This window comes from Paraliobacillus quinghaiensis (assembly GCF_003426025.1).
Lineage (GTDB): Bacteria > Bacillota > Bacilli > Bacillales > Amphibacillaceae > Paraliobacillus_A > Paraliobacillus_A quinghaiensis.
This window is the reverse complement of record NZ_QJSH01000019.1, coordinates 1-52,982: the sequence shown is the minus strand read 5'-3', so window position 1 is coordinate 52,982 and position 52,982 is coordinate 1. Positions and strand designations below refer to the sequence as shown.

The 52,982-nt window shown below is 32.3% G+C and carries 45 protein-coding genes, 2 tRNA genes, 2 rRNA genes and 1 pseudogene; 7 read left to right on the top strand and 43 right to left on the bottom strand.

What is annotated here, in order from left to right:
* Positions 1–20: 20 nt before the first annotated feature.
* The 20 genes from D2K40_RS12280 to D2K40_RS12185 form a co-directional block, all read right to left on the bottom strand.
* Positions 21–545 (bottom strand): 5' nucleotidase, NT5C type, encoded by a 525-nt coding sequence (locus tag D2K40_RS12280; RefSeq protein WP_117156385.1) that lies wholly within the window; start codon positions 543–545, stop codon positions 21–23.
* 115 nt (positions 546–660) lie between these two features.
* Entirely contained in the window at positions 661–1,350 is a 690-nt protein-coding gene (locus D2K40_RS12275; RefSeq protein ID WP_117156383.1) for a hypothetical protein, read from the bottom strand.
* Positions 1,351–1,453: 103 nt separating this feature from the next.
* Positions 1,454–1,819: a hypothetical protein gene (locus D2K40_RS12270; protein WP_117156381.1), complete on the bottom strand. Its 366-nt coding sequence runs from the start codon at positions 1,817–1,819 to the stop codon at positions 1,454–1,456.
* Between the two features lie 228 nt (positions 1,820–2,047).
* Positions 2,048–3,250 (bottom strand): IS110 family RNA-guided transposase, encoded by a 1,203-nt coding sequence (locus tag D2K40_RS12265; protein WP_117156379.1) that lies wholly within the window; start codon positions 3,248–3,250, stop codon positions 2,048–2,050.
* 314 nt (positions 3,251–3,564) lie between these two features.
* Positions 3,565–3,795, bottom strand: a complete 231-nt coding sequence (locus D2K40_RS12260; protein WP_117156377.1) for a hypothetical protein — start codon at positions 3,793–3,795, stop codon at positions 3,565–3,567.
* Positions 3,796–3,908: 113 nt separating this feature from the next.
* The gene (locus D2K40_RS12255) at positions 3,909–4,274 is read right to left on the bottom strand and encodes a hypothetical protein (protein ID WP_117156375.1); all 366 of its coding nucleotides are present in this window, start codon (positions 4,272–4,274) and stop codon (positions 3,909–3,911) included.
* Positions 4,275–4,433: 159 nt separating this feature from the next.
* Positions 4,434–5,120: a hypothetical protein gene (locus D2K40_RS12250; RefSeq protein WP_117156373.1), complete on the bottom strand. Its 687-nt coding sequence runs from the start codon at positions 5,118–5,120 to the stop codon at positions 4,434–4,436.
* A gap of 884 nt (positions 5,121–6,004) precedes the next feature.
* Entirely contained in the window at positions 6,005–7,144 is a 1,140-nt protein-coding gene (locus tag D2K40_RS12245; RefSeq protein ID WP_117156371.1) for a hypothetical protein, read from the bottom strand.
* Between the two features lie 220 nt (positions 7,145–7,364).
* A complete protein-coding gene (locus D2K40_RS12240) occupies positions 7,365–7,817 on the bottom strand; it encodes a hypothetical protein (protein WP_117156369.1) in 453 nt (150 codons plus the stop codon).
* A 37-nt stretch (positions 7,818–7,854) separates the two neighbouring features.
* Entirely contained in the window at positions 7,855–8,685 is an 831-nt protein-coding gene (locus tag D2K40_RS12235; RefSeq protein ID WP_117156367.1) for a tyrosine-type recombinase/integrase, read from the bottom strand.
* A 535-nt stretch (positions 8,686–9,220) separates the two neighbouring features.
* Positions 9,221–11,344 (bottom strand): zinc-ribbon domain-containing protein, encoded by a 2,124-nt coding sequence (locus tag D2K40_RS12230; RefSeq protein ID WP_117156365.1) that lies wholly within the window; start codon positions 11,342–11,344, stop codon positions 9,221–9,223.
* Between the two features lie 469 nt (positions 11,345–11,813).
* Positions 11,814–12,821 (bottom strand): DNA/RNA non-specific endonuclease, encoded by a 1,008-nt coding sequence (locus D2K40_RS12225; RefSeq protein WP_117156363.1) that lies wholly within the window; start codon positions 12,819–12,821, stop codon positions 11,814–11,816.
* A gap of 208 nt (positions 12,822–13,029) precedes the next feature.
* Positions 13,030–13,728, bottom strand: coding sequence for a hypothetical protein (locus tag D2K40_RS12220; protein ID WP_117156361.1), 699 nt, complete (start codon positions 13,726–13,728; stop codon positions 13,030–13,032).
* Between the two features lie 632 nt (positions 13,729–14,360).
* Entirely contained in the window at positions 14,361–15,653 is a 1,293-nt protein-coding gene (locus D2K40_RS12215) for a replication-relaxation family protein (RefSeq protein WP_117156359.1), read from the bottom strand.
* Between the two features lie 605 nt (positions 15,654–16,258).
* A complete protein-coding gene (locus D2K40_RS12210) occupies positions 16,259–19,891 on the bottom strand; it encodes a YobI family P-loop NTPase (protein ID WP_117156357.1) in 3,633 nt (1,210 codons plus the stop codon).
* Between the two features lie 850 nt (positions 19,892–20,741).
* Positions 20,742–21,005, bottom strand: a complete 264-nt coding sequence (locus D2K40_RS12205; RefSeq protein WP_117156355.1) for a hypothetical protein — start codon at positions 21,003–21,005, stop codon at positions 20,742–20,744.
* A 263-nt stretch (positions 21,006–21,268) separates the two neighbouring features.
* The gene (locus D2K40_RS12200) at positions 21,269–21,835 is read right to left on the bottom strand and encodes a recombinase family protein (protein ID WP_117156354.1); all 567 of its coding nucleotides are present in this window, start codon (positions 21,833–21,835) and stop codon (positions 21,269–21,271) included.
* Between the two features lie 509 nt (positions 21,836–22,344).
* Positions 22,345–23,127 carry a hypothetical protein gene (locus D2K40_RS12195; RefSeq protein WP_117156352.1) on the bottom strand — a complete coding sequence of 261 codons (783 nt, stop codon included), beginning with the start codon at positions 23,125–23,127 and terminating at the stop codon, positions 22,345–22,347.
* Positions 23,120–25,462 carry a hypothetical protein gene (locus tag D2K40_RS12190; RefSeq protein ID WP_117156350.1) on the bottom strand — a complete coding sequence of 781 codons (2,343 nt, stop codon included), beginning with the start codon at positions 25,460–25,462 and terminating at the stop codon, positions 23,120–23,122. The genes D2K40_RS12195 and D2K40_RS12190 overlap by 8 nt, the downstream gene beginning before the upstream one ends.
* Before the next feature lie 26 nt (positions 25,463–25,488).
* Positions 25,489–25,716 (bottom strand): hypothetical protein, encoded by a 228-nt coding sequence (locus D2K40_RS12185; protein WP_117156348.1) that lies wholly within the window; start codon positions 25,714–25,716, stop codon positions 25,489–25,491.
* A gap of 292 nt (positions 25,717–26,008) precedes the next feature.
* On the opposite strand from D2K40_RS12185, the gene D2K40_RS12180 reads away from it, so the two are divergent.
* Positions 26,009–26,407: a hypothetical protein gene (locus D2K40_RS12180; protein ID WP_117156346.1), complete on the top strand. Its 399-nt coding sequence runs from the start codon at positions 26,009–26,011 to the stop codon at positions 26,405–26,407.
* A 456-nt stretch (positions 26,408–26,863) separates the two neighbouring features.
* Here D2K40_RS12180 and D2K40_RS12175 read toward each other — a convergent pair whose 3' ends face one another.
* From D2K40_RS12175 to D2K40_RS12165, 3 genes are all read right to left on the bottom strand, one after another.
* Positions 26,864–28,015 (bottom strand): DNA cytosine methyltransferase, encoded by a 1,152-nt coding sequence (locus D2K40_RS12175; RefSeq protein WP_117156344.1) that lies wholly within the window; start codon positions 28,013–28,015, stop codon positions 26,864–26,866.
* Positions 28,016–28,193: 178 nt separating this feature from the next.
* A complete protein-coding gene (locus D2K40_RS12170) occupies positions 28,194–29,789 on the bottom strand; it encodes an AlwI family type II restriction endonuclease (RefSeq protein WP_117156342.1) in 1,596 nt (531 codons plus the stop codon).
* 13 nt (positions 29,790–29,802) lie between these two features.
* Positions 29,803–30,237 (bottom strand): hypothetical protein, encoded by a 435-nt coding sequence (locus D2K40_RS12165; protein WP_117156340.1) that lies wholly within the window; start codon positions 30,235–30,237, stop codon positions 29,803–29,805.
* Between the two features lie 539 nt (positions 30,238–30,776).
* Here D2K40_RS12165 and D2K40_RS12160 point away from each other — a divergent pair.
* Positions 30,777–31,604 (top strand): GIY-YIG nuclease family protein, encoded by an 828-nt coding sequence (locus D2K40_RS12160; protein ID WP_117156338.1) that lies wholly within the window; start codon positions 30,777–30,779, stop codon positions 31,602–31,604.
* 239 nt (positions 31,605–31,843) lie between these two features.
* On the opposite strand, the gene D2K40_RS12155 is transcribed toward D2K40_RS12160, so the two are convergent.
* From D2K40_RS12155 to D2K40_RS12135, 5 genes are all read right to left on the bottom strand, one after another.
* Positions 31,844–33,829, bottom strand: coding sequence for an FRG domain-containing protein (locus D2K40_RS12155; RefSeq protein WP_117156336.1), 1,986 nt, complete (start codon positions 33,827–33,829; stop codon positions 31,844–31,846).
* A 902-nt stretch (positions 33,830–34,731) separates the two neighbouring features.
* On the bottom strand, positions 34,732–36,213 hold the full coding sequence (locus D2K40_RS12150; RefSeq protein WP_117156334.1) for a YfjI family protein: 1,482 nt from the start codon (positions 36,211–36,213) through the stop codon (positions 34,732–34,734).
* The gene (locus D2K40_RS12145) at positions 36,206–37,087 is read right to left on the bottom strand and encodes a bifunctional DNA primase/polymerase (protein WP_117156332.1); all 882 of its coding nucleotides are present in this window, start codon (positions 37,085–37,087) and stop codon (positions 36,206–36,208) included. The genes D2K40_RS12150 and D2K40_RS12145 overlap by 8 nt, the downstream gene beginning before the upstream one ends.
* A gap of 50 nt (positions 37,088–37,137) precedes the next feature.
* On the bottom strand, positions 37,138–37,455 hold the full coding sequence (locus D2K40_RS12140) for an excisionase family DNA-binding protein (RefSeq protein WP_373285583.1): 318 nt from the start codon (positions 37,453–37,455) through the stop codon (positions 37,138–37,140).
* A gap of 33 nt (positions 37,456–37,488) precedes the next feature.
* Positions 37,489–37,674, bottom strand: coding sequence for a helix-turn-helix domain-containing protein (locus D2K40_RS12135; RefSeq protein WP_117156330.1), 186 nt, complete (start codon positions 37,672–37,674; stop codon positions 37,489–37,491).
* A 196-nt stretch (positions 37,675–37,870) separates the two neighbouring features.
* Between D2K40_RS12135 and D2K40_RS12130 the strand changes: the two genes are divergently transcribed.
* Together D2K40_RS12130 and D2K40_RS12125 are read left to right on the top strand one after the other, a co-directional pair.
* On the top strand, positions 37,871–38,890 hold the full coding sequence (locus D2K40_RS12130) for a hypothetical protein (RefSeq protein ID WP_117156328.1): 1,020 nt from the start codon (positions 37,871–37,873) through the stop codon (positions 38,888–38,890).
* Positions 38,891–38,924: 34 nt separating this feature from the next.
* Complete coding sequence (locus tag D2K40_RS12125) at positions 38,925–40,127, top strand: site-specific integrase (protein WP_117156326.1); 1,203 nt, start codon at positions 38,925–38,927, stop codon at positions 40,125–40,127.
* Positions 40,128–40,177: 50 nt separating this feature from the next.
* Here D2K40_RS12125 and groL read toward each other — a convergent pair whose 3' ends face one another.
* Complete coding sequence (gene groL / locus D2K40_RS12120) at positions 40,178–41,812, bottom strand: chaperonin GroEL (protein WP_117156324.1); 1,635 nt, start codon at positions 41,810–41,812, stop codon at positions 40,178–40,180.
* 51 nt (positions 41,813–41,863) lie between these two features.
* Positions 41,864–42,148 carry a co-chaperone GroES gene (groES, locus tag D2K40_RS12115; protein ID WP_117156322.1) on the bottom strand — a complete coding sequence of 95 codons (285 nt, stop codon included), beginning with the start codon at positions 42,146–42,148 and terminating at the stop codon, positions 41,864–41,866.
* A gap of 242 nt (positions 42,149–42,390) precedes the next feature.
* On the opposite strand from groES, the gene D2K40_RS12110 reads away from it, so the two are divergent.
* Both D2K40_RS12110 and D2K40_RS12105 read left to right on the top strand, forming a co-directional pair.
* A complete protein-coding gene (locus D2K40_RS12110; protein ID WP_117156320.1) occupies positions 42,391–43,110 on the top strand; it encodes a CPBP family intramembrane glutamic endopeptidase in 720 nt (239 codons plus the stop codon).
* A 7-nt stretch (positions 43,111–43,117) separates the two neighbouring features.
* The gene (locus tag D2K40_RS12105) at positions 43,118–43,324 is read left to right on the top strand and encodes a YdiK family protein (protein WP_117156318.1); all 207 of its coding nucleotides are present in this window, start codon (positions 43,118–43,120) and stop codon (positions 43,322–43,324) included.
* Between the two features lie 38 nt (positions 43,325–43,362).
* On the opposite strand, the gene D2K40_RS12100 is transcribed toward D2K40_RS12105, so the two are convergent.
* Positions 43,363–44,004: a redox-sensing transcriptional repressor Rex gene (locus tag D2K40_RS12100; RefSeq protein ID WP_188618834.1), complete on the bottom strand. Its 642-nt coding sequence runs from the start codon at positions 44,002–44,004 to the stop codon at positions 43,363–43,365.
* 232 nt (positions 44,005–44,236) lie between these two features.
* On the opposite strand from D2K40_RS12100, the gene D2K40_RS12095 reads away from it, so the two are divergent.
* The gene (locus tag D2K40_RS12095) at positions 44,237–46,159 is read left to right on the top strand and encodes an ABC-F family ATP-binding cassette domain-containing protein (RefSeq protein WP_117156314.1); all 1,923 of its coding nucleotides are present in this window, start codon (positions 44,237–44,239) and stop codon (positions 46,157–46,159) included.
* A gap of 217 nt (positions 46,160–46,376) precedes the next feature.
* Here D2K40_RS12095 and D2K40_RS12090 read toward each other — a convergent pair whose 3' ends face one another.
* The 12 genes and pseudogenes from D2K40_RS12090 to D2K40_RS12035 all read right to left on the bottom strand — a co-directional run.
* The gene (locus tag D2K40_RS12090; RefSeq protein ID WP_162879208.1) at positions 46,377–46,943 is read right to left on the bottom strand and encodes a CBO0543 family protein; all 567 of its coding nucleotides are present in this window, start codon (positions 46,941–46,943) and stop codon (positions 46,377–46,379) included.
* Positions 46,943–47,428 carry a glycine zipper family protein gene (locus D2K40_RS12085; RefSeq protein WP_117156310.1) on the bottom strand — a complete coding sequence of 162 codons (486 nt, stop codon included), beginning with the start codon at positions 47,426–47,428 and terminating at the stop codon, positions 46,943–46,945. The genes D2K40_RS12090 and D2K40_RS12085 overlap by 1 nt, the downstream gene beginning before the upstream one ends.
* The gene (locus tag D2K40_RS12080) at positions 47,429–48,220 is read right to left on the bottom strand and encodes a hypothetical protein (RefSeq protein WP_117156308.1); all 792 of its coding nucleotides are present in this window, start codon (positions 48,218–48,220) and stop codon (positions 47,429–47,431) included.
* 164 nt (positions 48,221–48,384) lie between these two features.
* On the bottom strand, positions 48,385–49,425 hold the full coding sequence (gene tsaD / locus D2K40_RS12075; protein WP_229666771.1) for a tRNA (adenosine(37)-N6)-threonylcarbamoyltransferase complex transferase subunit TsaD: 1,041 nt from the start codon (positions 49,423–49,425) through the stop codon (positions 48,385–48,387).
* Complete coding sequence (rimI, locus tag D2K40_RS12070; RefSeq protein WP_117156303.1) at positions 49,425–49,871, bottom strand: ribosomal protein S18-alanine N-acetyltransferase; 447 nt, start codon at positions 49,869–49,871, stop codon at positions 49,425–49,427. The genes tsaD and rimI overlap by 1 nt, the downstream gene beginning before the upstream one ends.
* Positions 49,864–50,574 (bottom strand): tRNA (adenosine(37)-N6)-threonylcarbamoyltransferase complex dimerization subunit type 1 TsaB, encoded by a 711-nt coding sequence (gene tsaB, locus D2K40_RS12065; protein WP_117156301.1) that lies wholly within the window; start codon positions 50,572–50,574, stop codon positions 49,864–49,866. The genes rimI and tsaB overlap by 8 nt, the downstream gene beginning before the upstream one ends.
* Positions 50,555–51,026: pseudogene (tsaE, locus tag D2K40_RS12060) on the bottom strand (tRNA (adenosine(37)-N6)-threonylcarbamoyltransferase complex ATPase subunit type 1 TsaE). The gene tsaB and the pseudogene tsaE overlap by 20 nt, the downstream one beginning before the upstream one ends.
* A gap of 8 nt (positions 51,027–51,034) precedes the next feature.
* Positions 51,035–52,009: a thiamine-phosphate kinase gene (thiL, locus tag D2K40_RS12055; RefSeq protein ID WP_117156297.1), complete on the bottom strand. Its 975-nt coding sequence runs from the start codon at positions 52,007–52,009 to the stop codon at positions 51,035–51,037.
* A gap of 351 nt (positions 52,010–52,360) precedes the next feature.
* Positions 52,361–52,437, bottom strand: a tRNA-Asp gene (locus tag D2K40_RS12050).
* Positions 52,438–52,441: 4 nt separating this feature from the next.
* A tRNA-Met gene (locus D2K40_RS12045) sits at positions 52,442–52,518 on the bottom strand.
* 41 nt (positions 52,519–52,559) lie between these two features.
* A 5S ribosomal RNA gene (gene rrf / locus D2K40_RS12040) occupies positions 52,560–52,675 on the bottom strand.
* A gap of 180 nt (positions 52,676–52,855) precedes the next feature.
* Positions 52,856–52,982: ribosomal RNA gene (locus tag D2K40_RS12035) — 23S ribosomal RNA — on the bottom strand; the annotation flags it as partial.

The window sequence follows — 52,982 nt, the reverse complement described above, 5'->3', positions numbered from 1 at the left end:
GTTTGTTGAATAAGCTTTTATTATTTTAGAAAAAATTCCCTAACCTCTTGCCAGTTATTCACCCTAACATAATCAGTTACATGAAGGTTATATGGATTTGTAAACAAAATACCTTGACCTTCAAATCCCATAAAGTTTCTAGGGCTATCATCAATTAAATAATCCGCTTTAATGATACTTTTATCTCCACAAAAAATAAAATTCCTCTCATTTAAGAAACTAAAATGTTCTTTTAACCATTCATACTTGGATGTAAATGATGACGGCAGTTCCATTGCAGCTGTTGCAATAAATACTTCATAATGCTGACTTAACTCTTTAATAACTTCCTGACTGTCTGTAATGATGTCTAAATCCCGAAAGAATGTAGGCTCAGCCAGTATATCTAAAATCTCTTGATGTAATTCTGGTCTCACTTCTGTTAAGTATTTTCCTTCTAGGTCTTTAATTGAAATGTTCTCATTATATCTTTTATTAAAAAGTGCTAGATGTTTTGATAAAGGGTCTGCTATAACGTCGTCCATATCAATTGCAATTCTTTCCAATGAAATTTCCTCCAATAATACCTTTTTAAACTCTGCTCGTTAATGATAAAGCATGCCTGCCTTATTACAGAAACGCTCTCCGATAGTTGAAGACAATAAGCGTATCTTGTCTTATTTATTCATATGAAAACCAAATAAAGATTTCAGAAACACGGTCATCAATAATTCTAAATGACATACCAGTCTTACCACCTATGGAAATAACATTATCGTATTCATCGTGGGAATACTCCTCATTGATATACTCTCCATATATACTTCTTACTTTTTCTTGTGTCGAACCAATTGTAATTCCCTCTGATGTCGTAAGAAAAGGTTCTTTTATAACTAAAGCCCTTATATCTGCTTTTTCATTTTCTCCCCGAAAATGGAAAGTAGCTTCATCATAAGTCAATGTTATATCTTTTCCAGAACCATGTGCTGCTGGATCTTCCCCGTACTCATTTGGCTCCCCTAATAATTCCTTGACCCTAGCTATTGTTATGTTCTCATGGGATAGTACGTCTGAAGCAACAAATAACTTTTCGTTAAAAACATCAAATATTGGTATGTTCTCTTGTTGGTTATTCACCTCTACAAGTTCCTGTTCGAGTTGTCGATTTATTTCTGCATAGTCATCAAGGTTACTAGACATTTTTTCTAGTTCACCTTTCTTATTTTGTAATTCAGTCTCAAGTTCCGTTAAATCTGTTTTTAACTTTTGATTTTCTTCTAGTAACATTCCATCTTCTTGGCATCCTACAAGAATTAAACTAACTGTTATTATTGGTACCAGCACTCTTAAAGAAACCATATAATTTCCCACATCACCTTTCCCCTTATTTATTCAACATTCCTGTCAGGTAGCGATATAACAGAAGGTACGGTTTCTTCCACTAAAGCTTCCGTTAAGACAATAAAGATGTTTCTTATTTAAAGATAGATTTTAGTTCATTAGGTACAATTACAACATCTTGTATTTCATACTTTGTATCTGGTGTTAAGTTAAGTAATACCATTTCACCGTTATCAAATTCTAATAATTGATAAGTTTTAAAACTTGTACCACTGCTCATAATTTCATTTACTTTATTTAATGTTTCCTCACTTATATGTTCTTGTCTGCCTTCAGCTATTAGTGTTTTAGCGAGTTCATAATTTTCAACTCGGACTGCTTCTTTAAACGATAGTCCTACATCAACTGGTCCTTCTTTTGTGGTTTCATTATAAAATAGAAAGCCTAAAACAATATTCAATAAAATAGATACAGCGATGATGATATTTTTAATTTTCATACTGATTTCCCCTTTTTTCAATATCTCTTATTCAACTCTTCTGCTTTAGTTCAATAAGTAATAGGTGCTGCGATATTAACAGCCCCTTGTTCCACTAAACCAGCTAATAGAAGTCAATATTTTTCAGTGAAATTCTTTTAAATAAAATGATATACTAAAAATGTTCACGCCAAATAACCTTCCCATATACCATTGGAATGTTTTGGGTTAGTTTCTTTATTATAACTCTTAAGCTAAATCTAGGAAAGTCTCTTTACGTTTCAAAAGTATAAAAATCCAATGAATAAGCTTATTAGTACACGCAATTATAGCTACTTTAAATGGCTTCCCTTCTTCTCGTTTGCGATCATAAAACTCTCTAAGCCTTTTATTACGAGAACTACGAATGCCACAGAGTGCTGCCATATACAAGGCATGACGCAATCGACTTGAACCTCTCTTGCTTATCCGATTAATCGTTGCTGTGAACTTACCAGATGAATGAACACTCGGATCAATACCAGAGAAGGCAACTAGTTTTTTAGGGTGATTAAACCGTTCGATCTCACCGATTTCGGAAATTATCGTTGCCGCGATTTTTCCACCAACGCCAGGGATCGATTGGATAATCTTATATTCTTCTATTTCTTCTGCCAGGGCATCTATCTGGTCATCTAGCTTTGAAAGATGCTCTTGGTACTGAAGAAGCATTTGAATATACATTTGAAGGCTAATTAAATGGCTCTGGTATAATGTGTTCTTAAATGGGTTACGATGAGCTGCTTCGACTAACTTTTTAGCTCTATCCTTTGCCCAACGCTCCGACCTGCTTACACATTCACTTGCAATTTTATCAGTAAGTCGATTTTCCCCAGCCTTCATAACAGCTTCCGATGTATTAAATTCTAATAACGTGTTTAGTGAAACCTTTGAATATAAATCTCCAAAAACCCCTCTATACTCAGGAAATACCTGATCTAAAATCGCATGGAATTGTAGTTTTGTTTGTACATAAATACCAGTCACTGTTTCGTGCTGTCTTGATAGATTCCGTAGATTTAGAAGTTGTATACCCCTTTGCTTATATGGCTCTAACTCTTCTTTATAGTAAAGCTCACATAAGTTATAAGCATCTATTGCATCAGTCTTCACCTTACGTAAACTTGATTTTTTTGCTTGATAAGAAAGTAACGGATTTACCATAATGTATAGGTAACCATTCTCCTCTAAAAACTGAATAATTGGTGTGTGATAGTGTCCCGTAGATTCAAATATTACTGTTGGTTTAATCCCACTTTTATCCTCCACTTCTATCAAAAAACCAAGCAAACTCTCTAAACCCTCATTATTGTGAATTACACTGAAGCTTTTTTTATAAGGTTTTCTCTTATCTAAAAAGGCTTGAACTTCACTTTCCCCTTTTGAAACATCCAGACCAATTACTGGATTCATTCTATCTCTTCCTCTCCTGTTTACTTACCAGTGCCCCTATATCCATCTCCTAGTATCATAGCTTCGCTTGTTATTCGAGATCATTGTCTCAACCAGCCTCAAACATGTTTCTATGAGTAGGGGGTGGACAGTTTAGTTGACGGGATCAATAGTCCCACGCACCCGTTCGTCCTACCCTGGCTACTGATATAATAGGTCCTATATAAAAAAGGTCAACCAGTAAATTCTGGTTAACCTTATAATACGAAAGCCCCCGTTAGCACAATAGGAGATGTTAAACTCTTGCACTCCTTTTATTGAAAAAAAACATACTTTTAGTTAGCAGATTTTTTGTAATTATTTAGATTTAATATAAATAAAGTTATATTTGTAAACAAGATTGTAATATTGCTCCAAAGTATTACTAAGGCATTAGATGTCTCCTCGCCATTAGTATTTAATAACCTAAGATTAAGTACAGCAAAAGTAATACCAACTAATGCAATGATAATTCCAATTACAGAAATAATTAGTTTTGCTTTGGTATATTTAGGATTATTATTCATTTTTATCCTCCTCTTTTCAAATGAGTTATCGTTGTTCAGTATTACTGCCATTTAGTGAAAAAGCGACTGTTCTTATTAAACAATCGCACCCATTAACACAGTAAAGATAGTTCTTAATTAAAGATAGATTTTAGTTCATCAGGAACCATTACTACATCTTGTATTTCATATTTTTTATCTGGTGTTAATTTAAGTAATACCATTTCTCCATTATCAAACTCTAATAATTCATAGGTATTATAACTGGTACCAGCACTCATAACTTCATTTACTTTATTTAATGTTTCATCACTTATATGTTCTTGTCTGTCTTCAGCTATTAGTCTTTTAGCGACTTCATAATTTTCAACTCGTACTGCTTCTTTAAACGATAGTCCGACATCAACTGGACCTTCTTTTGTTGCCTCATTATAAAATAGAAAGCCCAATACAACATTTAGTAAAACAGATACAGCGATGATGATATTTTTAATTTTCATATTTTTCTCCCCTTTTTTCAATATTTCTTATTGAATTATTCTGCTTCGTTAATACAATAATTTCTATAAAAGCAGCGATAATCCTTCTTGGACTATCGCCACCCGTTAACTTAATAAGTGAAAAGACTAAATCTCTGTTCCTAATAAATCTTTATAATGCTAGTTTAAATGTAAATAATTTTTATCTAAGTATTCTTTTGTTTTTTTATCCATCTCTACCGCAACGTTTACCCAATAATCAGAAGTGATTCCTTTGTCCACATACTTATCAAAAAATATATCAGAAATTATATACCCCTGGCCTGAAACACCCTTAACATTATTGACAATCGTTTGAAGCCATATGTCATTCATCCCTTTAATTATCTGTATTTTTTCCAACTCTTTATCTTTAATAGGATAGGATTCTGACTTAGGAAGTTCAATTGGGAATTGAGACGTTTTATTTGCTACATCTATCCCTTGTCTTTCCGCAATATCCCAAATGAGTCCTTCGAAATAATACGCAATATTACTAGCTTTATTTGCTGGAATATTATCTAATTCTTGACCAGAACGCTTAAATTGTAAGACTAAATTTTTATGTTCTTGTGCAATGTTTACAATTGAATAATTATTGTGAAAAAGAGTTTCTACTTGTTCTTGGGATAGGGACCTTGAATTTAAAATTTCATCATAAATGGTTTGGTTGACTCGAACATCACCTGTAAGTCTGGAAATGTCATTCGCTACCTGCATAGATAAATAGCTTTCATATCTTTGATTTTCTAAATATTGTCTAACTCCAAAAATACTAATAACAATAATTATAATCGCTACTAAAGTATAGATAATTCGTGTTTTCATTATTACCTCCTTGATAAAAAATCAATTTAACTCTGGCTTATTGTTCCACTAACTGCCACGTTAGTTTAAGTACGTTTCTTCACAAACTCTATATTTATTTTAACATAAAATAACAATTACCTACTCAGTTTACAAAAACAAACATGGCAAATCGCATACTAATTAACATAGGAATTATCACGTTGACATAACAATAAAAAAATAAAGAACCATTGCTATTTTGCACTCTATTTTACTTGTTATTTCGTTTTGTCTCCACCGAAACGGAACTACTTATTCTCTTTACAAATCTTCAGAAGCTTTACTGTTGGTTTGTAGATATGGACTTATTTTCAAAAAAAGGTTATAATATTTACAAGAAAACATAAAATAACCGAGAATGCTGGATACATTCCCGGTTAGCACGGTAAGGAGTTCAGGTGGAGATCCCCTCTGGACTACCTAGCTAAAACAAGGTGAACAAAGAAGAACCCCTACCCTAAAGTGATTGTTCTGTCACGGGTGGGGGTTCACTCTTTTCAAGAGTATCTTTGATGAGTCTCCTGATGTATTCAAGTTACTGTATAAATAGCAATCATCAAAATTATTTAATTCAGGGTATATAGACAAATCTATTTCTTCTGCATATTCCTTCGTGTCCTCCATCATCATTAAACCTTTATATGAAGGTGCTCATAAGGAATTTTCTCTCATATGTAATGCCCCTTATAATGAAATCAATAACATTAACGCGACTTCTAATAATATTAATAATACCAGAAAAGTAACTTTAAAAATGGTATTGCTTAAAGGTTAGCATGCCAACCTCTCCGTGTAAAGTTGCTACCCAATTTCACAGTTGCAATACTATGCACTTTTATTTTGCAATACACAAAAAACTCTTTTTAATTAAAGGAACTAACAAAATGTTCGTCTGTAATAGTTAATAGACCATAATCACCATAATTCCAAAAATTCCAATTATCTGTTGATTTTAGTGTTGCATAATTCATTTCTACCTCGACACGAACGTTATAAGTTTTTCCTGCTTGCAACCCTTCTATCTTCGATCCGTTATTACTTGTATAATTAAATGACATTACACCGTGAATGGTGTAACCACCTCTTGTAGAATGTACAAAAATATCTTCATACTTATAATTAAATGAAGAATTAATAACAAATTGATATTCTTTAATTTTTTGATAAATAGCATTATATTGTTCATTTGCTGACATAGGCTTTCCATCATAGAAATAACCCCCACCACGATAAGCTAGATAACTAGATTTATTGTTAGTATTTCGATAATCCCAATTATAAGCCCCTTTTACCCAATTACCAAAACCCTTATTAAGTTGATCAACATAATATTTCATTTCAGGATATTCCAACGTATTATTATGATCCTTTAGTCGCTGTTCACTTGAAACAGTGTTACTTTGACGTATAGGAAACAATTTATTAAAAGCTATGATGCTTTTCACTTCTTCCTTGTTATCGTTAGATGTATCACGTTCTTCCTTAACTTCTTCTTTTGATTCTTCAGTTACTTCTTCAGTCGGTTCCTCTTTTTTATCATTAGAAGTATCACGTTCTTTTACTTCTTCTTTTGGTTCTTCTTTTTCATCACTAGAAGCATCAGTTTCTTGAACCTTTTCTTTCTTTTCTTCAATCGGTTCTTCTTTTGGGGTTTCTTCTTGCTCTTTATTAGCTTCTTGCTTTACCTGCTGCTCTTTTTCATTATTTTCTTCTTCACCTGTATTTTCAGTTTCTTCCTCATTGGTTGTTAAATTGTCTTTCATCACAACACTTGGCTGCTTCAACTCACTCGTTTCAGATGAATCATTATCCTCTGTAGTTGTTTCACTTTGATTTTTTGCCTTTTCTTCACCTTCTACTGCTTGATCTGTTCCGCACCCTACTACAAAAAGTAACAATAATGCTAACAGCATAAACACTTTCCTCTTTATTCTTTTCTTAATCAAGTGATTTTCAGCTGTCTTTATTATCGAATCCCCTTGTTTAAAAACAAGTTTTTTCATTTCGCATCTCCTCTTAATAACAAATAAATTATTTCAGCTTTTAGTGCCCATAAAAACTATCCCACATACCTCAATAATAATCAAAAGACTCTTCCTGATATTTTTTGGTGATTGGATAATATAATTGGAAACTGAACAATAATACTAATTCCGTGAATAAATATAATTTAAAGCGCATCCCTTTAGTTCAATCAGGTAAAGAGTTTGCAACAAAGGTATTTTACCGAATTAGTTTTACCCCTTCTTGATTACGAACGTTACATTCTCTTTCGAATTCTTTTAATGTTGTACCTGCAATAACAACTGAAGTGCCAAGTCTATTATTATTAATATCCTTGTACAATTGGTTAATCTTCCTTTTTATATAAATAGAAAAGTAAAAAGTTATTACTGATTTTTCGAAATCATAATCTCTATTTTTTCTGAACCACCTTACTAATCGTTCAACATTTATCTCGTCAGGCATAATAAAATAACCTTGCAAATAATACGAAGAACCAATTATAGTGTCAACTGTCTTTGTAGCTGAGGCAACACAACTCGGGCCTAGTTCATCATAATGAACTTTACTTTCATATTGTGCTGCGTAGTATCTAATTAATTTAATAGCTTCCTTTCTATCAGTTTTAAAGCTATATAAATCTTCCTTTGTTAACTTGATAGTATCACTCATTATCTTATTCTCCTCGAATCATTGTAGTTGTATAACGTCAATTCTGAACTTCTAAGAATTTATTAATAAATTTATATTCACAATTATAAAACTTAGAAATCATCTGATCTGATGTAGTTATTCCAGCAAGTTGAGCTATATTATAAGTATCTACACCACTGTTAATTAGGTTATATATGTAGGTATCCCTTAAAATTTGACTTGTGAGACCATAATTACTAAAGATTGTCGCAGTTGCCTGCCTGCTACACCTATTGTTTAACTGAGAACTAAACATGGATTCACCGCTATATCCACTTGTTTTATATGATTTAAGGATAGTGGAATATAATTCTTCAGATATTGGCAAATTTCTACTTATCTTTCCTCTAATTGTTACATAAGGATTATCATTAATAACGTGAAGATCATCTCTATTTAATGCAACTAATTCATATAATTTGATACCTGTTTCTAAAATTAATAATATCATAGAAATATTTCTCTTTTTCCAAGTTTTATTGGCGTACTTATACATTAAATCTTGAACATCTTTACTAATTATAGTTATTTTTTTAGAATTGACAGCTGGAATGTCACTTACAATAAGCATTTTCATTGAAAGCCTGATGTTTTCTTCTTTAAACTCATAGTAAGCATTTACAGATGCTATATAACGATTAAGGATTACTTTACTCTTACTCTCTTTGTTTTTTTCTTCTATGAAATTAATTGCATCTTCTTTCTTAAACGAAAGCAGACTACATTTATTTTTCTGTAGATAGTCGTTAAAACAATCAATAGAATTTGAATACTCCTTTATCGTTTTAATCGCTTTATCTTGGTTTGACATCCACTTTCTAAACAACACTAATTCTTCACCTATCATAGAACTACCACCTATAAGTAAGATAATTAAAATAAACTAAGTTGCTCCCCTTTTTGCAAGAAATATTTCTTTTATAAAATACTGGATACATTACCGTTTTTACCCTTATTTTTATAACTTATTTCGTCATAAAATGTCAAATCTCCTCTTTTTAAAGTGAAAATTCACAATAGAAATAAAATTAACATTTAAACTATCTAAATGGATTTCTATCTTAGCCTTACACTATTACCACATGTTTTTGTCGAATGGACAGATATTTGATATCAACAAATTATCATAATTCTTCTATACTGTACTTTGCTTTAATTACTTTATCTAATCGCAAAAGGAGAAAAAATGGCTATCAAAATTATTAAATTTAAAATAAAAATTTTAAGAACTATTATGACCTATAAGGTGAAAACTAAGGGGGATTTTATTGAATAGATACGAAAACACAAGAATCATCCAAATAATAGGATGTCTCTAACTGATATAAAAATCCGTTCTATCTTCTCTACTACTCGAAAATGAATTTCAAAAATAAAAGCCCTCAAATTAATTTGTTTGAGGACTTTTCAATAATTTTAATAGCATTATGAATCTTTATATATTTGGTTTCTCCATTAATTTTCATATAAACCTCTTTCGCAGATCCTCTTCTAAAATATTCAGGTTTTATTTCTCCATTTAATTCATAGTCCCACATGTATTTAATTTGTGGATGTGTTTGAGTTATATTATCTTTTTTTTCTACTGTACTTATTGTACTTTGGTAACTCCCAATTTTTTTTGCAAAGTATTTCTTTCTACAATCATCGCAACCAATTATTTTATTAGAATAACTCATAGTCTTAATGTAACGTTTATACGTCTCCCCACATTCACACTTCCAATAAGCAAATTTGTTTGATCCAAAAGTATAAGATTCTGGTTTTATACCGTTCTTATTATTTCTTTCGAAATCCCAGTGACTTTTCAAGCAAGGATGAGTTTGAAAAATATGGTTATCCAATTTATGAGAAATTTCCTTTTGAATTATATATTGATCCCGTTTTATATCAATATCAAACTCACCAACCCTTGTAATATTATGGTTTTTTTTAAGAATATAATGTATGCATTTTTTTATGCATTCTTCAAGTGTGTTAAAATACTCTTTTGATCCATAACCTTTAGATACTTTATGGACAAATTGTCTTTTTGAATTATGGAATATTTTTTTATCCGACTCTTTTATTATAAGTAAATCAATTTTCCCCTCCATTGCCCTAAGTTTATGAGCATCTGCTTTTTTTTTATTATGATGAAAATACTCACCATTGTACTCTATACCTACTGAGTACGATTGTAATAAAACATCAATTTCAAATCCATCCAATAGAGCTCTGTTCTCACAATTCTTGAATAGTCGCCTTAAGTAAAAATATATTGCATGTTCTGGAAATGATGTGCTATAACCTTTTCTACATTTATTACAAGAATTGTATTTTTTACGATCATTGGGAGTCGTGTACCATTTATCATTATTACATTCAGGACAATACCAATAATACTTATATTTACTTCCGCCTGGTGTAATTTTAAAAGGATTAATTCCTTTATTATTTAATTCATTATTCCAAGTTAACGCAATGTTAGGGGAATTGAATGCTAGAGAATTAGTTAAACATACCTTATTACTTGTACAAAATGGACAACCTTGACTATGATAAACTTTATTAGCAATACTTGAAAGGTGAGGAGGATGATTTAAATCCTTTCTTCCGCAAAAAAAGACGGCAAATTGAGAAGAACCTGCAGGAATGTCATCTGGTTTTAGCCCTAATAAATCGTTAATTTCAGTATGCCATTGCTCTTTAATTAATTTAGGATGAGATTCACTGATTGGAGTAAATTTTAATTTTATTTTCTTTAATTTTTTAAAATTACTACTTAATATTTCTTCAGTTAATATTTTTTCTTCTTGTTTAGTTACTTTTTCCCAATCTATAGAATTTCCTTTTAATAAATTCATCCATAAATCATCGTATAAGCGCTCTAATTTGGGATACTTATTTTTTTTAATTGTACCAATTTTCCTATTATTGTTTTTGCAGTTTGAGCAATAGCGTATATCTCTTAAATTAGTTATTTTATGCTTCAAAGCTTCTTTTTTGCAATCACCACATAAAATTGCAGCTTGGTAAGATGAAGAGACATTGAAATGAAATGGTGTATAATCATTTTCGTTTGATATCCATAGAGGCAAAAAAGCTTGATTTTTATATCCGAATGAATTCTCAAGACATAGTTTTGAATTTTTACAATAAGGACAATCTTGACCTTTATTAGCTACTAAAAAAATTCTTTTAATATACGGGGGGTGCTGAGGATTTCTTGGACAGTTAAAAATTGCGCACTGCTTAGGGGTCCCAGCAGAAAAGTTTTCAGGAAAAATACCAAGATCTTCATTTGCTTTTGACCATATTTTTAATATATTGGGGTGAGTTTTAGTAATAGGTTTACCTTTTGTCCAACCTTTAACAACTGGGACTTCACTTAACTCACTCTTCAATTTTTTTAAAAAGATTTCCTTTTCTTTATCAAATACTGCTTCCCAATCTATTTTTACTTTTTTTTGAAGTTTATTTAATAGTTTCTGATAAAGAGTATCGAGACTTTTATTTTTGACCACTAGATTCCACCTCCTAGCAACCAACTTATCCTAAAACACCCTATAATATTCAACAGAAATTATATTAATTAAATCCACTTAGTTAGAGTAGTGTGACCGTCATCTAGAATGAAACTGTTTCCGCTAAATTAACTGACACACTTTATTGGAAATTATCTTTCTCTTTTTAAATTAACAAGGCATCAGTTAATCATAGTCATGATTTTATAGGGAATTGTGAATAACAAAGAGCCAAAATATACATTTTAATAAATAGAATAATGTATATTTTGGCTCATACTAGATATTAGAGTTGTTGAACTAAAGACCCGATCATGAAAAATAATTATATTTTCACCATATAAATTAAATGATATGACCATTAACTTCAGTTGTTCCTGTACAGATACTCATTCGCAAAATTGTTATAAATCGTCAAACAATGAAAATGTTCTTTCGTTCATTTATTTTGTCTCAAAGTTCTAGAGGCTTACTCTCCAACCATACCATCTCCATCATTATCTCGCATATAGGGGTATAGCCAATGATCACTCATTATTGGCATGCTGAAACCAGCTGCTTTTGCTTCTTTAATTGTCACCTGTCCATTACCATTAGTATCAACGCTAGAAACATCTCCTTTTTCTTCAGAACTAGAGTTATCTGAACTAGTAGATTCGTTACTATCTGTTAAACCTAACGACTCATTAACTTCATCGGGATTTACATTATCAAACGTATCTACAACTTCATTACCGTTTATAGTGTACGAATACTGATACTTTGAAGGTATTTGCGTTTTCGTATCCGAGTAAGAAATGACTGCTTCAAAATTAGTTGCACCTCCTGCGTTACGTATCGCATCCTCCATGTACGCTTGGTCACCATGTCGATTAAGTGTACTTTCTTGAGGTGTAATATTATAAGCATTTGATACACCTCCTAAAGAGTCAGCAATAACATGACCCTCATCTAATACATCACTTTCGACACCTGGAACTTTAGCCTCGTCAGAGAAGTATCTACCAGTTGATAGGACTGGTTCTGTACTGTCATCTTGTAGAATAATTTCTTTAGCAATCACTCTCACTAACTGACCATTCTCATTAGTGAATGCCCAGTACTCCCTGTTGCCATATCCTACATCTACTACAACACTTGATTCTCGATCTCCGCTTAAATCACCACCATCTACCTCTATTAGTTCGTATCCTGAAAACAGGTCATTATTTGTTTCGTTTGTTATTTCCTCTACTACTGGTTCATCAACAACCGTAGTGGTATCTTCTTCCTTTTCACTATTTCCATTTGTATTAGATGTGGTTCCTTCTTGTGAATTTGTTTCTCCGTCTGTTTCACTTTCCTTAGTTGAATTATCTGTAGTTACTTCTTGTGGTTCTGTTTCTTCATCTGTAATGGGTGCATCTTCTACGTTGGTACAACCAACCATTAAGATGGTCGTTAAAAATAAGATTAAATAGTTCATTTTCTTTTTCATTTTAGGACTCTCCTATAATAGTTTCATATTGTCATTTTAAAAATCTCGGAATATTAACATAGGTTAACCCTATTGATACTTCCAATTACTTTACGAACATCAGCATTATCAAATTTATCCCACTTTTCTGCGTCGCAGATCCACAAGCAATTGGATCTTGACACCAACAGCTCCTTGTTCTACTAATGCATCCTTTTGCTTAATAAGACTAGTCATATTGCCTTTTTCGTTCTTTAAAAAGTTCCCAAGTTTTATCCATAAACATCTTCACCTTACCCCTATGAGGTATCCCAGGTGGCTGGACCAAATAATCGTATTTCTTCATATTTTCTTTTTCAAGTAATTCAACTAAGTACCAATATCGAAGTTCTTGGTTTTTGCAAAGTTTAAATTCAGGGTCGATAAAGATAATCTCCCTCAACTGATTTTCATCCTTTTTTTGTTGTCCCTTCTTGTTAACAATGATCTCCTTAACTTCGCAATAGAATTTATTCTCTATAAATTCTATTGTATCTTCTGCTAGATGAATGCCTTGATTTTCAATCCAATGATTTTTTATTTCCACTCCCACGAAAGTACCATTTTGAAGAATAAATAACGTCAAACTTTTAGGTGAGCCGAAATCTAATGATTCGATGTGTTGATTATGTACACGTATTTCGGTTCTAAATTCTTTCGAATACTCACTGTACCAGTCTTTGGGAATGATGTATTCCTCAAAATTATAGTAAGAATATTGATAATAGACATAATTAGAATTAGAATCATTTGCATATTTCAAGAAATCTTCAATTTCATCTATATTTAAATAAAGTTGATTAGAAATCTTCATCGCACTGACTTCTAAAGGAATGACGTTATAGTTGGTGATTTCCTTTTTAAGGTATTGGCTTTTCATTATCGACATACTACTTCTCCTAAACTAATTTTCTGCAAATAATGTTACTTTTTTGGCTTTTGGATTTCAAATTTAACACAATGCACCATATAATTAATCCATTCTCTTAAAATAAACTGCCCTTTACTCTATTAAGAAATGTCGAATACCCTTGTTAAGCATTCGCCAGCCTATAGTTTAAGGACGATTATTCGCAAACTCTATATTTATTTTAACATAAAATAACAATTACCTGCTTAGTTAAAAAAATAAACATGTTATCACGTTGATAACTGTTGTCATGATACTAATTGAGGTGCGATTTGCTATGTTATTTTAGATTAATATTTATGTTGAACTTTGATATAACAAAAAATAGAGCGCTCAAAACCATTGCGATTTTGCACTCTATTGTGCTTGTTATTTCGTTTTTCTCCACCAAAACGGAACTAAAATGTACCTACTCCTAATAGTGCATAGAATATTGTTGCGATGTATTCAAAGATAAATGCTCACGTTTACTAAACCTATTTGAAGTGAGCATTTGTCTATTAAGTGTAATCTTCAGCCATCTTTTTTTAATTATATTTAATTTTGCCAATATATAAAGAAAGAGTTAATCTAACCAAGGACATTTCATCAAAATCTAAGTTAGGTAGTTGCTAAAGCTTCAATGGGTTACCTTGCAACATTCTTTCCCCATCAACATCGTACCATCTTGGTTCGTCATAAGCATTTAACCAACGTAAATTAGCGAAAAGTATTTTAGCATCTCCTGGGTTCTTAAATGCTTTATAAGGAATGGGGATAAAATCGTCTTTAAAACAATAGAGCACTGGAATCACTTCAATATTCGACTTACTATAGGAGCTATTAAATGCTAATATACGAGCAAATCCAATTGTCTCAAAGCCATCACACCTTTCATAAACAAATGCCTTATCTCCATCTGTAACTGAAAATACATTATCGAATTTTATCTTTGAGTTTTTAACAATAGATCTTTTCTTAATTCCTGTTGTGTTATATTGTTCTGTATTTAAGTAATATTTCAACTTATACATGGTATCATTGAAACTTTCTAATTTATGTTGCTCCTTAATTACGATGCTATAGACATCTGCTAATGAACCCACAATTAAATTTACTGATGTTTCCCAGCCGTTGATTCCAAAAAAGAATGCTCTAGTAATGGTCTCCCATCTACGAACGCTTTGAAACGGTTTTGGATCATTAGTAATAAACAATATTCCATCTGCTATAGCTCTTCCACTTTGGTGAATATAGTCAAGGTAGTTAGCGTATCCCACAAACTTGTCATGTAGTGCTTCAAAGTATTCTGTTCCTGTATCTATTTCAACATAATACCTCTTACTTCCTATGCTTACTTCTGCATCAGGCATAAACTTTTTGTATTTCCGGTTCGCATCGTCTTTTACGGACGATTGGATTGGATATTTCTCAGAAACATAACGATTGTCTCTATAATCAATATCAAACTGAGGAAAGAAATCTCGTAGATTATCTAAGGTAATAAATAAATCTATCAATCCCAGGTGATGATTAATCCGTCTATGGGGTGGTTTGTATAACTCATAATCGAAATCACCATAATCACTACCAAAACCTGTACCATGCTTACCTAAAGGTATATCAAGGTATGTCTTAATAAATTCAAGTCCATTTTTAGTTAAAAATGAATAACTCCCTGGATTAGAAGATACACTAGCTTTCCTCAATAACCCTTTTTCTCTTAATGGCTTTAAATACCTTGACTGGATGCCTTTTATCTGACTAGGTTTTTCTTTCGACATTAAATTCATTACCGTTAATCGGTTCTCCTTTTCAGGATATAATGCACAATAAAGCTGTTCAGCCTTCATACCGCGATGTTTATAGATTAATTCTAATATTTCTAGTTCTTTAGGTGATAGATCAAACCCTAATACCTTCAAACTATCAACTCCTTTCACTATCGCCAATCAAAAATCTCTTTTTCACAGTTTTTAAGATTTATCCTTGTCTATAAGCTTTTATATCCTCAAACTATATCAACTACTATTACAACTAATGTTATATTCAAGAAATCTCTTCTTGATCATAGCATCACTCCTATTAAACACTTATTTTTAACATAAGCTCCTACCTCCAATAAACCCTAAGAACAAAAAAGCACCGTTCATATAAAGGACAAGCCTATGCTTATCCTAAAATATGAACCGGTGCTTCCGCCTCATTGAATTATTTTGTTTGTTGTTAATGTTTTACAAATGAATAGTTACCTTAGAAAATATATCCAATATATATTACTATCATTATTATATAAATCCTTTAATTAGTCAATGGAATTACTTCAATTTTAGACTACATTTATTTACTAAGAAAATGCTTGAATACTACTTGTACTCTAATCGTTGCAAATTCCCACAATTGTACCTTAATTACGAAGAAAAAATGGTTTTCCTATGCAGGAATCTGCACTATAGTAATTATTAGTGATCTAACTAACCATAAATTTATAACTTCAGGCAAGTTAGGATTGTTACGTGCATTTCAATACCTAATTAACATTATCCATTTTTATTCTCGTATTCACACGTAATTTCTTTCCATCTTCTCTAAAGGATGATATATATTTTTTGTCTTCTAATGCATTAGCCAATGCTATGTTGATTTTATTATTTTTAAGTTGTAATCGTCTACCTTTTTCAGCAATTTCTGAATAAGGTTTATCTAGATTAGTTAAATGTTCTGTGATGGATTCGATTTCAAGATTGTCTATTTGTCCAGTTAATAACGCCACCTTTTCATGTAGAGCAACCTTTGTTTCTAGTAAAAAATTTAGTAGGTCATCTTTAATTTTTAAGTTATGCTTACGAATGAAACCAATTAAATCTGATAGAATTTTTACATGTTTATTTGTAAGAGAGTCAGGTGCTAGTTGCTCAACAAGACTTTCCTTATAGTTATAAGGAATATCATTAGAATCTAATAGTTCTTTCACGTCACTAGCATCCAATAAATATTTAGCTTGATCAGAAATGAATGGTTCTATATTTTGTTCAACTAATGAGATGTGAAGTGGATTAAAATTTATTCTTAATGATTTATAATTTGAAGGCGTTAGGCATAGCACATTATTTTTAACCATTGTCCGCACTCTCTTCTCTGATAATTCTTCAACAGGATAAGAATCCCAACGAATAATACCTGGAGATAATACTTCAAGCGATTCGTTTGTAATATTTTCGCACTTAATAATTTGATCTGAAATTATTTCCAATGTATCCTGGTCGATGTCATCCAACTCATCTAGTTGATTTTTAGCAAGTTCTCTTCTATTTTCAGGATAGTTCAGAAAATCTACTAGGAAGTTAGTAATTGTCTTATCATTATCATTAAAATACGCGATAACATTTCGCCAGTTTGCAATTATCTTATTTTCACGTATCACAATAGGCCATAACTCGTTAGTTAAATCTTCAATATCTGTAATAGCAACGGATTTATTCTTAACGATCGCTTCTTTAATCTCCCTATCAAGCTCTTCTCTATTTAATAATTCAAGCAAACTTTCCTCTGGTTCTGCATGAATTTCCTCATTAAGTAATACATTCTTTACAAATGTGTCGATATTTTCATTAACATAATCAATCACATGTTGCTTACCAAATTTGTTTATGGATGCATACGTTATATTAGGCTCATTTTTTAGAATAACTGATAAGGTATCCTTATTTATCATGTATAGATTATGTTGAACAACAAAGTCAAACAACTCTTCTAAATCACGAAGATGTTCTAATTTATAAAATTTCACGTTAAGTTTTAACAGTATTTCTTTCATTTTCTCATCATCCGTAATAAGTTTTATAAAACTCGGATGTTCAGAGATGGTGGAAGACATAACGGATTTATTATCCATTTTGATAATAGCATCAATATCAGCGTACGCAAAAATATCTGCAAGATAAGCGTCTTTTTCTTGATATGTATAACTAGATTTGGATGAAATAAAATACCAAAAATCATCCCAGTTGTTACATATCGAACGAATAAAAGTTGCTTTCTTCGTTGTTTTCTCTTTAAAGCCATGTATGAATTTAACGGAAGCATCACTTCCATTCGCCAGTTGTTCAATTAAGCTATCGTAATAACTACGGTATCCAGGTTTTCCTATTATATAGTTCAGTAAATGATAGTTAAGCACCTCAACCTGTTTAAATTCACTACCGACTATCTTCGTTATAACCTTTTCCACATTATCTAATTTGTAATCAAAAGGCAAAGCTTCATGATTTTTAATACTAAATACAAATTTAATGTCAGAAAAGCTTAAACTTTCCGGATAGAAGTAAGTAATATAATGGTTATACATTTCATCAACATATCCGTGGCGAAGCAAGTATACAAGTAACTTTTTCTCATAAATCGCATCCGAAAATACAATTTTTGGATCAATTTTGGCAATTAGTTCTTGTAAGGATTGTGAACTTAACTCCTGTTTTTCCATCCTTAATTGCGACATTTCTTGTTTAACGTCTTCAATTCTATTTTCTTCTATAACCTTAATAGCAGTTTCTCTTTCAAAGTAGTTTCTTTTTGTACCAAAAACAGTTGCAACGTCTTTAACTGTCACCACATTATTATTCCTCTGTGGTAAATAACACCTGATATAATTCGCATTTTCTAGTTGTTCAAAAAATGAACCATTTGAAACTGTATTTGAGTCATATCTATTATTATCAATTAGAATATAGTTATTGTTGTTAAACATTCTAGATATTCCTAATTCACTTAAGTAGATTTGTTGTAATTCTGCTATAGAGGTTAATGCTTCAACTTCTATGTTCTTTAACTTTGTCTCTAATTCTTGTATATTTACATCAATCAATTTGACTTGTTCCTCTATAATCTGCTGTTTCTTTTGAAAGAGCTCATAAACTAATCCATCTTTATATTGCAGCCTTGAAAAATCTACAGGATAGATGTTTTTGTAAATAACCATAGCTAATAACTTGTTTGAATCAAGATTAATTCCCCCAAGTTTTTGTTGATACACAATGAACTCATTAAATATATTTTTCAAAATTCGCATGTCATCGATATAAATAGTAACATCATCGAGGAAGTAATTGTATATTTTTTCAGAATAAGGAGATCGTTTTATTTTCTTAGCTAACACATCCACTGAATTGGAAGCATTGATGATTGGAATTACAGGGATAATAAAATCGAAAAATTTCGTTCGATTTCTGCTTAACTGCCCCGAATCCTCTTCTCCGAAAATATCATCTTTAATTGCATATATAAAAACAACTCGACGACCCACTTGCCCTGAATTATTGATAAGTTCATTCAACTCTCGTAAATTTTCAAAGATATCAATGTTATTAAATCGGTCCAAATCTTCAAAGATAACGACATCATATTTAGTTGCTTCAAAAAAATACAATATCTCATCTAAATATTTATCAAAAATAGATTGGCTTTCCTCACCAACCTTCTTTTCCACCGTTGCATTGGCTATTGTTACCTTATTAAAATTCAAATTTGCTAGGGTGAAACGGTAAATATTTTTAATCATCAGTAATGGATATCCAATGAAAAATAATACCAAAAATATAATTGGTAGCACTTGTTGTAATGCATCACCATTATCAAATGTTTTAGCTATCATTGTATTATTATATATACTTTGAACTGTATCTGGTTTTAAAAGGTAAAAACCTGTTATTATGAACACCATAAAGAAAAGAATATGCAGAATGATATTCTTGGTTCGTACATGCTTAATTCGTTTAAACCTTGAAAAGGGTATGGTTCGATCCTTCACCCTATATATCATTTGTTGCAGTATGCTTTTCTCTAACTTATTCTCCACTTCACTTTCATCTGCATGGAATGTAGCTAGGGATATATTTAAGAAGTTATATTCAGTACTATTTTGTTCTTGAAAAGTACTTAATAAGCTACTTTTTCCAGAACCATATGGACCAGTGAGAGCGATGTTCTTCACTTTTGCATTTTCTAGTCCCCAGCTTATAGCGTCAGAATATTTCCCATCCTCATCAACATCATTGCTAGGGGTGAGGTCTTCAAAAGGACTCTCTAGCTTAACTTCTGGTTCATTAAGTTTGGTTATGAGTTTCGTTAATAGACACACTAACTTTTGTTTAAATTTTTTAAGCAATTCTTTTCCTCCTCCACGCAATTATATCTATTAAACGAATTAGGTTTTATTGAAGCATCATGGGTATTAAATGTCTTGTCCATCTTATTATATTGTCAATAAATTCCTGGTATTTATAAAAGAAAAGCCAGCAATAAAAACACTCTAAATAAAGACAGGCTTAACATATGGAACCATTTGTTGTAAGCCAACTAAAAGAAGCACTATAAAAATTACTCAAATTTTTAGATATTTAAGCCCAATCAAAACTAGCACATATTTCTATACTATTAAACTTACATTTTTACGTATTTACTCAGCGTTAATTTCTATAATTAAATAGAATTGACAAAATCTAAATTAAACTACTATTATGCCAACATTTAATCACAATCAAGTTGTGTTTAAAACTGTATTCTAAGGATGTATGCCAAGCATGTATGCTTGGCATACATCCTTAGAATACATAGTATGAATACATTAATAGAATCCTAATTCAAAATTATAATAACTACTTTTTTATACACAGATAACTTTGGATCGTTATAACTAATCCATTTGACGCCTATTTTTTCAAGGGTAAAAGTATTATAAACTTAGTTTTGGTAAATTATATAATAGTAAACAAACATTCCCAACCCCTATTTTTAGTTTAACATAAATATTCACGTTCCCTTGCAGAAAACCAAGTCAAATCTATCAACTACCAATTTAGATAAGAATTCGCAGGTGTGTTAATTTTTACACTTACGCTGGCTATTGTTCATAACAAATCAGTGCTCAAATCACGCTAAAATTAAATTTATAATAAATGAAAAACACTAAAAACTTCACAAAAAAAACACTCTAATAAGAGTGTCAACTAATAAAATTAATTATGTAGCCTTTCCATATGAAATTTATGAATTTGATTTCCAGTAGCAATGTAAAGGTCTGCGGCTTCATCTTCTGTAATACTGAATTCTTTACTAGCCATTTTAGCGATTAATGGATCGATCGATTCCACTTCATAGTTCTCTCCGTCATTTGTTAACACTTCGTACTTGTAACGCATAAATTTGTATATTTTAGTTTGTAATAATGGTAGAGAATTAATAAAATTCTCAGTACCTGGGTCTCTGTCCTCATCTCTCAATATCATCATCTCCTTTTGTCATTATAATTCGACAAAAAAAGGTAAATTCCTGTTATTCCTGAAATTTTCTTAATGGCAGAATATTTTTTGACAAAGTTACTGACAAGATATTTGTTATGTTATATCCTTCTTTTTACTTCCTAAATTAAAAATTGATTTAGATTTATAGCATGATTAATCACATATTTAGCTAATAAGCGATTAAATTCTGAGTGTGATTCACGATGGATACGGCCGTCAAAAACATTCAGGGCTAAACCACACTATTTCTCTATTGACTCTTCTTTCCGTTTCTTTGCCCTTATCAACGTACTTTTTGAGATCCCAGTCAAATCTTCGACTTGTCGATAAGAGTGGGTTTCTTTCAGTTTTAAGGCATGTTCTATTTGCTTTTTCATGAATTTATTTGGACGACCTTCTCGAAAATACGGGTTTTGTTTCGCTATTGCTTTCCCTTCTTGCGTTCGTTCTACGATCATATCACGTTCAAACTGGGCAAATCCTGACATAATCGTAAATATGAGTCTACCTGTTGGCGTGTCCTCGACAATACCCATGTTAAGAATATGTACCTTTATACCTCGATTAAATAAGTCTTTTATTATCTTCAAGGCGTGATCCGTTGACCGTGCAAATCGATCTAGTTTCGTAATAACTAGCGTATCACCATCTTGTAGTCTTCCTAACACCTTCTTAAACTCTGGCCTGTCTATCTTCGTACCTGTTAGTTTCTCTGAGTATATTTCTGTGCAGCCTTCTGACTCTAAACGTTGTATTTGTGACTCTAAATCCTGGTTGACCGTTGATACTCTTGCATATCCGTACTTCATTATAACGCCTCCTACTGTCATACTTATGAAACTAAGTTATGACACGTCTGTATGCACTGATACTATAACATTGACTAAACGGTGTCAATACTTTTAAGTTTTGACACCGTTTAGTTCTACAAAACACTCTGACTGGACCATTTAAAACCTAGATCCGATTGTAATTTGTATTTACTTGTACATTACAATTTAACCACATTGAGTAATCAATGAATATTAATCCATCCAAATTATTGATTGACTCGTCCAAACAGTATTAATCTTAAATAACACTTACCAACCACTAGATTTAGCAGATTAAATCCAGAATAATAGAAGAAAATTTTATAGCTTGGAAAGCAAGGATACGTAAAAACATTTTAAATTAACAAAGCCTACTCAAAAATCTTTTAAAATTGAGTAGGCTTATTTATAAACGATCATATCTTGCCAAAACTATTTATTGCTTTATGCTAAATGAATCCCATTGAAGCAATTTTGTTTATCTAACAGTGACAAATACCAATACACTAATTTATACAGTAAACTGCTTTAAATACAGTTATACACACTTCATCAACTTTTAATTTCTTGTTCCCTTTCCTGATTTGTAGTACTTCTTTAAAATATTTTTCCTTATATTTGTGAGGCTTATCTTTTCTAGCTTTTGTAGGTTCCTTACCTGATTGTGTAAAGAATTGATTGTATAGTTTAATCCAATTAATAGAAATCTTTAGTATTTCATTATATTTAGCAAACAATTGTTTATCTTCAAATACGGCAGTATTCTTATTATGGTAAAATACTCTAACTCCTATCATAAAAATCCTAAATTCATCTCGCGAGATTTTTTTGCCTTTTAATGAAACTATCCAGTCTATAATTCTTTCTTCTTTTCTAAGCACACCTCGGGTATCCAATAGTTGAGACCATTCTCCCCAATTCATATTGTTTAACCCATTTAAATTGTAATGCGCTAAAATATAATAATATTCATATAATGTCCTTATATCAGAACGGTCTATAGGTCTTGTTTTATCTTGTGATGCAAAGTCTCTTATTTGTTTCCAAAAATCTTTTCTTTGTAATCCATGCACTTCAAATTCTTCAACAATTTCCTTTAAAACTGTTCCAAATTCGTATGCATACTCTATGCTCCTTTTTCCATACAAATTCAATAACTTAGTTTCTATATCTGGTATTAAATCTTGAATAAACTGTTGAAGCTTTTTTGCTTCTCTTATTTCTTCCGGTGAAAGAAGGCCAATATAAGCCTTTTTATCCCTATCTAATTTTCTGATTAATTTAGCCATAGTGTACTTCACCTTTATATCTATCAAACGTAATAGCATCAAAAACTCTGTTTATTAGTTCTACTATTTCTATATTTGATAAATCATCTATATTAAGATTCTCATCTATATATTTTGTAAATAAAGTACTGTTATCTATCTTGAGAAGTGCCATTACAATTTGTTTTAACATTTCATCATGAATATAATCTTTCCTTCTTGTTTCATCATGTTCTAAATTAATGTAAACTGGATGAACAATATTTAGATTAAATTCCCATCCTCTTTGGTCCCCTGTTAAATAAGACTTTCTTTTTTCACCATCTTTTTCTTCAACTAAATGGAATTCCTCAAATAATTGAAAACCATTACCTCCATCCTTATTATAATTAACAAATATGCGTGAATACCTGCATAATTCTTCAGATATTTCATACATATCAAAATCCCTAGTAGCACTAATGGAAGCTCGTATTTCAACAGTACCTTTCTCACCAATCACTTGATATTTAGAACTATCAAATAAAATATTAGGACAATTTATTATTTTCTCCCCATTTGGAGGAATAATAATACTTTTATCCATATAAAGATCTTCCACCCTAGGACTGTTTCTTTCTTCAGCATTATGTGTTGTTAAATGAAAAGAAATGTATGCTGTAGTAGATAAATTATTTTTAATTAAATATTTTAAGTCTGTTATCTCCTCATTTGGGTTTACTCTATTGGAGTCATTAGGAAATATTAAGTTGATGTTCCTCAAATTAAAGTTTTGTAATGGCCGCTTATAAGGCTTAGTCTCATAATAAAATGGCATTTCTTTCACAAAAATTTTCTTAGTACTATCAAGTTGAATTTTTAGTTTTACATAATGTTTTTTTTGAGGTATCAATGGTGAATGAACCATAAAATCAAAGGGACCCAACCTTTCCTCTTTACCCTCTGATACATTTAAACTATCTTTATTTATTTTTAAAACAACGTTATCATCACATTCAACATACAATTCCCAGCTAACTTTTTGTTGAGCACCGGAATTATTCTTTATCTTAAAATAAATATCCTCTACCAAATCACCTTTTTTTACAACATTTGATTCAGTAGGGAAATTTACTCCGTCCCAGACAACCTCAACCGGCTTTTCTGTTTCACCTGTACCATCAAAGTTAATATCTAATTCATCAAATATCTTACCTAATTCATTAGATACTTCTTCAAATTCTTTTTGTAACAATTCATCTCTATTTTGCTTTTTGGGACCTAACCCAAGATAATCCATAAAGTATCTATGCTCTGTATTAACTAAATTCTTAAGACTTTGGTACGCTCTTTTTCTTGTGTTAAATCCATAATGCTCAACGTTTTCAATTTCAGCTAATTCTTCTTCCCAAGTTTCATCAACTTCAACAAAACCAAAGTACTTACCTCTAATAGCTTGAGGCACATCATCAATCTTTACAACTCCTACTTTCATATCCTTACGATATACATATATTCCTTCAAGTTCTTCTGGTAAAAGTTGATCTGAAACAAATAGACCTAAGCTTTTAACATTTTTATACCCACTTGATATTGAATGTTTTTTCCAACTTTTCCACCCCCTTTTACTTTCAAGGGCATCTTTGTACATAGCAGGAATATCAGCTTTATATATTTGTCCATCAAACGCAACTGTAATTTTAGCATCATACTTACTAACTATTCTCCACCATGTTTCTTCTATATCCCTTAAGAATGTTCCGTCTTTTATTGCTGTAACTATTTCATCTTTGGGATTAATAATTATAATTCTACTTCCCTGTTCGCTTATCGGCTCAATTCCCACTTTTTCACGAATTATTTTTTTTGCACCTTCACCCTCTAAAGCTTGCTTTTCCATTCGTAAATCTTTACCCTCAATCCATTTCCAATTTGCTCTATTTCCATCTTCTTTTGTAATAGTTTCATAGATGTAAGAATAGTTACTTGAAGCTGCATTAAATAGAAGTTTCCCTCTTCCGAATAAACCTGCTCCATCGTTACCTCCTGAATAATTCATAGAAGAAAATCTAGCTAATCTGTAATCTGGATTTAGATCATTATTATATTTATTTATTTCATCGGTACTTAAATTAGGTCCAGTCATACCTTTAGTTCCAATGTCTTGAATTAAAAGGAATGTTCCTAGGTCATTAGAAATTAATTCAAATTTAACAGACCATCCAGTACCGTTTTCTGTATCTTCTTTATGTCCCCATGAGTTTTGTATTGCATCTTTCTGTAATCCATGCACTAGGCCTTTACCTGAAGTTTCGTAACCTCTTACTACTTGATCAATATTTGCAATCCAATTCATTGGAGTTGATGTCCCTGACATAATAAAATCCTCCCTCAAATTTTATTTTATTTTCTAAACGAAAACGACTTTGACTCTTTTTGTAATTCTTCTTTAAAACGACTCTTCAATAGCCTCATCTCGTCATCTAATGTTTCAATAATTTTCTTTGCATGTTCTTCTGAGTATTCGTAGTTGTTCTTATTTGCTAAGTTACCTACTAATCTTATTTTCTTGATCGTTTCAGTTACTCTTTTTTCTGCTAACCTCTCAAATTTGTCTAATTTTTCGCTCATATACATCCCCCTTTTTAGTGAAAATATATAGCCTAAATTAATTTATTTATTAGATATCTATTCTCAGAAATCAAGAATATTCATATATAACTAAATTATTGTGGAAATAATCATTTTCTAAGCATATAAAGAACATATTCCTAAGTAGTGATTTATTTATTGAAACAAGAATAAAAAAAGTTCCTCGACGAATTACCTATGTGTTATTTTTCTTTAAATATTTGTATATTTTCGTAATATTCATTTGCTACAAGACATATAGTATTGTAATTAAACTTAAGGAAGTGAAAACATGGCTCAAGCAGGAGATTATTATGAGATAGTCCTAAAAGAAGCTCACTTAGAATGGGGTTCAAGAGGTGAATCAAGAGTTAACTCACCCAGGCACGAAGAAGAATCGTACATTCAGATTCCAAGCCGTGAAGCATTGAAGTTAGAAATCCAAAAAGGAGATATTTATCAAGCTGTATCAAGTGATGGTAACTTTATAGGTGAGGTTAAAGCTTCTGGATCGCAAGGGCCAAATAATGCATATGCCAAACAGTTCCAAGGTTATGGTAATTTGAGAACTATAGGTCACTGGCTTAAAACACAGCTAAATGCACAACCAGGTGATATTGTAAGAGTTGTTTTCACTTCAGAAAACGAAGTAACATTCAATTTTATCAGACAAATCCATACCTCTAGCTAATTGTTAGCAAAAGATTTCGCAAAAAAAACGCTGTAATAAATACCCTGTTAAAGTTAAAGGCCAATTACGAATAATTGTGATAAATTTAAAAAGCTAATCATCTACTTATAGTAGATGATTAGCTTTTTAAAAGGAATTTTCAGTAAGCTCTCAGAAATAAAAAAAGACCGATATGGTTAATATTTGAATATCGTTCACATTAATATTTAGTCCTAGTTATTAGTTAAATAGAGTTATTTAAAAGGTAGATTTGATGACTATTGTTGTCTTGCCTTTTTTACCATGTAGTCCTGTACCTTTGTTACCCCCACTGTAAATCCTTGCTGAAATATAACTTGAGTCTAATTATGAATCCATTTGATTTATTTCTGTCATGCTCATATCTGGCCCAGTCATACCACTTATCTAGCAACAAAAAGGACCAAAGTCAACTTTGGTCCTTTTACTTTTTCTATTTTAAAGTGCACTTACTAGTTCTTTACGAATTGTTTGTTTTTTGATGCCTTTCAAATTTTCTAACTGTAATTTTTCTAAAGGTGGAACTGAATCATATTCTATTCCTGCGAAAGATTTCAATATTGCATTAAATACTATTTTTGCTCCTTCTGGTGGAACAGCCATACCTATTTGTTTTCTTACAGCTTCTTTACTGCCACTAAAAACAAAATCATCAGGAAAGGTTTGAAGTCTAGCTCTCTCACGATTTGTTAATGCCCTATTCTCAATCCAATGATACATATGAGTACCACCACCGCCGCTACCAGTAACAGTATAAGCTGGGCGATTAGGATCTAGTCTTTTATAAATTGAACTTAGTCGGGCTCCCTTTACATTTAACCGAAGTTCTTCTGGAATACCTAAATACCAAGCATTTTCGCCAGGTGGTATATAACTCAACATATCTTTTACCTTTTTTGTATGCTTTGGCATTTCATTATTTGGAGCATCTTCTGGTATTGGAGGTTCCATGATAGCTTGTCTTGAAGTTTTATACTCAGTTGAAGCTATGCTGGTTGGTGCAGGCACCTTAAATTCGACTCCTTCGTCAGCTAAATCATTTCGAATTCCTACTATAATTATTCTGTGCCTAGCTTGTGGAATTCCGTACTGTTCAAACTTGTAAAGATGTGGTGTTATTTTATAACCAGACTCCTCTAATTCAGTTAGGATCTGTATAAAAGCACTGCCTTCATTTGCACTTTGAAGTCCACCTACATTTTCAGCTACAAAGAATTTTGGTTGATATAGTTTAAGTACTTTTACCCCATAAGAATATAGAGGTCCATATGTACCATTTAGACCGTGCTTTTCACCAACTTGTGAGTAATCATTACATGGAAAACCAAATGCAAGGCAATCTATATCACCTAGTATAGACTTTTCCCCTATTGGTAATTTCTCAACAGGTCCTTCATGAACTGATTCATCATTTTCATCTTTACATATGTTTGTTCTGTACGTTTTGCAGGATAAACTGTCATAATCATTTGACCATGAATGCTCAATCTTCCATTCTTCTCCTGTTTTTGGGTGGATAAATCCAGCGTTTATTGCTCCAACCGCTAGTCCCCCCGGACCATTAAACAATTCCCCTTTTCGAAAAATCATGGTGTAAAACATCTCCCTCCCACAAGAATACTTGTTCTTGCATATATCTATGCTTCTATTATACACCTATTCTATTAAAAGTACAGCTGGATAATATTATCTTATTCAAATTATATTAATAGCATTAAAAAAACAGATATGAAATCTATTCAGATTTCATATCTGCAACTTGACTTGATTAAATTATTTGAGCTACACTTTCATACCCCTTATTTATAAACAAAGAAATAAATCTATTTACTCTCTCTTCCTCTTCAATACCATTCTCTAAACAATAATCAAGAAACCCTAAAATAGCTTTAGCTGAAAAAATTGCTCCAAAGACTTTTATTTCTGCATCGATCATTGCTGCCTTATCACAAATTTTTTCTAATTGCCTTTCTCCACTATATTTGTTTGCGGTCACATAACCAAAATACTTGACAGATTTACCTTTATAACCATGATAATTCGGTATATATTCTGATGACATATGAGATGCTAGATTAGCGGATAAAGTAAACTTTTCTTTATAGTTCTTAGCATCTATTATACATATTGTTTCATTGTCAATATGTACTAAAATTTCAATTTCTGTTCTAACATCCTCTCCCAGTGGTTTAGGACGCATTTCAACCTCAAATCCTATAGATCTTAGTATTTCGCCAGTTTTGTCTTCAAATGTACGATCATTTTCTTCGTAAAGATATGACTCAACAAAATCTTCATTTAAAAATTCGAATGTATGTGTATATAATTCATACGCATATTTTTTTGCTTCATTAGTTGAGAGCTCTTGTTCTAGTATTTTGGTTATTTCATCTATAGACAGAGCTTTTAACATTGGGTAAGAGGATAAAAGCCGCTGAACCTTCTTCAAACTTTTATTTTTATTTGTTGCTGGTGGTAATGAACCAAATGTACTTGCCTTGTAACTATCAACATCTAATCCTGCATTTTCTGCAAACCTTTCAAGAGATATTAAATACCTTTTATTAAATGGATACCTATCATCGAAATAATTTATAGTTTCTAAAGTTGCACTTTGCTTTTCTGTTGGTAACCTTAGAGCATCACCTCTAACATAGTCTACAAGACCTGTGTAATCACATAACAACATAAAAGTATGTGCTACATCTCCATGGGCAAATGCAAAATTTCTAGCCTCACTATCCGACCTTTGACGATGATCATAATTAATTGCAATTGACTTTTTCATTTCATGTTTCTTACTGTCAGATGCTTTACGAAAATCTAAAATCTTATTTGTAACCATATGTACATCACCATCATTCTTAGCAGTAAGTGCAAAAAAAGTGATTTCCTCTTTTGTAATATAAAAGTCGAGTATTGATTGATTAACTAATCGTATAAGAAACCTAGCTGGCCTAATTTGAAATTCATCCACAAATTTTGGTCTGAAACCACTATCCAAAAAATATGCATTAGGAATTTGTAACGTTAAAATTTGCTTCGAAATATTTTCCCTTATTTTAACCGAATTTAACAGTTTCTCTCCTACTTTTGTTAGTACTAAATATCCATATTGATTTAAATATATATATCCAAAAGTACGTAGCATTGCAGCCCATGTTCTTCCTCCAGAACCATCATTGCTAATATTTTCCCTTTTTAATTGGTGATTTATTAATACAGATTCATACTGCTTATGAGCTTCTCTGTTGCCATACCATTTAATAGAGAAATCATCAGTTGCTATTTTTAATGCTCTTAGAGCGTCTACATGAAATTTTGGATCTCGTTCTGGGCGTGTTATAAACCAGACCTTTCTCACGAGTTCTCCTCCTTTATAACGAAATTAAATCCTTAACCTTGCTTATTAATTCTACTTCTTTATTGTTCAGTTTATTTTTATATGCCAAAGATGCCCAATCACCAAGAATATCAAGAAAAAGCTTCTTTTCAGCAATAATAAAATCAGATATATATTTCTCCTCCTCATCAGATAATCGAGTTAGTAAAGAAGAAATATTCAATATCTTTTCATTGAAAATGTCCATTAATTTATATTCGCTTATTTCATGTTCCTCGCTTACCACGGATAGTACTTTCGCAAAAGATGAAATTTGGATATCTTCATTATTGTTGTATGCATCATTAAACCAATTTTCGCTATTTCCCACTCGATTGCTCACTTCTCGGTGTGTTAATTTCGCTTGTGATATTAAATCATTTAAATTGTCCATTAACCTATATAACAAACTTTTTCGTAATAACTTCATAAGTATGTTCTTGTCTATTGGAAGTCACTCCTTTTTGGTAAATTTACTTAAATCTAGTTTAATATATCATCAAACTAAAAAATCACCTTAAAAGGTGATTTTTACATGCAGTTTTTTATCAATTTATATAACCCTAGTGTACCATTTTAAAATTCAACACTAACCACCATTTACTTCGCAGATTATTGTGTATGGAATAACAAACAAACGATGTTTAAGTATTTAAAGTTAGAAATCAAATTTCTATTGCATAGTATACTTGTACTGCGCAGCAATGGATCTGTTGTTTTTTGTCTTTCTTCTATTAAAATCATCTCAATCTCCGTGCAATAAAAATGAATGGAATCCTCCTCAGAATCAATCACTTCATATGATTTGTTATCCAACCTTTATTTTTAATATCCTTATACCTCTCTGTGAACTTCCCATCCTACCATCTAGGGATAATTGTTAATACAACTACTTATTACCATTTCCCATTGTAAAAAACATATTGTAGAATAAACATTTAAATTATATTTTTTAGGGGTGGGGTTATAATGCACCAAATATATATTTACTACGGAAGAAACGATGTAGTCCTTTATGTTGGCAAAACAAGTAAAATGGATCAACGTGACTCACAGCATAACGCCGATGAATGGATAAATGAAGTGGAGTATGTTATGGTGTCTACTGCTGAAAATAGTACAGATTCAATCTTGTATGAGATATATTACATTAACAAGCTAAAACCTAAATATAATAGCACTCATGCAAATGAAACCCCTGCATCTTTTCAGCTACCCGAATTAAAGTTTGAATTATTCTCTGATGATTACAAAAGAAGATTGCAGGAAAAAAGAAGGAAAAATCAAAAGAAAAAAATAAAGTTTCTTAATGACCAGCAAATTTCTCCTCCCAGCAATCGCATACCTTATGTTTCTACAATCACAAACATAAGGTCTTTGTTTTCAATATTTTCGACTAACCCTTTATTTTTTGAATTCAAAGTTGATAATAGAGAAGATATTGTTGTATTGAAAACCACAGGTCCTGTAGGGATTTGGGAACATGAAATATTTAAATTTATATTAAATTCTCCTTATGAATATATTGATGAATATGATGAAATTAGATACAAGGTATCATTTTCAGATATTTGTAGTCAGCTTGACTTAGTACATTCCAAAGCTAACAGGAATAGAATCCAAAGGTCAGTTGAGAATATGCATTTCGTAATTGCTATTAATTCTGGCAAAGCACACTTATATCAATCTGTTTATAACGTTAGTTTAATATCTGATAATTATTTTTATTATACTATTTCGAAAAAAGCATATAAATGTTTATGTTTGTATTTTAAAGATGTACCTGCAATAGACTAAAAGTACTATTAGGTAGTTTTGGAGAAGAAGTAAGTAAAAAACATATAGCTTTATTTATCTTTTCAATTTTTGCCTACTTTTTCAAAGAAGTAATTGCTCTTATTGTGCAAGCCTCCCCCGTTACAAATCGGTGTTATAGAAACTAATTTACACTAAGAAAGACGATCACCTATTAGTGATCACATCAATCTATTGTTTAATTACAAATATGGTTGTACTGTGCAAGTAATGAGTTTAAATTAAATTTCAAACTCTTCGGTATAGCTAACCGTTGGTCCTATACCGGTTCTATCTACATATTTACCTCTTAAGTTCTCATACTCTATTCCTGCATTATACACGAATTCTTTATTTTGAACTGAAGGAATGGCGAGAGAAATATCTACATTATACTGTCCTCTTTCGAATCCGGTACCTTCTTTACCAAGTCTGCCAAAATCAAATCTTCCATTTTCCACTAACGACTTATTCTGAGCCAATAGTAAACCAGTAGGATTTCTCAAGGAAATCATTAGTGATGCTTTATCAAAGAGATTAGTCGTTCCCCTTATATTCACTGTATTGTCACTGTTTCGGTAAATATCAAGATTAAAATGAACATCCAAGCCATCCGGATTTAGTGGTATTGTTTGTTTATACAGATATTCTTTTCTTGTTATTTTTTCTGGATCGATTTCTTTGTAGCCATCATCTGAAAGATTAATGGCCTTCTTCCAATATATTGCATGTTCCTTTATTCTATCAAAATGTAACTTAGCATCCTTAATACAATTTGAAATCTGGTATCTTCTAGCACGTGAATTTAATCCTTCTTTTTTCAGCCACAAGAACAGATTATCCAGATGCAAAGCTACTTCTTCGAAATTGTTCAAGTATTTATTAAATTCATCATTTCTTGAGTACCCATAATCACCGAACTTTAGAAAGAATTTAGTAATCACACTTGCATTATCAAAAGCATAGAATTCTAAATCTTTCATTTCCCCACTCTCAAATGCACTTAAAATATAATTATAATGCGGTTCTAATTCTTCAAATGTTTTCATGTTTTGAGTAAAAAGAATTTTATCATCTGTAAAGACATACTCATCATAATAATCTGCCATTGTACTATAGGATTTTTCGAAGCGCCATATATAGCCTAATTTATCTACTTCCCCAATAAGATGTGGCTTGAATCTAGGATCTAATGATTCTCTAATCCATTGGCCTCTTATCATCCAGTTCCGCATAATATAGTCATCGCCATTCTTTGCAATATAGACCCATACAACATCGTTTGTCATTCTATATTGATCAATGATCTGAATTCCAATATCCTTTATTTCCTCAATGAGCAGAACTTTATTTAATACTGCCACGATAGAGCAGCGTTTAACACCTACATGAGAAATATCTTCTACTTCAAGAATGTTATATGTATCGTCCATATTAAAATCTACTCTTTTATACTTTTCCTTCAAATAATCTGCAACCGAAGGAAATTCTGGATATATCGTTGTCTCATTAATATTATACTTTGCATCCAATTCTTTTTTTACTGCTTGTTTATATTCAAAAGGAACCCTTATTATCATTGTAGGTTCAATTGAATCAAGTGGTAATACTGACTTCTTTATCTCTTTTCCTATTACTTCATTACCGCAGATTGCAAAAGTTCCCTTCTGGCAAAATAACCTTTCATTAGATTTTTGAAGTTCTACGGAATGATTAATAAATGCACCTTCTGAAGCAAATTCTAATATTTCTTCTTCTGTTATACTCTCCGAATAGCATTCTAGATAGGAACTTTTTATCCTATAAATTTCAGGTGATTCTAATGTTGCAAGGAGTGACAATACCTTAATCCTCTTATCATTTAAGGAAAGCTCTGGCTGAACAAATACATATACATTCCCATGTGATTTACTATCAATTTTTTGCACTGCGAAAAAAAGTGCTATTAATGGGGCAATTGTCAAATCTACAAGTCTAGTTGGAATTCCATAGTGTTGCATTTTAGATAAGCGCTCAATCGGAGAGATTAGATCCTCAAACTCAACCGTTCTCATTTTTACAGCTTCTCTGTAGATAGAGTTTTCATTCATTGTGTAACCTGCGTCCCTGGAAACACTCGATGTGATACTTTTATATTCTTCTGATTGACCTCTGTAGAAGACATTATTATAAATATCGTAACGCGACAGCTTTTTCAAATAATCATCAACAGTATTAACTTGCTCCATCTAATCACCTCGCTTTATTTTATAGAACCTTTTGTTAAATAGTCAGCTTCTAATACACTTATTACCTTAACATAAATATCCTATTTTCGATCCGACTAGTTTTTTTACAATCTGCACTGATTATTGAAAACCTATCACTTATGATTATAACTTAATTATTTTAAAGTACATTCATTCGTATAAGAATTTATTGTTGCGTAGTATTGGTCTACTGCGTAATATAAGTGATTTCACAATCTGTGAACCATTTGGAGAAAGACGATTTTATAAAAAATCATTAAAAATATGTATCAACATAGGATTACAACCTCCACAATACAATTTTTTAAGGTGATCGCAAAATTCGTGCTAACAATAGAAAAGACACCAGTTAAGCAATATATACAACTCGTTTGCTTAACTGGTGTCATTTAATGCACTCTAAAAAATTAAAATACTAATAATTGTTTTCTTTTGAGAGTTCTATCAATTCTAGATAATTAAGGTGTTGAGTATCCTCATTTTTTCAAAGTTATACTTAATATACATCTAGTAGGCACTATATCAGGAACCATATTTGACCCCAAAAGTTATAATCAAGAGTAATAGTTTAATAAACTCTGTTATATCAGGATTTATATATAAGAACCATACTAGACACCATATTAGATCCCTTTTAACAAAAATAGATTGTTGAAAACCCATCCATTGAAATTATTACCCACATTACCCACATTTGAATTCTGTCCTTGTTCTACATAATTTTACTAAGTGGTATGATTTGGCCCACAAATACCCACAACGAACACATTTCTTATTTGTTTCTATCATGTGGGCGATGTGGGCAAATGTGGACTGTGTTGTCCCCACTTTGCTTTTCTTATTCTCTCAACGCTTACAGAGCATTGTGGGTAATGTGGGTATTATCCACTGTTATAGACATAAGGGTTAACTTCATATACAGTTTTTCTTCCTTCTTTTTTAGGAATTATATACCCTCGTTCTTGTAAATCATTCAATACCTTCTTCAAGTGAATTGCTTTTTTAAAACGCCTACGTGTTTGCATCTGAAGTTCCCTATAATCAACAAGATGACTATCTTTTCTTTTAATTACTTTTAATAGATATTTAGCATCTTCAATTCCTTCATCTGTCCCCATAACCCCAAAGGCTGCTTTAGCGTGTTCTATAAAGTAGGTTAATAGACTTTTTGCTTTCCTAAATGTACACGAATTAATTTGTTCAGGAATTTCTATTATGTTACTTGTAATGTGTTCCGCAACATGTAACAAACCCGCTATACGTATTATCTGACCAGCTAGTTTACTACCCCACTCTTTTATGTCTGATAAAGCTTCATCCTCTTTTAACATATTTTCAATATCTCGTCTTAACTGTTGTTCATCAATTTTTGCATCATTATCAAAAGTAAGTTTTATAGATTCATTAGACTGAAATAGTATAAGTTTGTTCATATAAAATAGATAATTACTTTTGACTTCTTTATCAATTGATTTAGGGTCTATTTTCCTATACCCTACTAGAGATTTAGGAAATGAATACAAGAAGCGTTGCATTAGTCCCCTTTCCATAAATACACGTGGAACTTCTCGTATAACCCCAGGTTGAATAAATAAGCCAATAGTTAAACAAGGTTCATTCAGTAAAATTGGTTCACGTCCTATTCTGTCTATAGGTGTGAAATCACCTGTATGTCCATTTAGATAAATATCTATATTCGCTTTTCCATTACCCGAATAACGTCCAGCCATATTACTAAAAACTCCTCCGCCTTCTGCGGAAAGTAAAGCAATTTTTTCATTGTTCTCAGACAACAACACTCCTAATTGCTCTGGTGTAATATCTCCTGTAATATACCTAGGAATTGTAAGTACGCTTTCTTCTTCTACTTCCTTTGTTAGATCTTGTATTAAACTAAGTTTACTTTCATCTCCACTCTTTGCGTATTCATTCTCCAAGCTATCTATCCGTTTTTGTTTAGCTTTTATAATAGCCTTTTGTTCTCTTACTAAATTTACTACCCTTTCTTTTTCTATTTTTTCTTGTATTGTTATTGGTTCTTGGAAAAGTTTAAAAACGCTAGATTTTCTATTTCCTGGTGGTAGTGCAAAAATAGCATAAGTGTTTAGTGATTCACTCCATTCATTAGTAACTTGAACGTAAAATTTTTTGGATGCTACTGTAGATAATACTGAAATTGCTACCATGCTCGCAGCATCTACAGGGGTTTGTGTTGTTTCAGAAACACCCCAAACGTAATCCCTTAACCAATTAGGAAAGATTTCTATGTTAAAACTAGGTAATTTAAACTCATCAAATGGCACTGGCTCTTGCCATTGTAATTCTTGATGTTGTTCTTGAATTAATGCATCAATGTTATTCATGGTTTGTTCTCCCTCTTCTGCGCACTAGTTCTTTTCCAGCAATGCTTTCTATAATGCTTTTAATTTCATTTTGATTAAGTGGAGGGCTATTTCTTTCATTCCATAGGTTCATAATCTCAATGACAAGTGATGGATCAATATATCTTCTAAATAAGTATCCAACTAAAGAAGTGGCTGCATTATTACGTTGACCTTCTTCTTTACCTTGCATTATATCTATCCAAAAAGAAGCAGGCTTTGCTTTTTTATGGCTCTCCTTTTCGCCGATCATATCCACCAACCATTTAGGTGATTCTTCCATTTTCACTTGTAATGGATGGCTAGATAATTCCCATTCATATTGCCGGCCACTTAAGTGATTGGAAGGAGGTGCGACGATGTAACCACCGTCACCACGAATATCTAATCCTGGTAAAAATTCTGTCTTATTTCTTATTCCTAAATTATATTTAAATAAATAATGATTACCTTTGCTTCCAGTAATTGACTCAACAGTATCGGGCAAATTTCCAAAGTAATCGGTTAATTGCTCTAATGATTCATGTCCATTATGTTTGGGATCTACATCCAATACAAAAAAACCACTTATTTTTCCTGTAGGTATACCTATATTAGCATCTGGCCACAATTCCCACCATTTTACAATTGTTTTAATATCAGTTGTAGCTGATTTAAAACCATTATGGATTTTGGGGTGTTTACCTGGGCTAGCACAGTCGATCTTGTCACAAGCGCATTTTCCGTCTATAATTGAATAAAGTGGGAATACTGGCCATTGGAGTAACTGGCTATACCCAACTGCAGCAGATAACTTTGGATTTACCTTGTGGTGATTGACTGGCAGGTCCTTCACCACATTTTTTTTATAATTCATTGAATTCCTTCTCCTTGCTGATACATTTTTAATATTAAATAATTAATATTTTAATAATTAGAAACTTCTTGCTGGATCCTTTGATAGAACTTTAAGTCATTGTTTGTAGCTGTCATACTTTGAGTTAATTCATCGAGAAACATATCAACTTCCTCTTTCTTAAATAAATATTTACTTCCTACCTTATAGTATTTCAAACCATTCTTAATTAATCGGTCTTCTATTATTGGCTTACTTATGTTTAAGTACTGTGATAACTCACTATAAGTTAAAAAGTACTTTTGTCTCGCTATTTTATCCACTCGATCATCAATCGCTTCTTGAAGCATAGTATTAATAACTTTTGGATCAACCTCAATATTAATCAATTACTATCTCCCCCCTAGATTTTTGCTAAATCCCTATTCAGATACATAAACTTCTCTTGCCTTTTCAATAGCCTTTTTAATGTTCACTACTGTTTGTTTAGTTGGATCTTTGCGCAATAGACGGCTGAAATTACCTTCTGTAATTCCATAAAACTCTGCAACTTGCCATTGTTTTAAACCAGATGATTTAATCATCTGTTTGATCTCATCTGCTTTCATTTACTTTCCCCCTTCCTAACACACAAATATATTTATCGTATATTATAAATTAACCAAAACAAAATGACATTAATTATATTTTTTATGTCACTTTTGTTGTTGATGTTTTTATGTTATCATAGTGAAAATAATATTTCTACAAAAAATGACACATTTTCATAAATTTACTTCATTTCAATAGTGAGAGGGGATAATTATGGGTATATCTTTTGATGGGGGGTTTATTGTAAACAAACCATACAAACTCTATAGTTTAGAAGATTATTTTAAAGGTATAAATTCAGAAGATGATGATCTATTTAATCATTTTAATTTTATACTTAACCAAAATATGATTGTGGGAGAAGAGATAAAAGCATACTTTAAAAAGATGGCATCAATTCTAGGAGATTACGATGGAGGTATGTCTATTTTCACTAATTATGTCCACAAGGAAAAGAGAAAAGTTAGTTCATTGTTAAATTGTAATAATTTAGAAGCAATTGTCCAGTTATTCGAAGACACAAAGATTATTAGTGTAGAAACCAATAAAATTAATAATTATGTTAATGGGTTGAAAACTGTTGGAGACAAAAGACAATATTATCTTATGCAGAGTGGAGAAAGCATATTTACTGAATTAGCGAAAGTAGTACCCTTTAATGATATAGATCTAGTGAAATTTTCTAAAAATTTCGGACTACCAACTGGATATAAAGAATCAGGTTTATTTGAAACTGAAAGATCTATAGAATTCATCTCAAGTCCAACTCTTTACATTCACTTAAGGTTATTAGAGTTCAAAGATATTTTTAACCTATTTGTTGCAATAAAAACTAAAGAACCAAATTTAATTAAATTATTATTCTCTAATCATGGTGATAGAAAAGGTATTGACATACCAGAAAATGAGTTTGATGAAGAAGAAATGTATATTGCATTAAAAAGTGACATTGCAACAGAACTAAATCATATTCTGATTAATTATGGTAATAACTCTTTTGAATTTAATGTACAAACTGGAAAGTTTTCAGAAACGGAAAAGATAGAGGATCTATTTCATTTTGGATATATTCAAATGAAACAATCTCTAATTAATGAAACTGAATTAAGAAAATGTGAATACTGTGGCCATTACTTCGAAGTTAATCATGGAAAACAACGGTTCTGCCCCCCATTACCTTTTAGAAAACGTTCAAGTTGTGAAACAGCCTATAATCGCGAAAAAAACAAATAGAAGTTGTGAAAATCATAATAATGGAGGTCTTCGAATGGCACGTATATATAAACGAGGTAAAAAGTGGGCTTATGTAGCATATGCTGGTAAAGATCCAGTAACAGGAAAAGACAAGCAGAAAACAAAATCCGGCTTTTTAACTAAAAAAGATGCCCAACTTGCAGCTGCGATTTTTGAAAGGAAATTTCATAAAGGGGAGCTTATTCAACCAAACAAAATAACTCTCTCTGAATTATTCTATGATTGGTTAGCGCATTATAGCAGAGATGTAAAGGAGAGTAGTGTTAGAGCCCGTAGAATTGCATTAAAACATATTCTTAATGAATTTGGAGATATGCCTATACAAAAGATAACTAAAAAGACGTATCAAGATAAGATCGATAAACTTTCAAATGAATTTAGCACCAACTATATCGAGAGTATTCATACATCTGCAAACCTGGTCTTTGTATATGCTTATGAGATGAAACTAATTAAAGATGCTCCGACAAAAGGAATTAAACTTCCTAAGAAAAAAGATACAGTAGAAGAACTAGAAAAAGGGGACTCTTTAATAGAGAATTTTCTTGAAAAAGATGAATTGGAAGAATTGCTTTTAAAAGCTAAAACTGAAGGGTTAGAGGGGGATTTATTAGCCTTTACTACTTTAGGTTATACAGGTCTGCGCATAGGTGAAATGATCGCTTTAAAATGGTCAGACATTGATTTCGAAAATGGCACTTTAAGAGTGATAAAAACATATTACAACCCGACAAATAATAAGATTAAATTTAAATTACTTACACCTAAAACAAAGGGTTCCATTCGGACCTTATCAGTGGATCCAATATTAATAGAGCTTCTAAAATTACATAAAAGTGAACAAGAATTAACAAAGAAAAAAAATAGCCCCTTTTATGTTGATAATGACTTTATTTTTTCGACTAATGAAGGGCATCCTAGAACCATCAAACACATATCAAATAGATTGCAAAGATTACTCAAAAAAACATATATAAACAAACATGTGACATTACACTCATTCAGGCATACTCATACTTCATTATTAATAGAAGTCGATGTTCATATTAAAGAGATACAAGAACGACTAGGCCACTCTGATATAAAAACTACAATGGATATTTATGCCCATATGACAAAGAATTTGAAAAAAGAGGCTTCCAATAAGTTTAGTAACTTAATGAAAGACCTCTCTAGTAAAATTTCCTCAAAACATGAGCAAAAACATGAGCATTAGCAATCCTCAACACTTAAAAACACTGATATATCAAGGTTTGATAACCTATGTTACATCATGCCGCCCATTCCGCCCATGCCACCCATGTCTGGCATTCCGCCACCAGCTGGGTTTTCTTCAGGGATGTCTGCAACTACTGCTTCAGTTGTTAGGAACATTGCTGCAACAGATGCTGCATTTTGTAGTGCTGAACGCGTAACTTTTGTTGGGTCAACGATACCAGTATCGATCATGTTTACCCATTCGCCAGTTGCTGCGTTGAAACCAATGCCTACTTTTTCACCTTTAAGCCGCTCTACAATAATAGAACCTTCTAGACCAGCATTGTGTGCAATTTGACGAACTGGTTCTTCTAATGAACGAAGAACAATGTTTGCACCAGTAGCTTCATCGCCTACTAAGTCAAGTGCTTGAACATTTGTATATACGTTGATTAATGCTGTACCACCACCAGCTACGATACCTTCTTCTACTGCTGCGCGAGTAGAGTTCAATGCATCTTCAATACGAAGTTTACGTTCTTTTAATTCTGTTTCAGTAGCCGCTCCAACTTTGATAACAGCAACTCCACCAGAAAGTTTTGCTAAACGCTCTTGTAATTTTTCTTTATCGAATTCAGAAGTAGTTTCTTCTGCTTGTGCGCGGATTTGTGCGACACGAGAAGAGATTTGTTCTGGGTTACCAGAACCTTCTACGATAGTTGTGTTTTCTTTTGTTACTACTACTTTAGTAGCGCGACCTAATTGTTCAATTGTAGTGCTCTTTAATTCAAGGCCAAGATCTTCTGTAATTACTTCTGCACCAGTTAATGTTGCAATGTCTTCTAGCATTGCTTTACGACGGTCACCAAATCCTGGAGCTTTAACTGCTACAGCATTGAATGTGCCACGAAGTTTGTTTACAACTAATGTAGCAAGTGCTTCGCCTTCTACATCTTCTGCAATCAATAGAAGTGGTTTACCTTGTTGTACAACCTGTTCTAATACTGGAAGTACTTCTTGAATATTATTGATTTTCTTGTCAGTGATTAGAATGTATGGATCTTCAAGTTCTGCTTCCATTTTATCTTGGTCAGTAACCATGTATGGAGATGCATAACCACGATCAAACTGCATACCTTCTACTACTTCTAGTTCTGTATTGAAACCTTTTGATTCTTCAATTGTAATAACACCATCGTTACCAACACGTTCCATTGCTTCAGCAATTAATTGGCCGACTTCATCATCACCAGAAGAGATAGATGCAACTTGTGCGATTGATTCTCTTCCTTCGATTGGTTTGGAAATCTTACGTAATTCTTCTGTCGCTACATTTACAGCTTTTTCAATACCACGACGAACACCTACTGGGTTTGCACCAGATGCAACGTTTTTCAAACCTTCTTGAATCATTGCTTGTGCAAGGACAGTTGCAGTTGTTGTACCATCACCAGCAACGTCATTTGTTTGAGATGCAACTTCAGAAACTAATTGTGCACCCATATTTTCAAACTTGTCTTCAAGTTCAATTTCTTTAGCAATCGTTACACCATCATTCGTAATAAGAGGTGAACCATATTTTTTATCTAAAACTACGTTACGTCCTTTTGGTCCTAATGTTACTTTAACCGCATTTGCTAGTGTATCAACACCACGTAGCATTGCGCGACGAGCATCTTCACTAAACTTTAATTCTTTAGCCATATTAAACATCCTCCTCAATTCTTAAGTATATAAGTAGTTTGTATTCTTCACTTATCCAATGATTGCTAGGATATCATTCTCACGAAGAATTAAGTATTCTTTTCCTTCATATTTCACTTCTGTTCCTGCAAATTTAGAGAAAATAATCGTATTTCCTTCTGCAACTTCCAGAGCGATTTTTTCTCCATTATCTGTCACACGGCCAGAACCAACTGCAACAACTTTTCCTTCTTGCGGTTTTTCCTTTGCAGAGTCTGGTAGGACAATTCCACTTGCAGTTTTTTCTTCCTGTTCTACAAGCTCGATAATGACGCGATCACCTAATGGTTTTAACATAAAAAAACCCTCCTTCATTTATTTCAAGATATTTTTATTGGTTTTTAGCACTCGTCATCAATGAGTGCTAACACAATTATTATAATAATGAATTGTTATCCAATTTGCAAGTATAATACTAGCAAATTTATATATTTTCATCATAGAATTCAGAAAAAAATTGGACTAGTTCAATTCTATGTCTAAATTGTGTTAAAATACATATAATTAATAACTATTTATTTTGAAGGAGACGTTTGATTTTGACAAAGCGATACTTGTATATACTCATGACATATATTTTAATGCAGTTATCTGCTATTCCTGTAGCATTGTTTTTAGACAGTCTTCAGATAAGTGACAGGACCTTTTCTATTATTGGAATAGGATGGAATATCTTTAGCTTTGTAGCAGCACTAGTAATTTTCTTAATCCTATTAAAACCGGAAAAAGATTTACGAAAAGACCCAGATGCTGCTAGTTTTGGGATGGTCATTGTTTGGTCACTCATCGGTATCTTTTTAGCTTTCTTCGGACAATTTTTTGTTAATATTATTCAAATGCTCTTATTTGATATTAGCCCAGCTTCAGAGAACACACAAAACATTATGGAAATTGCAAGAGCTGTACCAATCTTCATTGTTGTTATCGCTGTAATTGGACCAATATTAGAAGAGATTGTTTTTCGTAAAGTTATTTTTGGTGTTATTTACAAAAAAACGAATTTCTTTATTGGTGCATTAGCATCTGGTCTTATTTTTGCAGTGGTTCACAACGATTTCCCACATACACTAACTTATCTTGCAATTGGCTTTGTCTTTGCATTTGTGTATGTACAATCAAAACGCATTATTGTTCCAATTATCGCACACGTAACAATGAATGCTGTGGTAGTTATTATCCAATTGAACATCGATCCAGAGGAATTAAAACGCTCAATTGAACAATTAGAGAAGTTACAAATGATCTTATTTGGAGGCTAGATTTACCATGCGTTTTTCACCATTAGTTATGGCCACCGTTTATTTTTTGGTAGGTGTAGCTTTTACTTATTTTGGAATCCAATCAATTGAAGATACCGTGTGGAATATGATGACTATTCTGATGGCTATATTTGCAACTTTTGATTTTGCCATCTCTTTTCGATTAATCCGTCTGCACATTAGAATAAAAAAAGCTATGAATAGTAAGAAATAAGACAGCATCTTTTCGATGCTGTCTTATTTATGTAAGCTCTATTCTTCAATTTCTAAAGGATAATGCTTCATGAAATAGATTAATGATTGTAGTTCTACTGCTAAGTCAATATGGTGTACACGCACTTCTTCAGGAACAGTAATGCGTGCAGGTGTGAAATTCAGAATACCTGTAATTCCTGATTCCATTAATCGTTCTGTAATTGTCTGCGCTTCTGCACCTGGAACGGTTAAGATCGCTGCTTGAACATGATTAATTCGCTCTTCTAAATCATCAATATGATATACAGGGACACCACCAATTTCTTGTCCCACTTTATTTGGATCAGCATCAAATGCCATCTCAATTCTCGTATTATTATTCTTAGTAAAGTTGTAATGTAGGAATGCTGTTCCTAAATTACCTACACCAATTAATGCAACATATGTAGTTTCATCTTGATCTAATGTCTTTCGAAAAAAGCCAAGTAGATATTCTACATTATAGCCATACCCTTTTTTACCTAGAGCTCCAAAATAAGAAAAATCTCTTCTTATTGTAGCTGAATCAACTTTCACCGCTTCACTTAACTCTTTTGAAGAGACACGTGATTTTCCTTGTACTTGCAAATTATTTAAAAACCGGTAATATAACGGCAATCTTTTTGCTGTTGCTTGTGGTATTTTACTTTGTGCTGCCATGATCGAATCCCCCCTTTTTAAATGCTTTTTAACAAAACCCCAATTAGTTCTGATAGCGTAATCAAATACACTAACCCTATAATCGTATTTTAACAGAAAATACTGATTCTGTCGTGAAAGTCTTCACTTACTTACTTTATAGTATAAAACATTTTCTATATTTATACACAACGATTTGCTTGCTAGTTTAGGAAAAAGTACGATACACTTAACAAGATGAGGTGACAAGCAAATGATTTTAATGCAAATAAACAATTTAGTAAAAAGATTTGGTGCTGAACTTATTTTAACAAATATAAAATTGGAAATACAAACAAGGGATCGAATTGCAATTGTGGGGCGTAATGGAGCCGGTAAATCAACTTTATTAAAAATAATGGCTGGCCAGATTTCCTATGATGAAGGTGAAATTCATAAACCAAAAGATGTTTCTTTAGGTTATTTAGCACAAAATACAGGTTTAGAAACAACTGCAAGCATTTGGGAAGAAATGCGTAGTGTTTTTGCTGACTTAATCCAAAAGGAAACAACGCTTCGTGAAATGGAACAAAAAATGGGTGATCCACTGATCATTCAAGATGAAGCAAAATACCGGCAATTACTATCACAGTATGATCTACAACAACAAGCATTTAAAACAGAAGGTGGCTATCAGTACGAAGCCGATATTAAGGCAGTCTTAACCGGGTTGAACTTTTATGACTATAGTACACCTATAAACGAGCTGAGTGGTGGACAAAAAACACGATTAGCCTTAGGTAAACTTTTATTATCAAAACCAGATATTTTAGTATTAGACGAGCCTACCAACCACTTAGATATTGAAACATTAACATGGCTTGAAGGGTATTTAAATAACTATTCCGGTGCAATTGTAATTGTTTCACACGACCGTTACTTTTTGGATAAAGTAACGCAAACCGTTTATGAAATATCTCGTAATAAATCAAAAAAGTATCATGGTAATTATAGTAAGTATTTAGATCAAAAGGCAATAGATTATCAACTCGAAATGAAGCAGTTTGAAAAACAACAAACTGAAATAAAAAAGCTAGAAGATTTTGTCCAAAAAAATCTTGTTCGAGCTTCGACAACAAAAAGAGCACAAAGTCGTAGGAAACAGCTAGAAAAAATGGACAGACTAGATCAACCAAATGGAGATGAATCCTCTGCTTCTTTCTCTTTTGATATTAACCGTCGAAGCGGAAATGATGTACTAAAAATAAATAATCTTCGTTTTAGTTATGAGGATAGTGATACACCTGTTTTTTCTGATTTAACTTTTCAGGTTTCGCGTGGAGATCGAATTGCTTTAGTTGGGCCTAATGGTGTGGGGAAAACAACTTTATTAAAGACGATTATAGGAGAATTAAAAGCAAACAGTGGTTCCATAGATATTGGTACTAATGTTCAAATCGGTTATTATGACCAAGAGCAAACAAAACTAACGTCTACTAAGTCTGTTTTAATGGAGCTATGGGATGACTATCCTATGATGAATGAACGTGATGTCAGGACTGTACTTGGTAATTTTCTATTCTCTGGTGACGACGTATTGAAGGCTGTTTCTTCATTAAGTGGTGGTGAGAAAGCACGTCTTGCGCTTGCAAAGCTAATGTTGCAAAAAGCAAATTTGTTAATTCTTGATGAGCCTACCAACCACTTAGATTTAGATAGTAAAGAAGTATTAGAAGCAGCGTTAATTAATTTCCCAGGGACCATTGTCTTCGTCTCACATGACCGTTATTTCATTAATGAAATTGCTTCCCATGTGATTGAAATGCAACCAGAAGGGGCAACCGTTTATTTAGGTGACTACGATTATTATATTGAAAAGAAACAAGAGGAACTGGAATTACTACAATTAAAAGAAAAGAACGCTAAACCTGTAGAAAAGCAAGAAGTGAAAACATCTTTTCATGAGGATAAGGAAAGAAAGCAGGCACAACGTAAAAAAGAAAGACGAATTACCGAAATTGAGAAAACGATAGAAGAACTCGAACTGAAAATTAACACAAATGAGGACCTATTATGTCAACCGGAGATATTTCAGGATCATGAGAAAGCCTTAGAATTAACAGAACAAAATGATGAGCATAATAACCAAATTGAAAAATTAATGGAAGAATGGGAGTCATTACAAGAAGATGCATGAGACTATTATTAAATAGTCTCATTTTTTCATATTCACATAGTTATACACAGATAAAATAGTGAATATACAATGTTTTTTCAGTTTATCCACGTTATCCACAGAAATATATGTACTTATACACATTTTTTGTGCACAAGTAGAAGACTTATATACAGCCATTTTAAAGTAACTATACACATTCGTAAAATTTTCTGTGGACAACTGTGAATATATCCACTTAGTATTTTATTTTATTGGCCGTTTTTTCTTTTTCAATTAACTTATCAACAACCCATTTCATTAAAGCAGCTTTTATTATATAAATGGGTAGTGAATAAATATATCTCCAATTCTCTAATTTATAAATACCAAGCCATACAGTTATTGGCTCAAAAATAAAGGTGAAAATAATCGCCATAATTAAATTAGCTAAAATAAATGTCTTCCATTTTGTAAAGTACTGATATAAAAACATATGGGCAACAACAATTATTCCTAAATCAATTGGTATTAATCGAGGCATTATATTTGCTAATTGATATGGATAAGACCAAAGGTGTGCTTCAACCCCCATATCATCTAGTATTGATACGAGTATCATTAATAGTGTCCCATACAACAGTATATGTGTGCATCTTTTTTTGTCTACAAACTTCCACCAAACAAACCAAGGAAGAAAAAGTGTAAATAATAATAACCACCATTGAAAAGTAAACAAATTATCAGATAGCCAATACTCTAGCCTCATATCACTTAGCTGGGTATGGACATTCTGTATATCATTGAAAGTTGTGGTATTACCCATCATGTATCCCTGCCTTTTTCATCTTGATCATTAACTCTCGCAACTCCTAAAGCTAGGTGTTCCCAAAGTACTCCTTCTACTTTATCAATCAATGACATTGGACATTCTACAACTAATAATACTTCAGACTTTTTTCCTTTTATAATTCTTTTCCTTTTATGCACAAATTTAAAGCTAATATAATCAATACTAAAACCAACTAGAAAACCTACTGCTGCACCAATTAATCCCCAGTAAATGGGACCCCATTCCAAAGTAAAACCTACACTTGCTCCAATGACAGCAAATGCTGTTCCTATCGCCGCTCCCTTGTCAAATAGACTAATACCATCAGAGCGGTGGAGCGTATCAAACAGGCTACTCTCTTCCGCACGATTGTTAAGTGGTACAGCGAGAATATTGTCTTTTTTTAGTCCTATTTTCTCCAATGATGTAATTGCCAATTCAATGTATAATGAATGTTCAAATGTTGAAAAAATCTGCACTCATTCCACCTCATCAACTTTAACTGGAATTTTAAAACGATGTTGTTGATAATTCTCTTTTAAGAATTTTCTTTGTTCGCTCTTAAACAATTTATTGTTTTCAACTGTATTCACATAAGAATCATAAATAGAAAATCCGTAAAGTGAAGGTAAAAATAGGAGCCACTGTGGGTCAATCACTTCTGTGGCTAGATTTATCTCACCAAGAAAAAGAAACTGAACTGCAACAAGTAGCTTTGAATAGTATACAAATACAATCATACATACCATCGTAAACAAAGCTTTAAAAACTCTATGAATGTAAAGTTGGCCTAACCCTGGAGAGAGTAGAGACCAGATTATTGCCATGATCGGCCTTCTTTTATCTAAATAATTAACCTCAAATGCACTAATAGCATACGATTTAAATGAAGCATTTTCATGGTCGGCTAGTACAAAAACTTTGTTCATGTCAACAGTTGTACGATAACTATCCCATATACCAAATAGATAAACGGGTATATATAAGAGCATCCATCTAGGTTCTAATACATCTTTTGCCATTTCCATATTTCCTGTAAATGAATAAACCATCGCGAGGTTTAATTTTGTCATACTATTAATGAAGATTTCCCATATACACAGAATATAACCTCTCAAATATTTAGATAATAGAAGATGACCGAATCCAGGAAATGCCGCTGACCACCAAGCAACTATATAAGGATTTCTTAGGTGTAGTTGTGTTGTACCAAGAACACTAACATGTGCTTTCAATCTGCGTGCTCCATTTGTTGCGTAAGAATTATTCATTGTTTTTGAGCAACCTTTTTAGTAATAATAGTTTTTAATTAATATTTACTAATTAAATGGAAATATGTAATTACGGTTCATAAAAGAGGTTAAAGTCACAAATTTTTTATTTGTCAGCTTACGAAAAAAAGACTGCAGTAGTTGCAGTCTTTATCATAATGTTATTAATTTTTGTCGCGCTCTCCATATCTTTCAAGGTCTAAACCTGGATTTGCATTCAAATCCCAACCAGCTCGATGACCCTGATCATAAGCAATCGATCCTGCTGCACCAATCATTGCCGCATTATCTGTACACAGACTTAATGGTGGAATTGCTAAATCTATTGATTCTGACATAAATTTTTCCTGTAATTTTTCACGTAATCCTTTATTAGCAGCTACACCACCAGCAACAATAACTTGTTTTACATCAAATTCTTTTGCTGCTTGATAGGTCTTTTCTGTTAAAACTTCGACAACACTTGCTTGGAAGCTAGCAGCTAGATCTTCTTTTTTCAGTTCCTCACCACGTTGTGTTGCATTGTGAATTGTATTAATCACAGCTGATTTTAACCCACTAAAGCTAAAGTCATAAGATCCTTCTTCTAACCATGCTCTTGGAAGATCAATCGTTTCATTGCCTTGTGCTGCTAATTTATCTATTTGAGGTCCACCTGGATAACTTAACCCTAAAGTACGTGCCACTTTGTCATATGCCTCACCCGCTGCATCATCACGTGTTTCACCTATTACTTCAAATTTTCCGTGTTCACGCATTAAAATTAACTCAGTGTGACCACCAGAGACAACTAGTGCCAATAGTGGGAAAGAAAATTCTTTGACGAGACGATTAGCATAGATATGACCAGCAATGTGGTGAACACCTATTAAAGGTTTATCATGTGCAAATGCCAACGCTTTTGCTGCGTTTACACCTATTAATAACGCTCCTACCAAACCTGGTCCTTCTGTTACAGTAATTGCGTCCATTTCTTCAACAGTCATTTCAGCTTGTTTCAATGCCTCTTCTAAAACAAACGTAATCTCTTCAACGTGGTGACGAGATGCAATCTCAGGTACGACCCCGCCAAAGCGTTTATGACTTTCTATCTGAGATGCAACAACATTCGCTACTATTTCCTTACCATCTTTAATGATAGCAACAGCAGTTTCATCACAACTTGTTTCAATTGCTAATATGTATTGATGTTTTTTATTATCCATTATAAATTCACCCACATTACCATTGCATCTTCATTATTATCGGTATAGTAATTTTTTCGAATACCAGCTGGCATAAAGCCAAACTTTCGATATAATTTCTGAGCAACTATATTTGATACACGTACTTCCAATGAAAGTCTTTTAGCCCCATTAATAATTGCCTGATTAATAATATATTGAAATAAACCAGAACCATATCCATTTCCTCGAACAGACGGTAGAAGTGCTATATTCGTTATTTGTCCCTCATCGACTACAACCCACAACCCGCAAAATCCAATAATAATTCCATCTTTCTCCACTACGTAATAATGCGCATATGGGTTTTCGGTTAATTCTTTTTGATATATATCAATTGTCCAAGGTATAGTAAAGGACTCTCTTTCTATTGCTGCTACCTGATTAATATCTTCATACACCATTTTCCGAAAAATTGTATTACTCATTTTCGACCTTCGCCGTCCTTTGTGCCTCTAACCATTTTGCTTCTGCTTCAACTAAGCGCAAATAATTAGGTGTTAGATTATGAATATTATCAGCTTCTTTATATCGTCCATAAACAGCTAATAATGACGGGCGAGCAGTATGATATATTTCTTCGGGAATAATTGCATTATCTCCTAAAATTTCAATAATTAAATCACGATACTGATCAATATCAGGACTCAAAAATACAACTTTATGGTTTACATCCTTCAGTTGTTCTAACCAATCTTCAAATAAAACATTCTTTTCCTCTACCGTAGTTAACAGGCCATCTTCAGCTCTTTGAAACAATCCTGTGTAAACTAAACCGCGGCGGGCATCAAAAAACGGGCAAATCGCATAACCTAACTCTCTTGCTTGCAAAGCCAATGTTTCTAAACTAGAAATGCCCACAACTGGAATGTTTAACGTCCACGCCATTGTTTTTGCTGTAGATAATCCAATTCTTACGCCCGTATACGATCCTGGTCCTTTTGCAACAACAATTTTTGTTAACTCTTTTGGTGTTAAATCAACATCACGCATAAGTTGTACAATTGCTGGCATCAATCTTATAGAATGTTTGTTTTTATTATTAGAGATGTATTCAGCGGTTATTTTATTGTCTTGATAAATAGCGATACCCATCGTTTCATTTGACGTATCAATTGCTAGTATATTCATCTTGCTAGCTCCTCACATATTCTTTCAAAGTCAATTCCATGAGGATAAAATGTAATAGTCCGTGTACGTTCATCTTCTACATTCATTGAAATGTCCAAACGATTATTCGGTAAAAATTCTTCAATAAATTGTGGCCATTCAACTATGGAAATACCATCACCATTAAAATATTCATCAAATCCAATGTCCTCTTCACTGTTTTCTAAACGATAAACATCCATATGATAAAGCGGTAACTCACCCTTGTACTCTTTTACAATTGTGAAGGTCGGGCTATTAATTGTACGTGTGACTCCTAAACCTGCCCCTATACCCTTGGTGAAAGTAGTCTTACCTGCCCCTAAATCTCCTTTAAGTGTCACTACATCACTAGGACGTAAAAGCACTGCAAGTTTTTCTGCTAGTCGTTTTGTCTCTTCTGTTGTTTTAGTTGTAAATTTATATTCCATTATAACTTCTCCTAACTTCGATGCGTGTATCCACCTTTTTCAAGCACATGTTTTTTCCCGTTTTCAATCAGAAATACATTATTACTACCATTTGGCTCATACAAAACATTACCGATCTCAGATATTTTCACAGCCGTTTTCTTTGCTGCTTGCAAAACACTATCCCAATCCTTTTGAGGTACAGATCCTACTAACTCAAAATCTTCTCCACCAAATAGTTGAAATGCTCGTTGTTGTTCACTTGAAAATTGTTTTAGTTTTGGATGTTTTGGTAACTTTTCATAATATAGCTGCACAGTTAAGTTTGAAGCGGTTGCCAATTCACTTGCTTCATTTGCAATTCCATCACTTATGTCATTTAATGTAACCCGTTCTAACGTACTTAATGCTTGAGCAAAAGCTACACGAGGTGTAGGCAATCGATGTCGATCGATCAAGTAATTATTGTCCTGTACCAGATCGTTTTTATCGGAAGTCAATAGGTGTAATCCTGCTGCAGCATCTCCTAAGGTTCCTGTTACAAATAAGACATCACCATCTTGCATTGTACTACGATATCTGGCCTTTTGTTTGTCAACAAAACCAATAATCGTAATAGAGACGACTAATTCTGATCCCCCAACTGTATCGCCACCTATTAAATCCATTTTATAGGTAGACGCTATTCTATCCATCCCTTGATATATTTGTTGTAACTCAGATTCACTCCAGTTTTCAGGGATTACAATTGAAATCATATAATAAGCAGGGGTTGCTCCCATTGCAGCCATGTCACTAATATTAGCTGCTAATACACGATAACCAATATGATATGGATCCATCGTCTTACGCGAAAAATGTACATTCTCCACAAAGGTATCAACTGCAGTTACAACATCTTGATAATTTTGTCTAAATACAGCTGCATCATCGCCAATCCCTTTTAAAAGAGAAGGCTGTTTATATGTATTTTGTTTTATTGAATCAATAAATTTGAATTCATCCATAAAATAACCTCATTTTTAATTACTATCTCTATAATAGCAAAAAATAAGGGAAATAAAAATGATGACGTTTTTTATAGTCGGTTTAGAGGGGATGGAATTTATATAAGGGGATTTCAATATGTTTTTTCATAAAATGTTTTATTGAATCAATAAATTTGAATTCATCCATAAAATAACCTCATTTTTAATTACTATCTCTATAATAGCAAAAAATAAGGGAAATAAAAATGATGACGTTTTTTATAGTCGGTTTAGAGGGGATGGAATTTATATAAGGGGATTTCAATATTTTTTTTCATAAAAAAAAACCTTAGGATTATCCTAGGCTTCATTTCTATATTGTTATAAAAATGGCGGTCCGGACGGGACTCGAACCCGCGACCTCCTGCGTGACAGGCAGGCATTCTAACCAACTGAACTACCGGACCATTTTGGTTGCGGGGGCAAGATTTGAACTTGCGACCTTCGGGTTATGAGCCCGACGAGCTACCAGACTGCTCCACCCCGCGATAATGTAGATCTTAAATCTACTATAAAAGATAAAGTACTGGCTTAGCGACGTCCTACTCTCGCAGGGGCAAAGCCCCAACTACCATGGGCGCTGAAGAGCTTAACTACTGTGTTCGGCATGGGAACAGGTGTGACCTCTTCGCTATTGTCACTAAACCATATTACTAAGTATATCTTATGTTCTTTTATTAAGAAATATACATCCAATATATATTCTTAATTTATAAGGACAAGGATTATTATACTTGATTCCTAAAAGAAATGCAAGACTTAAAGGTAAAATATATTTATACCTTCAAAACTAGATAAGAAGTACAACAAGACAACATAAATATTATAGTTAAGTCCTCGATCTATTAGTATTCGTCAGCTACACGTGTCACCACGCTTCCACCTCGAACCTATCAACCTCATCGTCTCTGAGGGATCTTACTCTAAATGATGAGAAGTCTCATCTTGAGGG

What these genes read in the sequence shown, in the direction of transcription:
- D2K40_RS12165 (WP_117156340.1), bottom strand. Translation starts at nt 30,237, where the DNA reads ATGAAGTTATTACGAAAAAGTTTGTTATATAGGTTAATGGACAATTTA.
- D2K40_RS12235 (WP_117156367.1), bottom strand. Translation starts at nt 8,685, where the DNA reads ATGATAGGTGAAGAATTAGTGTTGTTTAGAAAGTGGATGTCAAACCAA.
- D2K40_RS12240 (WP_117156369.1), bottom strand. Translation starts at nt 7,817, where the DNA reads ATGAGTGATACTATCAAGTTAACAAAGGAAGATTTATATAGCTTTAAA.
- D2K40_RS12270 (WP_117156381.1), bottom strand. Translation starts at nt 1,819, where the DNA reads ATGAAAATTAAAAATATCATCATCGCTGTATCTATTTTATTGAATATT.
- D2K40_RS12180 (WP_117156346.1), top strand. Translation starts at nt 26,009, where the DNA reads ATGGCTCAAGCAGGAGATTATTATGAGATAGTCCTAAAAGAAGCTCAC.
- thiL (WP_117156297.1), bottom strand. Translation starts at nt 52,009, where the DNA reads ATGGATGAATTCAAATTTATTGATTCAATAAAACAAAATACATATAAA.
- groL (WP_117156324.1), bottom strand. Translation starts at nt 41,812, where the DNA reads ATGGCTAAAGAATTAAAGTTTAGTGAAGATGCTCGTCGCGCAATGCTA.
- tsaB (WP_117156301.1), bottom strand. Translation starts at nt 50,574, where the DNA reads ATGAATATACTAGCAATTGATACGTCAAATGAAACGATGGGTATCGCT.
- D2K40_RS12150 (WP_117156334.1), bottom strand. Translation starts at nt 36,213, where the DNA reads ATGAATAACATTGATGCATTAATTCAAGAACAACATCAAGAATTACAA.
- groES (WP_117156322.1), bottom strand. Translation starts at nt 42,148, where the DNA reads ATGTTAAAACCATTAGGTGATCGCGTCATTATCGAGCTTGTAGAACAG.
- D2K40_RS12250 (WP_117156373.1), bottom strand. Translation starts at nt 5,120, where the DNA reads ATGAAAACACGAATTATCTATACTTTAGTAGCGATTATAATTATTGTT.
- D2K40_RS12185 (WP_117156348.1), bottom strand. Translation starts at nt 25,716, where the DNA reads ATGAGCGAAAAATTAGACAAATTTGAGAGGTTAGCAGAAAAAAGAGTA.
- D2K40_RS12155 (WP_117156336.1), bottom strand. Translation starts at nt 33,829, where the DNA reads ATGGAGCAAGTTAATACTGTTGATGATTATTTGAAAAAGCTGTCGCGT.
- D2K40_RS12190 (WP_117156350.1), bottom strand. Translation starts at nt 25,462, where the DNA reads ATGTCAGGGACATCAACTCCAATGAATTGGATTGCAAATATTGATCAA.
- D2K40_RS12105 (WP_117156318.1), top strand. Translation starts at nt 43,118, where the DNA reads ATGCGTTTTTCACCATTAGTTATGGCCACCGTTTATTTTTTGGTAGGT.
- D2K40_RS12090 (WP_162879208.1), bottom strand. Translation starts at nt 46,943, where the DNA reads ATGGGTAATACCACAACTTTCAATGATATACAGAATGTCCATACCCAG.
- D2K40_RS12145 (WP_117156332.1), bottom strand. Translation starts at nt 37,087, where the DNA reads ATGAATTATAAAAAAAATGTGGTGAAGGACCTGCCAGTCAATCACCAC.
- D2K40_RS12095 (WP_117156314.1), top strand. Translation starts at nt 44,237, where the DNA reads ATGATTTTAATGCAAATAAACAATTTAGTAAAAAGATTTGGTGCTGAA.
- D2K40_RS12080 (WP_117156308.1), bottom strand. Translation starts at nt 48,220, where the DNA reads ATGAATAATTCTTACGCAACAAATGGAGCACGCAGATTGAAAGCACAT.
- D2K40_RS12200 (WP_117156354.1), bottom strand. Translation starts at nt 21,835, where the DNA reads ATGAAGTACGGATATGCAAGAGTATCAACGGTCAACCAGGATTTAGAG.
- rimI (WP_117156303.1), bottom strand. Translation starts at nt 49,871, where the DNA reads ATGAGTAATACAATTTTTCGGAAAATGGTGTATGAAGATATTAATCAG.
- D2K40_RS12100 (WP_188618834.1), bottom strand. Translation starts at nt 44,004, where the DNA reads ATGGCAGCACAAAGTAAAATACCACAAGCAACAGCAAAAAGATTGCCG.
- D2K40_RS12160 (WP_117156338.1), top strand. Translation starts at nt 30,777, where the DNA reads ATGCACCAAATATATATTTACTACGGAAGAAACGATGTAGTCCTTTAT.
- D2K40_RS12195 (WP_117156352.1), bottom strand. Translation starts at nt 23,127, where the DNA reads ATGGCTAAATTAATCAGAAAATTAGATAGGGATAAAAAGGCTTATATT.
- D2K40_RS12255 (WP_117156375.1), bottom strand. Translation starts at nt 4,274, where the DNA reads ATGAAAATTAAAAATATCATCATCGCTGTATCTGTTTTACTAAATGTT.
- D2K40_RS12265 (WP_117156379.1), bottom strand. Translation starts at nt 3,250, where the DNA reads ATGAATCCAGTAATTGGTCTGGATGTTTCAAAAGGGGAAAGTGAAGTT.
- D2K40_RS12225 (WP_117156363.1), bottom strand. Translation starts at nt 12,821, where the DNA reads ATGAAAAAGAAAATGAACTATTTAATCTTATTTTTAACGACCATCTTA.
- D2K40_RS12175 (WP_117156344.1), bottom strand. Translation starts at nt 28,015, where the DNA reads ATGATTTTTCGAAAAGGGGAATTGTTTAATGGTCCGGGGGGACTAGCG.
- D2K40_RS12245 (WP_117156371.1), bottom strand. Translation starts at nt 7,144, where the DNA reads ATGAAAAAACTTGTTTTTAAACAAGGGGATTCGATAATAAAGACAGCT.
- D2K40_RS12220 (WP_117156361.1), bottom strand. Translation starts at nt 13,728, where the DNA reads ATGTCGATAATGAAAAGCCAATACCTTAAAAAGGAAATCACCAACTAT.
- D2K40_RS12135 (WP_117156330.1), bottom strand. Translation starts at nt 37,674, where the DNA reads ATGAAAGCAGATGAGATCAAACAGATGATTAAATCATCTGGTTTAAAA.
- D2K40_RS12260 (WP_117156377.1), bottom strand. Translation starts at nt 3,795, where the DNA reads ATGAATAATAATCCTAAATATACCAAAGCAAAACTAATTATTTCTGTA.
- tsaD (WP_229666771.1), bottom strand. Translation starts at nt 49,425, where the DNA reads ATGGATAATAAAAAACATCAATACATATTAGCAATTGAAACAAGTTGT.
- D2K40_RS12125 (WP_117156326.1), top strand. Translation starts at nt 38,925, where the DNA reads ATGGCACGTATATATAAACGAGGTAAAAAGTGGGCTTATGTAGCATAT.
- D2K40_RS12130 (WP_117156328.1), top strand. Translation starts at nt 37,871, where the DNA reads ATGGGTATATCTTTTGATGGGGGGTTTATTGTAAACAAACCATACAAA.